Origin of the sequence: Fibrobacter sp. UWT2, assembly GCF_900142545.1 — a bacterium.
GTDB lineage: Bacteria > Fibrobacterota > Fibrobacteria > Fibrobacterales > Fibrobacteraceae > Fibrobacter.
In genome coordinates this window covers 1-57,671 of the sequence record NZ_FRBF01000010.1, presented here as the reverse complement: position 1 = coordinate 57,671, position 57,671 = coordinate 1, and the positions used below count along the sequence as shown (strand labels likewise).

The following is a 57,671-nucleotide window of genomic DNA, read 5'->3' as shown; positions in this document are numbered from 1 at the left end:
GTTCACGTCTTCGAAGCCCAAGTAGTTCAGCCATTCCTTTGCCTTGGCGCGTTCTTCCCAAGTGGTATTGTCGGCCTTGCAAAGGTTCGCAGTAAAGCCCGTGCACAGGACTTCGGACAAACTAAGGTCTTCACGATACTGGAGCGCGAGTTCCGGAGAGAAGAAACCGAGTTTCGCCTTATGGTCCCAAATGTTCAGGCCATGCCCCGGGCGTTCGCCCAAAAGGGTAATCTCGTTGTTGTAAATCTGCGGGTGGTCTGCCGTAAGCAAGCCGAGCAACGTACTCTTGCCGGCACCGTTTTCGCCCATAACCGCCCAGTGTTCACCCTTGCGAACGGTCCAGTTCAGATTCTTGAGCACATCGGTTTCGCCAAAGCGAACGTTCACGTTCTTGAGTTCGAAAAGAATTTCACTCTCTCGCCTCTCGTCTGTAGGCTCGGCAGAGCCGTTCTCTCGTCTCAAATCAACTATTTCGTAGTCCTTGAGTTCCTTCTTGGAATACTTGGGAGCAGCGATTTCGCTCGGGAGTTCACCTGCATACGGGGCAAAAGTCTTGTTGGCGTAAACGAACGCCGGAATTTCGGGCAACAGTTCATCTTCGCGGGCAAGGCGCACCGCGACCTTCAAGCCATCGCGTTTTGAAAGCTGAACCACGCTTGCCGCCAAGTGTCTGCGGTATTCCGGATCAAGGCCTCCGAACAAGTCATTAAAGTAAACCCACTCGGGCTTTTCCATCCACATGCGGGCAAGCAACACGCGGCGCAATTCCCCGTTCGAAAGGCTCAAAAGCTTGCGGTCCAAAATCTCTTCGGACAAGTCAGCAATCTTCAAGGCTTCTTCCAGTTTATCGGGGTCGGTTTCGGGCCACGCCATATCGTCGATATAGCGGTCCGTCTGCAAGAAGAATTTCTTTTTCAAAAGCAGGTGCCGCACCAGCGGGGCTTCTTCGTCGTGCAGGCTGATAAAGCGCTGCTGAAAGAACGGCGCGAGCGCATGCTGAATCTTACGCTGCATTGCCTCCGACATGGTGGAGACATTTTCTTGCTGGTTCAAAAAATGAGTAATGACCCTGTCAAGATCTTCGCCCTCGGTGCTGAAAATCTGCACCTGCGGGAACATTTCAATCAGAGCCTCAAAACGCTTGAATTCCATGCGCCCAAATTTAGAAAATACTCTTTGGCCGCTTCATAAAAACAAAACTCCCCGGATTGCTCTGGGGAGTTTTTTGGATGTGTTATAGGAAACTTTAGAACTTATTGAAGAATTCCCACGTGGCCTGCGGAACCCAGGACTTTTGCTGGCCGGGATCCTTGTGATCCCAGATGTGGCCGCCATTCTGCGTACACCAGCGAACCGGGAATCGTTCTTCAACCGTGGTATAGTCGTAGCAGACGTGCGGACCGCTGCCGCCATATTCCTGGGCCTTTTCATTCTTGGCCTTGCCGCCTTCGGAGTTGAGCGTCAAGATGATATCGCGAGCGGCGCGACCCATCTGCGGAGTGCAAAGGTTGTCCTGCAGGCCGAGCACACCCATCCAACCCACGCCCTTATTCTGACGTTGCGGGAGCCAGATGTTACGTTCGGCGGTTTCATACACGGCTACAGCGCGGAGCACATCCTGGTGGTTCCAGGAGAGACCGTTGCTGAACATGGAGCCGTAGCTAAAGCCTGTAGAGAACACACGGCTAGAGTCAATGCAAAGGTTGCTCTGCAAATCGGCCAAAAGTTCATCGAAGAGCAGGTAGTCATCCTGACCCCACGGGGCCTGGTTTCCGTTACCTTCAGGAGCGACAAAGATTGCCGTCTTCTGGGTATCAAGCGGTTTCAAACCATAGTAGCCTTCTTGCTGCACACCACCGGCCCAGCCGCCCATGCAGTGCATGCCGAATATGAGCTTGTACGGTTTCTTGTTGTCGTAATTGTCAGGAATGTCGATACGGATGGTGCGCTTGCCCTTGCTCCACTGGAATTCGTAGCTGCCGGACTTGACGCGATTCCAAGTCTTGCCGCAACCACGGGTGGGAACCGGATCATTCTTTAAGCCCCAACCGTAGGCGTACTGCGGTTCGGCCTTCGGCTTTTTCACCGTAAGAGCAACGTTCGTGTCGAGATTACTCAATATCACCGAAAGGGTGTCAAACCCATCGGCAATCACCTTGAGATTTTCGTTGGTGGTCAGTCGCTTGAGAGCGCGGTCAACGCTTGCAGACTTGTCACCAAAAGAAGAACTGTAGTTTCCCTTAGAAGTGAAACGGATATCGCGCTGAGCAGATCCAATTTTCACTCGAGCATAATATGCACCTTGAGCCTTGACACAAGCCTGCAAATCCAAGCTGCCCGAGCCATAAAGCGTTTCGCTCAGCAGGCGATTGCCCATCATATCGAAAATTTGTACCTGAACAGGTTCGCTAGAACGCTGCGAGAAAGACAGCACACCGTTATTGACGCTGATATAGCCCGGCAGAATCCGTTCCATAACGCCCACTCCGGTGAGATCCTTATGAAAACTGAACTCACCTTTGCTATCGGTGGTTGTCGAAAGGCCATTTTTGACCAGTAAAACAGATGCACCACTAACGGCCGCACCCTGTTCATCACTTACCTTGCCCGAAAGCGTAAACGCGTTCGCCGCCACCGCAAATGCGCAGGCGAGAGCAAGAGGTTCCCAAACACTCTTTTTCATAACATGCTCCTATGTTGTATATTGAAAATAAACTCAAAAAAAGTCAATGACTCAACAAGATTCAGCATTCCCTTGGACAATAAATCCAAAGAATGTTTTTAAATCTTTACAAGAACGTCAATTTTCAGTCTTTTTCCCTATTCGCCCACAAGGAAAGGCGCGAATTATACTATTTTGTTGCAAAGAAAACATTTAGTTTGGAGAGAATATGAATAAAATTTGGACGCTCATCGCAAGCACCATGTTGGTTGCATCCATCAGTTTCGCGCAAGACGACTTCGATTCTGATTATGCAAATCAGGCCGAAGAACAGTACACCGAACAAGAACAGGCCGAAGTTCAAGCCGATGAACAACAACAGGCTGCAGAACCTGCAGAAGAAGAACAGCCCAGCGTTGCAGAAGAACCCGCTCCCAGCAAACCGGTTGCAGTCCCTGTCACCCAGGCCAGCGCCCAGGAACCCTCTCAGGAAAGCGCCCAGAACGACGAGAACGCACAAGAAGCCGCTCCGCGTGACGACACGCCCTTTTTCGGTTTCGGTCTGAGGACCGCCTTCGATTACGGCAGAATGTACGGCTTTAAGGATGACCTAGACAACGACAGCGATATTAGCGGTATTCCGTCGGGTATCGGCTTTGAAGCGGGCGTGATGTTCCGCATTCGGATGATTCCGAACCTCTTTTTCGCCCCCGAAGTCAACTTCGCCTACATCAGCACCGAACATGAATATCTGAAGCACAAGCGCGAATACAAGAGCATCGACATGGAAGTTCCCCTGCTCATGCGCGGTGTGATTGCTGACAGATTCTACGTCACCGGCGGTCCGCAGCTCAACTTCAGCTTGAGCAGCGAAGCCGACATTGAACCGGTCGAAAACTCTGTTCTCAACCTGACCTTTGCAAGTACCGAAAAAATCGAACAGGCATCCTTTAGCTTCGGCATTGCAGCCGGCATCGGCATCAACATTGTCCAGGGTCTCTTCTTCGACCTGCGTTACTACATGGGCATCACGGAACTTTACCCGGACGTGAAGACCCTGGACGACATGGACATTGCAGAAGGAGACTTCTCCTTGGTTGACATGTCTGGCGCAAGAATGATGAAGTTCAAAGTCGGTATTAGCTACTGGTTCCTGTAATGAAAACTCTCGCGAGTTTACCTTATAAGATCTGCCCGCCTATGGTTTCGGCAGAGGCCATGCGCTTTTTAGACAACGATACCAAGCGTAGCAAGGTTTCGAGTCCCGTATTCCAGCACTTTGGCGAATCTCTAGCCAGCATTGATTCTTTTGAAGTCAATCCTGACGAATTCACGACCGCCATTGATGCCGGCTACGACCTCATGAAAAAGGCCGGGCAGGCCCTGTACAACCGAGTCTGCGAAATTCTCGGAGAAAACAGGGATGGAAAATCCGTCGCCATTTTTGTGGGCGGCGGTAACAACGGCGGCGACGGCCTGGTTTTGGCACGCCTGCTGATTGAAAACGGCATTCCCTGCACCGTATTCTCGCTCGCCAAGCCAGAAACCTTTAAAGACGAAGCGGGCTTTGCTTACGAAGACTTTGCAAACAACGGCGGCAAGCTTGTCTACATCGGCGAGCAAACACCCGAAAGTGCACACTACACACTAATTGTAGACTGCATGCTCGGCAACGGAGCCTCAGGCGAACTGCGTCCGGCATTCGCAAGAGCTGTCATTGCCATTAGCGGCTGGGACATTCCCGTGCTTGCGGCCGATGCTCCCACCGGCTTCGATTCCGCAAATCATCGCTGCGGTTTCACATGCATTGAAGCAAACGAAACGATGGTTTTCGGATTGCCGCGACTGGACGCCTACACGAACGAAGGCGCACGCGTTTTCGGAAACGTCACAGTCGAACCCCTAGAGTATCCAGACGAACTTATCGACCGAGTCAATTCCGGAATTTATTTCGCCACCGAAAAAATGATTCCGGCACTTTTGCCGAACCGCGACGAATTTGGCGACAAGCGCAGCCAGGGTACAGCCATGGTGATTGCGGGTTCCGGCAACATGACCGGGGCCGCCGCCCTTTGTACCAAGGCATGTCTCCGTAGCGGTGCAGGCCTGGTTACGACCGCGACACCGAAGGCTTTGCTCCCGGCATTGCAATCCAAACTTGACGAACCCGTATTCTACGGCATCGGCGACAGTACCACCGACAAGCTTTCGATTATGCATTTGATGCAGTTGCAAGATATCGCAACGCACCAGAATGCAATCGCCATCGGCCCCGGCCTTGGAACCGACACCGAAACGCAGGACGCCGTCCGCATGTTCTTGACCGGATTGCAGATTCCCGTCGTAGTTGATGCCGATGCCATCAATGCTTGCGGTTCCGCTTTCTTCTGCATGGAAGGCGGTCCGACCAACGCCATTATCACACCGCACAAGCGCGAATGGGAGCGCAACTTTGGTCCGCTTCCGGCAAACGAAAGTTTCTATCCGGAATACTTGCAGCAGTTTGCAACGCAGTTCAAGATTACAATCGTTCTCAAGGGTTGCCCCACTTACGTGGCCATTCCCGACGGACGCGTGTACGTGATTCCGGCCCGCAATTCAGGCCTTGCCAAAGGCGGCGCAGGCGATGTGCTCACCGGCATTATCACCGCACTCCTTGCACAAGGTTTGCCGACTGCAGAAGCTGCCGTACTCGGCGTACTCCTGCACCAGAAAGCCGGCCGTTTGACCCGCGAAAAAATGGGAGCATTTGGAATGCTCCCGACTGATGTCATTGAAATGTTGCCCGCAGCCTTTGGCTGCTAAGGCAGCAAACTAAACCAATTCCGCCACAAGCTTGTCCATCGCAGCTTCGGATTCGGCGCTGAGCGTCGACTTCACCGTCACCACGGTTTCGGCGAGAGTCACGTTCTTGAGCGTGGCGAGGATTTCGGTCATCTTCTTCGCGGCCATCGGAGCCCAAGTACCGTTTTCCACGACACCCACCTTGCGGTTAGAATAGTTCTTTGCCTTCAGGTGGTTCAAGAAATCTTCCATTACCGGGAAGAGGCCCGCATCATAAGTAGGAGCGGCCACCACCATGCGGTCGTAACGGAAGGCGTCTTCGATGACTTCGGCCATGTCACTGCGAGCAAGGTCAGAAACCACGACCTTCTCAACACCGGCGACTTTGAGTTTTTCGCCGAGTACTTCCGCGGCCTTCTTGGTTCCGCCGTAGATCGAGGCAAACGCCACAAGCACGCCCTTGTCTTCGGGAGCGTAACTGCTCCAGGTGTTGTACTTGTCGATGTAGTAGCCGAGATTTTCGGTGAGCACCGGGCCATGCAGCGGGCAAATCGTCTTGATGTCGAGTGCAGCAGCCTTCTTGAGCACCGCCTGCACCTGGTTGCCGTACTTGCCTACAATGTTGAAGTAGTAGCGGCGGGCTTCGCATGCCCAGTCATCCGGATCGGCATCGTACACACCGAACTTGCCGAACGCATCGGCCGCAAACAAGACCTTTTCGCTCTGTTCGTAGCTGAACAGGACTTCGGGCCAGTGCACCATCGGGGCACCGATAAACTGTAACGTGTGCGCACCGAGCGCAAGCGTATCGCCTTCCTTCACGGTCTGCTTCTTGACCGATTCAGGAAGCGTCATGAACTGCGGCAAGAGCGCGAATGCCTTCGCCGAAGAAACGAGAGTTGCTTCCGGGTACTTCGCGACAAAATCAGCAATGCCACCGGCATGGTCCGGTTCCAGATGGTGAATCACCAGGTAGTCCGGCTTGCGGCCAGCGAGAGCAGCTTCCAAATTGGCAAGCCATTCATTCACCTTGTGGGCATCGACCGTATCCGTCACGGCAATCTTTTCGTCCACAATCACATACGAATTGTACGCCATGCCCTCGGGCACCACATACTGGCCTTCGAACAAATCAATGTCGCGATCATCGACACCGATGTACTTGATATTTTCGCTAAAATTCTTCATAGAGACTCCTAATTTTCTCTTTTAAATTTAAAAAAACGACAGCTAAACAATTGTAAAAAGAAAAAAATGTTTCAAGAAAATGGCTTCAGACGCCTAAAAAAAGCGTGTATAGTATAGACAAGGACCAAATCCTTGTCGCCTTACGGGAGAACCCGTAAGACCACCTTAAAACAAGGACTCATTAATGTCTGAAAAAGATGCTTCCCCAACAAAAAAAATTTCGCACGATCCTTACGTCCGCTCGGTGCTGAAGGATCCCGCACGCACGGCGGAACTTCTTCGCCTTGCGTCCAGAAAGAACAACAATCTCGCCCAATTCCTTGCAACGGTGAATCTTGATACACTGCAAGAAATTTCCGGGGCATTCAGCGATACGGTCTCCCATGGTGATGGCGATTTGGCATTCACCGTAAAGATTGCAAGCGATGAGCCCAAGCAGGCAGAGCTTCTCGTAGGCATCATCGAAGAACACAAGAGCTATCCCGAAGCGGGAATTATCCCTCAGTTGGTCAAGTACTGGTTCCAGATTATGGTCCGTAACCAGAAGAACATCCCGACTGTCGCCGTAGTTCTCTACAACGGGAAAGAACCTTGGCATATTGAAAAGGAAGTAATGTTCCCGAATTACCCTAAATACTATCACAAAATTGGATTGCCGTTCCTATTGGAACTCATTGACGTGAGCGACATCTTCGAGGACAACGAAATTCCTCAGATTTCGCCCAAGATCGCACTTGCGCTGGTTGCTTTGAAGTATGTTTTTAATGGGGAGAAACTCAAAAAGCATCTGAAAGCGGCTATGGCAGGACTCAAGTCGCTTCCCCGTGAAGAAGCCGAGGAGTTTTTATCCCAAACATTTGTATATTTGAAACAGTGGTTCAACGGCGATGCCAAGGAGCAGTTTAAAATGGATTTCAAGAAATGCAGTGAAGTTTACGGCTACAAGTCCATCGCCGAAGTCGAAGAAGAAGAACTTGCTGAAAAGATTGCTCAGCGAGACCGAGATTGGATCAAAGCTATGATTAATCTTGGTGATTCCAATGAAAAAATCGCAGCAGTTTCCAACTACCCTGAAGAAATTATCCAGAAAATCAGGGAATCTTCGTAATTTCACCTAACGCTTTTGTCAATATTTCCCTCATTTTGTCTTCCCCGCGTAGGCGGGGATTTCCTTTTTTATTTAAATTGTTGTTGACATAGCCCCGTACCGAATGGTTCGGAGCGACCGGAATTTTTGAGATTCGTCTCTTATTCTCTTGTCTGAAACTACCACTTTCAATTTACCTGAGGATAAGACGAACGCTCACGCCCATATTGGGCGTGGGTCGTTTTGTGCTTATCAGGTAAAAGGGTGTGGTAGCCCGCAGACAAGGTAAGCCTGCGACTCCACGCCTTTTTTGTTGCTTGCAAAATGACTCTCGTCAAGGGCTAGGATAAGAACGATTGATCAGCTTATCTTAGGGACCTTGCCGATGGCGAAGAAAGAAGTTAAAACGGATTTGTGGGTGCACGACCTTCTTAATGAAGCAGGAATAGTCCACGACGCACAGGGAAGTGAAATTGTTGAAATAGATAACGCTTTGAAGACTGCTTCAAAAAGTGGAACGGGTAATGTTGGTTTTCCGGAATATGTCGGCATAGTAAAGGATTTCTTGATTGTCATTGAAGACAAGGCTTCAATCCAAGACCATGAAAAGCGTGACGACGATGGTCTTTTGGCGATGGATGTCAAGTCCGTTAAAAAATACGCTATGAACGGAGCGTTCTTTTACGGCAGGCATCTAATAAGGAATACGACATACAAGAAGGTTTTTGCGATTGGTGTGTCAGGAACATCAAAGAAGCATCGGATTACACCCATATTTATCGATGACCGATGCAATGTATTTTATTTAGATGACGTCGAATCATTTATTTCATTCAGTGAAAACAATATCGATGAATTTTATCTGCGAGATGTTCTCAAAGAAGATACGGACAAGGAAAAAGAACTTGCCGAAATATTAGCCGATGCAAAAGAATTACATGAGCATCTGCGAAATTACGGCAACATGAAGGATGAAGAAAAGCCGCTTGTTGTTTCGGGAATTCTTCTCGCTTTACGTGAACGAGATAACAGAAACTTCAGCATCGATTCGCTTACCGGCGAATCGGGTATGCATGCCATTACAGATGGTCAGAAAATTTACAACGCTATAGAGTCTAGTTTTAAGCGAACAGACCTTTCTCCCATTACCAAAATTGACAAGATTCTTTCTCAATTCAGTATCATCAAAGACAGTACAAAACTAAATGAAGTAAATCAGTCTTTAGGTGAAACTCCATTGAAATTTTTCACGAAATTTCTAGATGAGAAACTCTATAAATCCATCAAATTCAGTAAATCAACCGAAGATTTTTTGGGAAGATTCTATGGCGAATTTATGCACTATTCGGGTGGTAGCGGACAAACATTAGGAATTGTCCTTACACCAAAGCATATTACCGAACTTTTCTGTGAACTACTTGATCTCAAAAAGACGGATCGTGTATTCGACAGCTGTTGCGGAACCGGAGGATTTCTTGTAGCGGCACTTCATACAATGCTTTCCAAAACGGATGTTGAAGCTGAAAAGAAGTCTATTCGTAAAAATCAGCTTTATGGTATTGAACAACGCTCGGACATGTTCACCATTGCGACAACAAATATGATTTTGCGCGGTGATGGCAAGAGCAACCTGCAATGCGATGATTTCTTGCAAAAGAATCCAAAGGAACTGCAATCAAGTATTCGTTCAACCGTGGGTATGATGAATCCTCCTTATAGTCAAGGGAGTAAGAACAATCCAGAACAATACGAGATTGCCTTTACGGAACATCTTTTAGATTCCTTGTTACCAGGTGGACGTTGTGCAGTTATTGTTCCCCAAAGTTCGATGACAGGAAAATCAAAAGAAGAACTGGATATTAAGCGAAGTATTCTAAACAAACATACGCTTGAAGGCGTCGTCATGTTGCAAAAGGACACTTTCTATGGAGTGGGAACGATTCCTTGTATTGCAATATTCACTGCAGGTGAGCCCCATCCAAAAGAAAAGATATGCAAATTCATCAATTTTGAAGATGACGGTTACAAGGTCTCGCCCCATATTGGGCTTCTAGAAACTGAATCTGCAAAAGACAAACGGCAGCACTTGCTAGACGTGTGGTTTGACAGAATAGAGGCAGAAAACAAGTTCTGCGTCAAATCAACCATTACCGCAGAAGAAGAATGGTTACATAGTTTCTACTACTTCAATGACGAAATCCCTTCTGAAAAAAGTTTTGACAAAGTAGTCGGTGATTACTTATCCTTTGAATTTTCAATGATTATGCAAGGACGAAAATATTTATTTGAGGGAACCAATAAGCAAGTTGCGAAATATAATGAAATTGCCAAATTAGAAGAAAAGGAATGGAGAGCATTTCCAATTGATTCAATATTTAAAATAGAATCAGGCTGTGATATTTATGACAAGGAACGCATTGAAGGCAAGATCCCTTATATTACATCATCTGCAGAAAATAATGGAATAAAGTATTTTGTTTCTAATATGAATTCTACATACGAATCGAATGTGATCGCTGTAAATAGGAACGGCTCTGTAGGATATGCATTCTATCACAAATACCCGGCTTTATTTTCTAATGATTGTCGAAAACTAAAAATACTTCACTGCCCTAGAGATAACGAAGCCGTTAGTCTTTTTATGACGACACAGATAATGCAGCAAAAAGAAAAATATAATTACTGCTTAAAAATGGGAACAAATCGCTTGTCTAGGCAAAAAATCATGCTTCCGATTGATGATAAAGGCAATCCCGACTATCCTTATATGGAACAATACATCAAGAATATTTTCTACAAAAAAGCCAAGGAATATCTTGATTTTAAGACTTGATAACTTGCTATGGATTTCAAAACAGGCTTACCCAAATCCGTGAAAGACCCGCAAAAATACATTTCACAAGATTGTGTAAAAATGGAAGAATAAGGAGATTATTAAAACAAAAAGAATTGCTTTTTGACATAGACTGAAAACGGATTCTGATTCCACTACTGAAATTCTAGCAGATTCCATAAAAAGAATCAATCCCGTCCACATTGAATGAAGAATCTTCGCTCTATTCGGGCGTGGGTCGTTTGTGCTTATTGTGGACAGGTTTTGCTAGAGCCTCAGTAGTGTAAGTGCATTCGACACCACGCCTTTTTTATTCATAAAAAAAGACCCAAGTTTTATTCATTAGATAAAGAAAAAAATGTCGAAAGTGTGTAAAATATCCAGGAGGTGAAAGTCGATGCACACAAAGTCCGATAACATAGAGGAACGATTTATCAAAGGAGCGCCTATAAGACCATAACGAAGAGAAGATGCCGTTTTTTCCCTAATGTCAGGCAAAATCGTCTGACAGGTTTTGGTTTTGTACCCAAAAATCAACTCTAACCCCAAAGGAGGCTTTATGCCTAATGAACTCAATTTTATCAATTACGAAACAAAACTTGACAATCTTGGATTGGCTCTTTTGCACGATATAAAAAATCGTGAGAACGCCATGCACCGCTTAAACGAAATAAATTATGGTCCAGACGACTTCTGGAACCAAATGATGCGCCTGTACCCTGATCTCACTTATATTTCTTCAGAACCAGAACGGAAAAAAGCCTTCTTAAATATGAATGATGGCACCATTTTTCCAGTCAATTGGAACCCCAAAGCATCTGATGAGATGCCATGGTACGAAAATTCCAATTTCAACATGGTCGACCGGTACAATAACGAAATTGAATTTGCCGCAAAGGCCAAGTCTGTCAATCCTGATTTGCTGCGTGCAATCATGTATATGGAAACGACTCATGGTTATTACGAACATTGCTTAAATAAATTTTACACCGATGCTGTTATGCGTGGTGATGAAATTGAAGGTGTCAGCAAACTTATTTATCCAGGCTTAAAATCCTTTCAGCCAATGAATATCAACCATCGTTATTGGGGAGATTCCTTTGGCACTATGGATTCCTTAAAAAATCCAGGCTACAACATTTTTGTTGCGGCAGAATTTATCAAACGCCTGTCCAAACTAGTCGGTAATCCTAATGACATTGAGCGAATTGCAACATTATACAATCATCTAGGCGCTCAACAAATTAGCGATTATGGGAAACGAGTCGGTAAAATATACCGCCAACAGCTATGGAAACACCCTGAATTAGGACGAAATTGGAATAATGAAGGCTTACGCAGGGTCTTGGATAGGTTATTGATGCTATATTGTTATCCAAGGTGAAAATAAAGCAACATCATATTTCGATAGCCTCGCTAGTTAGTGCGGTCCTATGCCCGCTACCGTTCATATTTTTGCTAGACGAGTTTTCTCGCGAAAGTGAATTCGGTCCGCAGTTTTTGGGATTTGCACTAGCGAGTGCAGGAACATTTGCCTATTGCGCCATTTTATTGCCGATTTTACTGTTTTTCAGCTTAGTTTTGAAAAGAGACGAACGGCTGTTGGTTGATGACAAGTGGGCAAAGAGGTTGTTTATTTTCGGCTTGACAGTCTGTGTTGTATACATTGCCATCGGCCTTGTATGTTTTCAGGGGATGTATTTAGACAATACAGCTTTTTATTTAGCAAGCCGTTTTGCTCCATATTTTTTTTCAATCGTATTCTGCCTATTGGCAAGCATCTTCTCTATATCAAAAACCAGCCGCATAATATCCGTCAAACAGATTATTCCTTGTTTTCCGCCTCTACTTATTTTTGCGGAGAAAATATTTGTAGGCAGAATTACCCACATCGACATTCTGTTTGCAGTCGCATATCTGGTAATATATGCAATATTTGCAGGCGTTCAGAAAGAATCAGACCGGCATTCTGACGCATTCTAAAAAATAGCTCACCGATAATAAAAAATCTATAAAAAGACAAATTTTGACATTTAATTGAATGTATATTTGTAGTGTAATCAAATCACCAACACCCATGCATTCCATCAAAGGGGGCTACTATGAAATGGTTTACGCATGAAGAATTAATTGACGAAATCGTAGCTCATTTGAAGATAAAAAGTATTGATGACGGGAAATGGAAGGTTACGAGCCATATAGACAAGCAAAATGGGAAAATCGAACTGTCTATGATTACCCCCAAACAAATTAAAAGAGGCAAATTGCGCGAAGAGAGAAACAAGCAATTTGCAAAAGACCTTTTACATGAACTAATCGGCAAAAACAGAAAATATGTTTGGGATCCCGGCGATATCGAAGGCTTGATTTATTATGCCAGCGGCAAATACTGTCTACTAGAAACAGATATTGAACAAAGGGTTTTTGACTCGCAGCCGCGGGGCTACTGGATATGGAAAACCCCTGTCGGATTCGGTCATGGCGACTATCCCGATTTTTGCAAAAATCTCAAGGAGTTTGAAGAAGCTGTTAAGACTGTTCCAGCCGATTTGAAAACAGTACGAGAGAAAATCATTGATAAAACCGTTGAAATTGTAGCAGAATTGAATCGCGGCGACAAAGCAATCAGACTCAACGACATAATATTTCCCCAAAAAGGGCTTGAGAACGTAATCCGAGACGGATTCTTGGCTAGGGCAAAGGAAATGATAACCAATGCGACAAGGGAACAACTAGAAACAGCTTTCGACGAATGCATGGAAGCCAGTTATAGTTATGTACCAGACTCGCATATCGTTGAAGATATGCTCATGCGAATCGGCAACAGAGCGCCAAATCCTGAGAACGAAATGAAAATCGATCACATTCAGTTTACAGACGTAAGGAGATAGACGATGGTCGATGATATCAAGCTAAGCATGTCAATATTTTGAACGTATGAAAAAAAGCCAGGCGTTGCGGGCTGGCGTCTGAAGCCCGCTAGAAGGGGAAGCGGAAGACCCGGCTAGGGTGGGTGTAAAGGAGAAGCCCGCTCGGAGGCGGGCTTGACACTTTGGGGTGGGGCCGGGGCTGAAGCGAGGGGAAGGCTTTCCCCCTTTTTTAATCTTCCAAGAAATACTGCACGTTCGTTACGACGCGTACTTTCTTGATATACGGCGTATTTTCATCGCGGTCCTCGATGGAGAACACGCCCTGCGTGGCGGTCTTGATTTTGCCGAGCTTGCTGTCGGAATCCTTCGCGAATTTTTCAGCAGCGGAGCGTGCATTCTTTGTCGCCTCGTCAATCATGGCGGGCTTGATTTCGTTGAGACCATTAAAGCTATAGACGGTGCGGTACTGGTAATCGCTACCGCTAAAGGCAATTCCATTTTTCAAGAGTTCGCCCTGTTTTTCCATAACCTTACGGACAAGTTCCACATTATTCGTGGCCACCGTCGCTACAACTGTCGCCACATAACGATAAGTATGCTTGCCGCCGCTGTACAACTCACCATCGGCATCGACAATCGCCGGGGTCGAGTAAGTGATATCTTCTTTTTTCACGCCGTTTTCGAGCAGGAACTTTTCAAGTATCTGCGACTTGGACTGTAACGTTGCAGAAAGTTCGGCAAGATCGTTGCCCACCTCTTTGTACACAATCGGCCAAATCACAAAATCAGCCGAAACTTCGCGTTCGGCAAGTCCGCGCACAAATACCACGCGGTCGCGGTCCTTGACATCAATTTGGGCCCGATAGAAAAATGCGCCCAAGCACAAAACGGCAACTGCCAAAATGATTGCTTCTTTAACTCTTGATTGCATATTCAACTCCTTTTTTACATAAATCCAATATACAAATTTTCTACATTCAAAGCATGCCTGAAAAGACTCTACTTTTGCTCGACTCCTACGCGCTTGCGTTCCGCATGTTTTACGCCTATTCGCAGAACCCGCTGAAAAACAGCCAGGGCGAAGAGGTTTCGATGATGCACGGCTACTGGGGTGCAGTGCTCCGCATTCTCGCGAAGCACAAGCCGACGCATTTCGCCATTGCACGCGACGTGGCGCACACCAAGACATTCAGGCACGAACTTTACCCCGACTACAAGGCCAATCGCGGGCCCATGCCCGAAGAAATGGCGGCACAGATGCCGCTCCTTGGTGAAAGTCTGGAAGCGAGCGGAATTCCGCTCTTGTCGGAACCGGGTTACGAAGCGGACGACGTGATGGCAAGTACCGCCATGGCCGCGGTCGAAGCAGGCTTTGACCACGTGGTGATTTTAAGTAAAGACAAGGACATGTCGCAAATCGTAACCGACAAGATCCATCTTTTCCATTTGACGAAAGGCGCCGACGGCATTGACTTTGGCCCGGAACAGGTTCTTGAAAAATACGGTCTTCCGCCCGAAAAAATCCGCGACTACTTGGCGCTCATGGGAGACGCAAGCGATAACGTTCCCGGTGTTCCGAAAGTGGGCCCGAAAACGGCCATCCAATTGCTGAACGACTTCGGCGACATGGACAACCTTTACGCAAACCTGGATAAAGTGACCAAGAAGGGTTTGCACGACAACCTGGAAAACAACCGCGAAAAGGCTTTCCTCAGCCGCGAACTGGTGACTCTCCAGACCAAGCGCGCCTTTAGCGGGAACCTGGATGCCCTCGAATACAATGGCCTGCACGTAGACACCTTGGCGCAGATGTTCAAGGATCACGAAATCAACAGTCTACTCCGCCTTTTGGAAAGCATTCCCAGCAAGACGGGCTTTGTGCGCGAAACCGATGGCACGGGAAGTGCAGATGGTTCAACGGGCGCAGAAGTGGAACGCGCCGACTTCCCGGTCGATGTTCCGCCGACTTATATCTGCGTCGATACGGATGAAATTTTCGAGCAGATGAAGGCCGAATTTGCCGCAGCAAGCGCTGTGGGCATTGACACCGAAACGGATGGTCTCGACCCGATGCAATGCAATCTCGTGGGACTTTGCCTTTCGGCAGACCCCACCAAGGGCTACTACATTCCGCTGGGACATTCCGACGAAATCGGATTCCCGCTGCCGACAGGACCCAAGGGCAATTACGACTTGAACAAGGTCAAAGCATGGTTCAGTGAATTTATTCAATTGCCGCGCGAACTCGTTTTCCATAACGCGAAATTTGACTTGCATGTGCTCGCACGCACCTTCAAGATTCCGCAGAGCGCTATCGATAACGCAAACCTCATCGACACGCTGATTGCGGCCTGGATGCTTTCGCCGGGGCAATCGGGCCTTGGCCTCGACAACCAGGTGATGCAACGCCTGCAGCACGAAATGATTCCGATTGAGAATTTGATTGGCCGCGGCAAGAACCAGATTACCTTCAACCGCGTAAACATCAAGGACGCGACGGAATACGGCGCCGAAGATGCAGTCTACACGCTTCGCCTGTGGGAACCGCTCAAGAAGGAACTTGAAAAACTCGATTACGTGAAGTATTTCTTCGAGCAAGAAATGCCGCTCTTGAAGGTTCTTTTCCAGATGGAATCTGTGGGCGTGGCAATTGATGTTCCGGCCCTCAAGACGTTGGAACAGGAACTGCAGCGCCGCATCGAAAACTTGGAAAAAGAAATCTGCGACATGGCCGGTTTCGAATTCAACATCGGTTCGCCCAAGCAACTCGGCGAAGTCCTTTTTGATACGCTTGGACTCCCCGAAATCAAGAAACGCAGTACCGATGCTGTGGTTCTCGAAGAACTCAGTTTCAAGGCGCCGCACCCGATTGTTTTCGCCGTCATCGAATACCGCGAACTCAAGAAAATGCAGAGCACCTACATCACGGTGCTTCCGACGCTGGTGAATCCGGATACCAAGCGCATCCACACAAGCTTTATCCAATGGGGTACGGCAACAGGCCGCCTCTCTAGCCGCGATCCGAACCTGCAGAACATTCCCGTACGCAGCGACCTCGGCAAAAAGATTCGCGCCTCGTTCGTGCCGCAGAGCAAGGACAACGTAATTCTCGCCGTAGACTACTCGCAGATTGAATTGCGTATGCTCGCCCACTTGAGTGGCGACGAAGCGCTTATCGAAAGCTACAAGGAAGGCATCGACATTCACGCCCGCACCGCCGCCGCGATTTACGGAGTCAAACTCGACGAAGTCAACAGCGACATGCGCCGCGACGCCAAGGTGGTGAATTTCGGCGTGCTCTACGGCATGACCGCCTTCCGCTTAAGCCGCGACCTGAAAATTCCGATGTCGCAGGCAAAGGATTTTATTACCGGCTACTTCGACATGTACCAGGGCGTGCAGCAATACATCGAAGACATCAAGGCGGCCGCCCACCGCGACGGTTACGTGGAAACGCTTTCAGGCCGCCGCCGTTACATCGCAGGCATTGATAGCTCCGACCGTATGGAATCACAAATGGCCGAGCGCATGGCCGTGAATACTCCCGTCCAAGGCTCCGCCGCCGACCTCATCAAGATTGCGATGATCCGCATTCAAAAACGAATCAACGAAGAAAACTTGCCGCTCAAAATGATGCTGCAGGTGCACGACGAACTCGTATTCGAATGCCCCCGCGACCAGGTGGAACCCATGTCACAAATGGTCAAAGCCGAAATGGAAGGCGCCATGCAGCTCAAGGTCCCGCTTGTCGCAAGCGTGGGCTTCGGCGAAAACTGGCTCGAAGCTCATTAACTCTTTAAAAAGATTTACATAGTAACTAAATCTTTTCGTACGTTGTAAGCTGTTCAATAGTTTTTGAACGGTGTCCCACATTATAGGATATGTTTCAATTTTTTCGGTATAGATTAAGAGCGAATCTTGAAAAAGGACCGAAAATGAAGCGTATTCTTGCCAAAACCGCCCTCTTTGCCCTCGCAGGAACCCTTTCTGCGACCGCAGCGACACTTCCCACCGCCAAAGAAGTCCAAGCCAAAATGGGCATGGGTTTCAATATCGGAAACTCAATGGAAGTGCCGAATAACCCGACTTTATGGGGCAACCCCTACCCGACTCAGGCGTTGCTCGACTCCGTAAAGGCTGCTGGTTTCAACACGGTCCGAATCCCCTGCGCCTGGGACAGCCACACCAGTGGCGGCAAGGTCACCGAAACTTGGCTTGACTCCGTGAAAACGGTGGTCGACTACGCCATGCGCGCAGGCCTCTACACGATTTTGAACATCCACCACGAAGGTGAAGGCGGCTGGTTCCAGAGCAACATCGGTACAAGCGTCAACCAGACGATTGACAACAAGATGAAGACTTACTGGACGCAGATTGCGAACAAGTTCAAGGACTACAACGAGCGCTTGATGTTTGCAGGCGCCAACGAACCCGGCCCGAATGTGAATACGTGGACATCGCAGCATGTGTCCACTCTCATGCACTACTACCAAACCTTTATCGACGCAGTGCGTTCCACCGGTGGCAACAACGAAACCCGCACCTTGATTATTCAAGGCTTGAACACCGACATCGACAAATCTGTCGCAAACGCTCCGATAAGCACCTTCCCGAAGGACAAGGTCGAAGGCCGCTTGATGTTCGAAGTGCATTACTACGATCCGTACCAGTACACGCTTATGACGAGCCAACAGGACTGGGGTGCAAGCGAACCCATTCTGCCGCAGTACTACTACGGTGACTACACCAAGGCTAGCGAACCCAAGCGCAACGCCGGTTACAACGCCTGGGCAGGCTCTGTGGATTCCAAGCTCGGAAGCATCGTCCACCCGCAGGAACAGTTTGCCAAGATGAAGACGAACTACGTGGATAAAGGTTATCCGGTAATCGTAGGCGAATTCGGCGCCAACGTTCGCAGCCCGGAATTGAACGGTTCCGACCTGAACCTTCACAAGCAGGGCCGCGTACAGTGGCATAAAGACGTTGTTTCTGCCGCCAAGCAATACGGCCTTACCCCGATTCTCTGGGACATGGGCAACGAAAGCGATTCCGGCTATGACAACATGGCTTACATTCGCCGCCAATCTTCACCGGTGGGCAAGGTTCTCGAAACGGACGTTATCAACGCCATGCGCAGCGTGTACAACCTCGGCAACTATAACAACACCGGTGTTACCCATGTAGAAGACTTTATTAACGGCGGTAACAACGAACCGGCATCTAGCTCTAGTGAAGTCGCCTCCAGTTCCAGCGAACCCACGACAACACTCATTGCAGGCTTAAACACGACGGTTCAATTTACTCGCAACGGCAATATGCTCTATTCTAACAAGCCGATTCGCCTGTTCGATGCCACCGGCAACCTGATTCGCTCCACCCAAAAGAAGAGCGGACGCTTGGAACTTTCGCTAGCCGGCCTCCACAAAGGCGTGTACCTCGCCAAGAGTGCCAACAAGACGCTTGTTGTTGGTGTGAGGTAAAAAACTCTACACCTTGTTGAAACTTCCTCATAAACCATAATTGCCGATTTTCTCGTAAAATCGGCAATTTTTATTTTTAAATGTAAATTTCGGTTTACTTTTGTTGAGAATTCAGCACCGCAATTTTTCAACGCCGACACTATTTTATTTACATCATTATCCGCAGAATTTAATTTCAATACAAAGACTAAAATGTTTGGTTATCCAAGGCTTAAATAACGGGTGCAAACCCAAAAGGAGCATAAAATGAAACTTTACGGACTCTTCGGAATCGCCTGCGGCATGACGCTGTTTGCAAGCTCTGCAGCATTTGCCCTCCCCAAGGCAACCGAAATTTACCCCGACATGGGTCTCGGCTACAACATCGGTAACACGATGGAAGTGCCCAAGAACCCGACACTTTGGGGCAACCCCTTCCCGGATGCCGCCTACGTGAAGGCCATCAAGGACGCCGGTTTCAACACCGTGCGTATCCCTTGCGCATGGGACAGCCACGCCTCTAACGGCACCATTAACGCAGGCTGGCTCGACTCCGTAAAGACTGTTGTCGACCTCGTGATTGGCAACGACATGTACGCCATTTTGAACAGCCACTGGGACGAAGGTTGGCTCGAAGACCACGTTTTTGACGGCAAGGGCTTCGACAAGACCGGCGAAGTGACTGTTTCTGCAGCCGATATCGCCGCCAAGCAGGAAAGCTACTGGAAGCAGATCGCTACCAAGTTCGCCGAATACAACGAACACTTGATTTTCGCCTCTGCCAACGAACCGGGCGTGAACGACCCGTGGAACGGCGGTTCCGACAATGGTCAGTGGGCATTCGACGAAGCCCGCATGCAGGTTCTCAAGAGCTATCACGAAGCATGCCTTAAGGCAGTGCGTTCTACCGGCGGAAACAACGCCACCCGTATCGTGGTCGTGCAGTCTCCGCGTACCGAAATTGACAAATCTCCGTTGCTCGCGTCCATGTACCCGACTGACCCGGCAGGCGAAGGTTACACCATGGCTGAAGTCCACTTCTACCCGTATCAGTTCTCCTTGATGACCAGCGGTGACGAAGACTGGGGCAAAATGTTCTACTACTGGGAAGACCAAACTCCGGGTACTGACGCAGCACACACTTGCTCCGGCTCCGCACTCGGATCCAAGAAATCTATCGACCAGCTGTTCAGTGGCCTCAAGAGCCGTTTCTACGACAAGGGCATTCCTGTCGTGATCGGCGAAATGGGCGCTGTAAAACGCCTCGGAGTCCTCACCGGTGATAACCTGAAGGTTCACCTGAAGGCACGCGCCGCTTGGTACGGCTATACGGTTGCAGCAGCCAAGAAGAACGGTCTCGTTCCTTGCGTATGGGATACCGGTGACGAAGGCGATGGCAACTTCACCATCATCCGCCGCCAGGTAAACAAGTTCGGTGGCAACGTCGGCGACATTACCGACGTCGAAACCTTGAACGCCATGCGTGAAGCTTACGGCCAGGCATCTCTCCCGGGCAACAGCATTGATTCCCTCGTCAACCAGAACCCGGACATTCCCGAAACCGCAGCTGGCAAGGGCGTCCAGGTGACTTACCAAACTGTAACTTCTGACTCTAGCGAAGTGGGTACATTGCGCATCAACCTTCAGGGTTCCAAGAAAGATCTTTCCAAGTATGTGGGTATTGAAGTTCGCTTGAAGGGCGAAGTTGCCACGGCAGGTCCCTGCTCTGGCGCAAGCGATGGTTGCGGTGAATACGGCTGGACCTCCATGGACCTCTTCATGATGACGGGCGATAGCTGGGCATGGTTCGACGCCTCTGTTCTTGAACAGGCCGACAAGGACCTCGATGCCAGCGCATTCCAGACAATCCAAGTTAAGTGGGAAGACTTCCGCAAAGAACCGACCGGTCTCAACTCTGCAAACGCCATCGGTCTGAACCTCTATGGCACGCAGGTCACCGGCACCATTACCTTTGACTACATCAAGGGTATCAAGGCCGACGGTTCCACCGAAATCATCGACGACTTTGACAAGAAACCGCAGCTCGAAGGCACCGCAAGCGGCAAGGTTGTCGCCCTCGGCGGCTCGGCTGCCATCAAGCCCGCGACCATTGCTGCAGCAAGCAAGATGCTCGTGAATGTGCAGCCCGGCATGGTGAGCGCAAACTTTGTAGCAGCCCAGACTGCTCCGGCAAAGGCCACGCTCATGAACAGCCTCGGTCAGGTGATTGCCCAGCAGAACTTTACCGCCAACAAGGGAATGAATACAGTTGAACTTTCTAGCAACTACCGCGGCCCGGCCATGCTCATGATCAAGCAGGGCAGCCAGCGCTACATGCAGAAGGTGATTCTGAAGTAAAACGAATCTGGTGTGGATTCCCGGCAGGTTGGAGTGTCTAGCCGGGATGCTTGACAAAGCAGAAAGACTCGGTCAGTGACCGAGTCTTTTTTTACCGTTCGCGCCCAATTAACTCAGTACGTACCCGAAGCGCTCACTCTCGCCAACACGACTTGTTAGGACAAGTCGCTTTCGGCTCGCATTTTACCGTTCGCGCCCTGTTAGGGCGCTTTTACAACGCAGAAGCTGAATCAAGCGCGAAGATTTCGCCGAGTTGTTTATCGTCCATATCGGCGAGCCAGGTTTCGCCGGCATTCACAGTCATCTGAGCCACAGCCTTCTTGGCTTCCAGCAGGGCATCGATTTTTTCTTCGAAGGTTCCCTTGGTAATAAAGCGGTGCACCTGCACATTCTTCGTCTGCCCGATACGGAAGGCACGGTCAGTGGCCTGCGCCTCAATCGCCGGGTTCCACCAAAGGTCGTAATGAATCACCTGAGAAGCAGCTGTCAAGTTAAGGCCCGTACCCGCCGCTTTCAGCGAAAGAATCAGCACTTTGACTTCCGGATCATCTTGGAACTTGCGCACCATTTCATTGCGCTGATTTTGCGTGCAACCGCCGTGATAGAAATCTGCCGTAATGCCAAGTTCGCGATCCAGAGTTTCCTTCAAGAGTTCGCCCATTTCGCGGAACTGGGTAAAGATAATCGCCTTTTCACCCTGATCCTGAATCGAGCGCAACAAATCCAGAAGCATGGAAAGTTTCCCGGAATCTTCGACCTTCGCCTCCCCCGCCTTCAAATAAGTGCGCGGGTGGTTGCAGATTTGCTTCAGCGCCAGGATCATCTGGAGAATCAAGCCCTTACGCTTGAAGAGGCTATGGGAATCGCCAGCCGCATTCGATGCACCAGAAGTATTGGCAACTTCAGCCAGCATATCTTCGCTAATGTCGATAGAAGCGCCCTCTTCAAGCATCTGTAATTCTTTCATGAACTCGTCGAGCGTACGCTTGTACAAAGCAGCCTGGGAGCGCGTGAGGGCCGCATATTCATTCTGCTGAATTTTATCGGGCAAGTCGCTGATAATACTCTTGTCCGTCTTCATGCGACGTAACATGAAGGGACCGGTAATTTTCTTGAAGCGGTCTGCAACAGCCTGGTTCGCATTTTTCTGAATCGGCGTTTCGTACTTGTCGCGGAATTCATTTGCCGAGGGTAAAAAGCCGCGGTTGCAGAAATCCATAATCGTCCAGAATTCCATGAGGCGGTTTTCCACCGGAGTGCCACTCATGGCAATCTTCATGGGCGCCCTGAAGGCGCGAATCTTTCGGCTCTGCTCACTATCGGCATTCTTGATGTTCTGGGCTTCGTCAATGACCACTACCTGCCAATTCAGCTTTTCCAGTTTCTTGAAATCCAATCGGCAAGTCGAATAAGTCGTAATCAACAAGTCCGCATTAAACTTGTCCAATTTTCTCGAAGCCCCATGATAAGTAAACACGGTCAGTTCCGGAGCAAACTTCTTGACTTCCATCTGCCAGTTGCACAAAAGGCCAGCCGGCACCACGACGAGTGCGCGCCCCTCATTCAGTCGGCCGTCCTGCTTCATCTTCAGCAAGAAGGCGATTACCTGAAGCGTTTTACCGAGGCCCATATCATCGGCCAGAATGCAGCCAAAGCCCATTTCCAGATTCTTGTACATCCAGGAATAGCCGCGTTCCTGATAAGGGCGGAGTGTCGCATTCAAGTTCTGCGGCAAGGCGATTTCGGTTTCGCCGCGCCAAGAATCAAACTGTTGCTTCAAGCCGTCGGTCATATTCACGGGAATGTCATCGCATTTTCCCGTGAGGCATGCCTGAATCAGTTTCGCCGTCGAAGGAATAAAGTTTTCGGCTTCAGAATCGCCTTCGCCAGTTTCCGAGTCGCCTTCAGCATACTCCGCAGAATCCGCAGCAACAGCTCCCGGCGCATTCTTCTTTTCATGTTCATCCAAGCGCTGCTGCAAAAGCGCCAGGTCATCCGATGTGTATTCGATGTAGCGGTCCTTATACTTCAAGAGACCGCCCGCATCCTTCGCAAGCCGCAAGAATTCTTCAGCAGAAACATTCTCGTCACCGAGAGCCACTTCCCAGTCAAAATCCAGCAGGTCTCCCGCCGTAAACGCGCCGATACCGAGGCTACCCTTCAGCTTCATCTGCGTCTTGGGCCGCGCCATTTCCCTTAAGGAGCGAGGCATCTCCGTCACGATACCGAACACTTCGAATTTTTTGACCGAATAGGTCACGAATTCCTTGAGTTCCGCGCCATGCATCACCAACGGCTCCACGGCGCGGCGTTCCAGATACGCCTTCAGTGGCTTAAAGGTTTCCGCGACGCAATTGAGCACATTCATCAGCGACAAAAGTCTCGGGTCGCTGTTTTCAAAAAGCATCGCCAGCGTTTCGCGCCCCGCCGAAGATTCCACCAGAACATTCAGCGCTATTTCCTTGCCCAACTCCGAGCAATGGAAAATAATCTTATGGTTGAATTCCAGCGAATTGTAGACCGAGAACCATGCTTGGATTTTAGAGGGAATCTTAAGGCCGTTAGCTGCGAGGCGCCCCGATTTGCAATCAAAGAAAAATCCGAGCAGGTTTTCGTGGGGGCCCTTCTTATAGCTTTGAGCCGTGCGGGCAAAACGCAACAACTTGCCGATAAACACAGACAATATGTGTTCGGCAGCGCTGTCCAAGTCTTCGCGAACTTGGTCCCGCATCGTAAAGGCAAAATCATCGGGAACGGACTTTTCCAGTTCCGACACCACCGCCAACACATCGGGCAGCATCTCCGCAGGCAACCAGCGCATCTGCGCCGTCACGTTATTCAGCCAGAACACCTGCGGATAAATCGCACCGCAACGCACCAGGTAATACGCCACCTGCAAAAGCTGATGCACAAAGCGCACTGTCACGTGGTTATGCCACACGCAATCCTGATTCAGGCGGCAAAGCGCCCCCATCACGTTTTCGACTGAAAGGCCTGTCGCCACTTCGCGTTCATCTTCGAGCTGGTTAAAAGTCCACTGCCACCCGCGCCCATGCACGATCTGCAGGCGTTCCTTTTCCATCAAAAAGGTGTGGGCGTGATAAATGCCGAAATCCTGGGCAAACTGTTCAAACTTTTCAAAGTGGTTATAAAAAGCACGACAGCGTTCCAGTTCGTCTACAAAGCTTTTCTTGAAGTTCCCCGCCGGACAAAACTCCGGAAAATTTGCGAGCATTGCCGGCAAGATATGGGAATAGTCCCGCCATTCCCCAAACTTGAACATCGGGATACGCGGCGAGGCCACCCGGTTGTTCACCGGCAAAATCCGCACCAACGTCGGTTCACTGGGCACATCCGATTCAATAGGCTCCGGCTTATAATCCTTAAGGTAAGCGATATCCAGTCCGTGAATCTTGAAAAGCACAAACGGATCGGCAGACATCATCTCAGCCAGTTTCAAGAACACCGAAATCACGTAACGGCACGGCAGCGGATCCTTGCAGTCGCAGTTCATGTTCACGCGGTCTGGGGATTCAAAAAGTTCAAGCCCGCTCTTTCCGACAATCAATTCAATGGAGGGGTTTATGGCTCCATTGGCAAGGGCAGCAAGTTCCACGGGCTGCTGCTTTAAAAGTCCCACAAAGACATCGGAGCGTTCCTTGTCGAACTTCGGGAAAACCAGGTAGACATTATGGAGTCCACCGTTAGGACCCTTGACCGACGCCATAATGCGGTTATCGGCCACCGTAAACGGCTGCACCTGTCCCCGCGTCACATATTTAAAGGCGTAATCAATGTCCCGTCCGGATGCACCAGCAAGCAAGTGGTCCAGCCACTTTTTGCTCCACCAGGTACTTCCATAAACACCATAATCCATAGCCGCCCAAATATAGTAATTTTCTCTGACAAAAATTGCTCATTTGAGCAAATTTTTAAAGAAATAAAAATTCAAAATTGCTCCAAATTGGCTTTTTTACTATTTTTGAGCCAAACCTTCTACCGAGCATGCTCCCATGATTCACGAGATTGCGCCCCACAAACTCAACAACGATTTCAAGCCCCGCGATCCGAAGACTTCGGACTTCCTGATTTGCTACGACGGTGCCAAGACGCTCCTCAAAAAGACCAACAGCGGCTACGCAATTCCGCACATCGGAGAACTGCTTGAACTTCAAGGGAAGACGCTCGACGACTTCGAAGGGCATTACCTTTTCTGCATTGACGACACAGCCTTTTTCCTGGACGATTCCTCCAAAAACGAAGAAACAACCGTTCCCGAAGGTTACGAATTCATGGGCAACCGCACCTTCCGCGGCATGAATCCGGTAGAACGCATGGGAGGCGCCACCGCCGCCCACATCGCCCACTGGGAATCGCTGAACAAATTCTGCGGACGCTGCGGGAACGTGACCATTCGCGGCGACCACGAACGTTCCATCATCTGCCCCAAGTGCGGCAATGTCGTTTACCCTCGAATTTCTCCGGTGGTCATTGTAGCCGTAAGTAACGGCGACAAGCTCCTGATGGCTCACAACATCGACAATCCGAACCCGAGACTCTTCTTGATATCTGGATTCGTCGAAATCGGAGAAAGCCTTGAACAGGCCGTACACCGCGAAGTCATGGAAGAAGCGGGACTCCGCGTGAAAAACATCCGCTATTTCAGTTCGCAACCATGGCCGTTCAGCGATTCACTCATCGCGGGCTTTACCGCCGAACTCGATGGCGATGACACCATCCGCATGCAAAAAGAAGAACTTTCCGAAGCCATGTGGGTCAAGCGCGAAGACATCCCCGAATACGAAACCGACGTCAGCATCAGCTGCTGCCTCATCGAGAACTTCCGCCACCAAAAGTCATGCTGACGAAGGTCAGCATCAGCTTTAAACCGCCAATAGTCACGCTGACGAAGGTCAGCATCAGCTTTTAAAGCCGCTTACTTTTTACTAGAATCCGCCGGAGCAGGTTCCGGTTTCGGTGCAAGCATCACATAAAGTGTGTCATGCACCACCACCGTATCGCGGACATACACCGTATCCGGTTTGCAGACAGCCGCAACTTCTACACTTGAAGAAGATTGTGCCGCAGAAGAAACCGCCTGCGAAGACGAACTTGCAGCCTTCTCAGAAGAACTTGACTTTGCAACTGCCGAAGATTTCCCCTTGTTCTTTTCTTCCGCCTCGATTTGTTTCATTAAGGTTTCACGTTCTTCACGCAATTGGATAAGCTCTTTCTTGTAGCGATCCTTGTTCATCGGACGGCGCTCGCGGGCATACTTGCCTTCTACACGATTGATTTTGCGGTCCAGTTCGCGGACTTGATCATACAGCGGTCCATCGCCTTCTACAGACGACGACGGACTAAAGAATTCTACAAATTTAGTCCACATGGACTTTTCTTCGGCATACCCCACCGAGACAAGAGCAACTGCTGCACACGCAATCATCAATTTAAACTTAAGCATGCCCTAATGATAGAAAAATCAAGCCTATAAACACACCCAAAGAGCCCGACCCCTTTACAAACACCGCATTTTTTCTAAATTAGCAACACTCGCGGGAGTAGCTCAGTTGGTAGAGCGCGACCTTCCCAAGGTCGATGTCGAGGGTTCGAAACCCTTTTCCCGCTCTAAAAAAGAGAAAACCATCCAACGGATGGTTTTTCTTTTTTAAGGTCAGGCAAGGTTTTGAATCCGAGAAGAGGGTTCGACTAAATTCTTTTGTGGGCGCAAGCCCGTGAAAAGAATTTAGGACTTACCGCACAAGCGGTAAGCCCGTAGGGCGGCAAGCCAGCCGCGCAAGCGGGGACTGGCGAAGCCGTCAAACCCTTTTTCAACTACTTATAGCCCCTACCATCATCCTGACGTTCAACAAACATATACAGTCCACCAGCATATAAATAGAATTCATCACATTTGTCAATCACATTTTTTATGACACTCTGTAATTCCATAGTCGCCATAGATACGAAAAGAAGTGAATCTAATTGAGCGAAACTTACATTTCTATGTACTTCAAGAGCTTTAGCACCACATGAAGAAGTCATTTTAGAATATACTGTCGCAAAATCACAAGTTCCTTCTTGATACATTTTTGCAGCCATATTAGCAAGCGCAATAGAATCTTTAGAACAGGCACTCTGTCCTACTTCTATGCTATATAACGCTTCGGAGCTAACTCCATCATCTGTACAAGCAGTCCAAAAACAACCAATTACAAGTATTAGCATAACAAATAAAAATTTCATTTTTTTTCTCCTGTTTATAATCATTCTAATATAGTTTTTATCAAGCATCAGTGTATTAAGGGAAACAAAATTCCCTTATAAATACCAATTCGGTTTAATCCCTAAAACGTTCTGATCCGTCTCAAGTTCATCAGCCGGCACATTGCGGCCAACAACAAGCGCCGAATCAAAGCCAGCGACTTTCGCGCCAAGCACATCCGTGCCTAAGGTATCACCCACCATCAGCACGCGAGAGCCTTCGGGCAAGCTACGCTTGACCTTTTCCCAAATCGCCGGGAATGGCTTGCCCAAATAAAAAGTCTCGCAGCCAGCGCCACCATTCGCCTCGCACATGGAATCGCGGCGCAGCCTCTCAGAAAGCGCGCCCGAAACAGGCTCGCGAACCGTCACACCATCGTCCCCCGGAATCTTCGGCGCCCACGCATCGGAATTCAGCACCAGAAGCATCGCGCCCGGGCGCTTCAAAATCTTGACAGCCTGCTCATAAGTTTCAGGCGTTTCCTTCGCCGATGAAATCGCCACAATCGGTTCTACAGGTTCTGCAGCCGGCGCCACCGCCTTAATGCCGCAGCTTTCAAGCACATGCTTGCCCGTTTCGCGCCCGATGTAATAGACCTCGCGTAAATCTCGACGCACACCAAAAGAAGCCCCGATCCGGCGACTGCGCAATTCAACGCAAAGTTCCTTCAGCAAACTCCCCGAAGAAATCGTCTCGGCCTCGCTAAACGCGAAGCCTCGCTTAGCAGCATCAGCAGCAAGAACCGAATCCACATCAGAAGCAGCGTTCGTAATCAGGCGCATCTGCTTTCCCGCGGCGCGCAGCATTGTATACCAATCCAGCGCCCCCTCGTAAACAAAGCTCCCGCGGTTATAAAGCGTACCGTAACCGTCAAAGCAAAACGCATCGTAACGGTCCAGCAAATCTTCCATGTGCGTGTAACGCGGCGCAGGCGACTCGCTCCCTGCGCACACACTCGTTCCCATACCCTGCGATTCAATGATTTGTTTATACCGCAGGTAGATTTCTGTTTCGAATTGGGTCATCGACTCAAACGTAGCCTAGCAGCGGCTATTCAGAATCCCGTAGTCGCGGCCTTCCACCGGAATCACCAACTGCAACTTCGAAAGCACATCGATATGCTTGTCGAATTCGGCCTTAAAGTCTTCGCCGAGTTCTTCTTCGTCATCGTGATTCAGATTGTAGGCAATGTAGCTGCCATCCGGGAAAATCGAAATGCAGCAATCCCACGTAATGTCGCCTTCCTGTTCTTCTTCGTCGTCTTCGCGGTCCTTGCTTTCAAGCATCAGCATCGGGCGCGGAGCCGGAATCGCTTCAGCGTGGCCGTTTTCAAAAATGAAGTAGTTACGGCTCACCAATTCGTGTTCCAGCGCCATCGTCGAAGGCGTACGTTCGAACTCGTTGCGGAGTCTGCGGATATTGCCCAAGTCGTCTTCGTACGGATCCTGGAAATCCTGCGGCAGCACCACCTGGTAGTAGTCAAATTCCTTTCCGCTCTTGGCATAAGTTTCCTGCCATTCCTGCGGCGGTTCCGGACGAAGCGTCAAGAAATCTTCGAATGCATCCAGAATATCCGAAAGGCGGGAATCCCACGGTTCGTTTTTCTGGTTCTGCACCAAGTCCATGAAATTCTTCAGGCGTTCTTCACCCGAGATTTCCTTCAATTCTTCATTTTCTTCACTCATTTTCTTTCGTCTCTCGTCTGTAGCCGCGCAGCGGCGTTCTCTCGTCTAAAGCTACCATTCCTCGATGCTTTTTACCGTGAGGCTCATCGCGATATCCTTTTCGTAGTACGCAGGCTCGCTAATGAAAATCGGATACACCGGGCTTTCGCCATGGTACAAAATATCTTCGCCGTCGAATGTGCGGAACAACTTGTCGCCATCCTTGAGTTCGCGATAGTCGCGACCCATCAATTCCGGATGAATCATCGCCTGAATCGGGCCACCGCCCTGCGGCTTGGGGTAACCCAAATCCTTGAACTGCGTATACACTTCCACCTTGATTGGCGGGCGTTTCTGCAATTCGCCGCGGTTCCATTCCTCGGCCAATTCCAGGTAGCGTTTCACCAGGCGTTCCGATTCCTCGAAAATCGCAGCATCCAGCGTTCCATGCTGTTGCGGGCCGATCTCGATACACACATCCGCCTTCGCCACCGTTCCAAAATACGGCGAAGCAGAGCGTTCTTCCGGCTGATAATAAATCCACGCATCCTTGAATTCCTGAGTCAACACCGCCGAGGCGCGCATCGTAAACGGATCTCGCGTCGACAGAATCAGGCAATAGCCCATATTCGAACCCGTGTTGTGCACATCCAGAATCAAATCCGTCTTGGTAGCAGCACCCTTCGGGCCGTACAAAGCATTCAGTTCTTTAGCACGGCGGAATTCATACAGCCGCGAATCAACCGACACATCCAAACAAGTCTGCGAAAAGGCGCGATTCAAATCATGATCGCGATAGCGGCGATTCAAACGCACCGCTTCGGGGTTAGCAAGCACCAAATCCACCTTGGCGCTACAGAGCGAATTATAACACTCTGGGTGTTCCATCCATTTCTGAACAAGGCGAACCCCCGTCCGTTCGTTACCGTGCGTACCACCAGCAACGACTATGGTATTAATCAAACTCATACCCATAATATAGAAAATCCCCGCTTGCGCAGGGATTATTCTACGGATTTAACACCTCCATGTTTAACGATTAATTTTCACCATTATGCATTTCAGTCTGTTCGCGATCAATCGTGTAAGTCAAGTATTCTCTGAAGTCACGGTCAATCGTAACCCCTTCGAAGTCCTCGATATCATCCACATGAACATCGAATACCGACAGATTGTCAATCCAATTCTGGATATTGTATTCGTCGATGGTGATCGTTTTATCACCAGGGCCTTGCGCCACATATTCGATTTTTGATTTCGCGACCCACCCCTGACCGCAACTTCCTTTCACAAGAACCTCCGTATCGGCATCCTTGAGAATCGTCAGTTCGTCTTCGAAGTGAGCGGTGCAGACAACCGCGCCACCACCTTTTTGAGATGTGACATCGATGTCTCCCAACTTTGACTTAACCTTCCTGGCAGCGAAAGAGGTCGATACCAGAACGGCTAGCATTACAAACAACATTACTTTTACGCTTTTCATGATGGACCTCCGTGTTATCGGGGCAACCAACCGCCCCACCTCCAAGATACAAACACGCTCATTCGCTAGACCAGCGAATGTAAACATTTTATTATTCCAAATTGGAATAGCAATTTTTATAAAAAGGGGAAAGCCTTCCCCTCGCTTCAGCCCCGCCCTTATCGGGTCTTCCGCTACCCCTTCTAACGGGCCCTCACACGCCGGCAGGAGCCTGCCCCGGATCTGATCCGGGGTAACGCCCCGGCTTAGTAAATGTCTTCCCGGCCTAGAGCCGGGATCTCCCTTACCCGCCAAAATCGTACACGCGCAGACCTCTTTAATAATTTTTAAGTTATATTCAAAGTACAGGCAATCTACTAGCACTGAGGAACAACATGGCCGAAGCTAATCCTTTTATGACTTTAGAAAGAGCTCGAAATACTTATTGGCTAAAAACCAATTATAAGCCGATGGGAGTATTATTTGACAACGGTTTTCTAACACAAAGTCGACTTGAATGGGGTGCAAAAAAAGCCTACGATTCCGCAATTCGAGATGCATGCATAGTTCTGCTAAAGCAAAAACAGGTTTCAACAAAAAAACTCATTGAAAAAGGAAAACTTCCCAGAAACATATATGAAGCAAACGCTGTCATCTGGCCTTTCAGCATACACACAGGAAGAACCGGTTGTACCATGGGCGAACTAATCGACAATCGCGATATAACCAAGCGCGATCTAGCTTACGCTATTGAAAAAGCTTGGGATGAACAAGTTCGCACAGCAGCGCACATTATACTCCGTTCTCAACTGGGAATGGAAAGTGAAAAAATGAATGAGCCAAAAGGCACTCTTAAAGTGACCGCAAACCGAAGTTTTATGGAAAAACAAATAGAAGCTCTTTCTTTTAAAAAGGGCGCTTTCTGGGGAACTATTCTAACGACATGCACCATACTGTTCATACTTGACATCATTTATATGGGCGTAACAGGAGCTATTCCGACTCTAATTGATTTTATTGTAAAGACAAAAATCATAGGTTTTGTTTCTATCGTCATTATACTGTCTTTTTTCATGTTTATGGCAAACCTCGTTGTAAAACATACTGCCGAAAAGAAAATTGACGACTATGACTTTCAAATAAAGAATCACAAACAAGGTAGAGATGGTGAAGACAAGGTTATTGACGTAATGCGAGAATGTTTAGATGGTTCATACCACGCTTTTCGAAATCTCGTACTTCCAAATAAAAAAGAAGACATGGATATAGTACTTGTTGGACCACAAGGAGTATTCATCTTTGAAGTCAAAACATACAATGGTAAATACGAAAATATAACTGATGATTGGTATTTTTGCGGAAAGAAAAAGAAAAAAATCAAAGACAGCCCAACTAATCAAGTAAAAAGAAACGCCGCACAACTTGCAGACTTTCTTGAAGCCGTTTTCAATTGAAACAAGGACAAAAAATGGGTTAATCCAATCGTGGTTTTGGCCAATGCTGATACAACTTGCTATGAAACAAATCCAAGTGTTCCTATTTGGCGAATTCAGCACCTAGCCGACGAACTAGGTAACCTCACTGACAAGCGCATTCTTTCAGAACAAGCACAAAAAGAAATTTGCGAAAAATTGGAAAAATTATATAATGTCTAAAATAATATCATAAAAAATATTAACACCTATATGCATTTCATTGAAAGTTCTTGTCCAAATTGCAATCACCTAAACGAATTTCCTTGCAACAATGTTTGGAGATACGGTAGCCCAATTGTAAAATGTCAAAAATGCCAAACCGAATATTTAGACGATCAATTTCGCGAAGTCGCAATCGAAGGAATTGCTCCTAGATCCAGCAAAGCTTCCTTATATTTTTTCATAGGATTAATACTCTTAGCAGGCTCCCTAATTCACGCCGCAATGGTTTATTTTCACTCCTTAACACCAGGCACCTATTACTACGACAAAGCTATTGTAGGTTCAATCATTGAAGGCATTGCATCATTACCCTGCTTCTTCATGTCCATACGTATCAAGTTCGGGTTTCAAAATACCAGCAACAAAAAATACATGCACGAATCCGAAGAACGTTTAAAAGATCCTTTATACGTTCAAAAACTTGAATCTTACGGATACAAAATCCCCGACAAATTTAAGAGGTTTTAGCAGGCAGAAGCAAGGCGGCCTTGCAATCCGAAAGCACTTTCATCAATTCTTTCTTATTCGCGCCCAAAGCAAAGAACATCTTTATCATCAGTTCTAGAGAAACACTAGAATCAGCATGTTCCACCTTAGCATATCGCGACTGACTTGTCTTTGCCAAGATTGCTGCGGAGACCTGTGTTTCACCACAAGCCTTTCGTTTGGCAACCAAAGCCTTTGCCAAAGCTACTTTCATTTCAACAATTGCCATTTCAGCCGGACTCAGGCCAATAAATTCATCCACATCGCCGACTTTCCAGCCTTTCTTCTGCAATTTTTTTTCGCCTTTTCCATACACTAATCCTTATCATCTCAAATATATGTCAGATTTGACATAAAATCAAGGGTTAGATTACACCCCGTATATCTTTGGGACCGCAAAAAACTTTCAACCGCCTAATTTATTATATTAAGCACCATGTTAAAAGATGAAGACGAAATCGAAGAAGTAGAAGTTCACGAAATTCACCGGGAAGATGTTCCAGTGGAAGATCATTCTTCGAACATGAAAAAGGCTTTGGCGGTGTTGCTGATGCTTGCCGCCTTGGCTTATGACGCTTCTCCGATAGACTTGATTCCAGACATTCCCATCATAGGCTGGATTGACGATGCTGGCCTTACACTTGCCGCAGGCATCAACCTGATTCAACAATTTGTCGGAAACCAGAACGCAAGCCTGGTTAAGCTCCTGAAATACGCCAAGTGGACCTTCGTCTCGATGGTCGCCATAGCCGTTTTGCTGCTAGGCGGTCTAATCGCCCTGATCGTCAATTTGATTGCCAAGTAAATCAAATTGAAACGCATTGACCTCATTTTTTTATCAATCTTTATTAAATTTGGGGCAAAAGGGAGTTCTCGGGTTCATGCGTTGGGTTAGTTCAGGAATCTTTTTCATCGTAGCGCTCTGCACGGCGGTTCTGTCATATGCCGAGCCCGGCTACTGTTTCTTCAACTCCCGAGAATGCGAAGACTTGATCGATTCCGTTGAAGCGGCAAGACTCCCCGACTCCCTCCGCATGACCCTACAAGAAAAGCTGGACAGCGACACAGGATTCGTGTTCTGGGGGACAGCCAACGTTATAACTTTATCGACAGTATCTTACCATAACGGGAAAATGGATTTCTGGTCTGATAAAGAAAAAAATCTTTCTAAAGAGCAAAAAAGCGAATTCTTTTTGTGGCATGACAAACAACACAATTTATCGTTGCGCAAACTAGATTCAATCCCCTCTGACCTTAAAAATGCTTACATCGGGGCCAGCAATTACGCATATTACAGACTCCTTAAAGTAGAATACCAGATAAATAAGGTATACGACCGCCACACTAGAACCTGGAGAGACCCCGAAACATATTACGACACCCTTTCGCGCACCTACCTTATCTACAGCGGTCCCGTTATCGAGACTACCCCGCCCAAGCTCTTGGCAGAAATTTCTCTCGAAGGCGACGCATCCAAACTTGAGCGAATCTATTTCAGCGACGGTCATTCACGCATTATTGAAAAAGACGAATTCAAATCCCTTGAAACCATCGCTAAAAGGCAAGACTCATACCTACCGAACCGTTTCAAAATTGAAATTTCCAAGGACATGAGTCCGATTTACAAGGAGCAAATCAAGGAAGCCCTTGTAATAGGCGACAAAGACGCGATCCGGGAGAACACTGCCAAACTGGACACTTTCCTAGTTCACGCACACAAGCGCTTCTTTTATAGTTCTCCGTCCAATCTTAGCAGCAACACCAAGCGCCTGCTTAGCGCCTACTTGCGCACCTTCGAAGACTATGCGGATTGCCCCTATTCCCCCTCTCCGTACGTAGATGACGAAGAAGCAGCCATTCACGCGATGTTGCAAGATTCCCTCAGGGCAATGTATCGTTCCGGCGAACTTGAAAACGCCCTACTAGACCGCAGTTCCAGCGACCGCGCCTTCTGGCGGATACTCGCCGCTGCACTCGTTTCGGATAACCAAAGCGATTTGAACGCCCTTATTAAAGCGAACGAAGACAGCGTCAAGAAAATTGAGCAGTGGAACTTTATCACCACGAATTTTTACGTGGATTACGGAGTCGGCTGGAACATTCAAATAGGCATGGGCGGAGGCCTATCCTTGGGATTCGGCGATGCTTTCAGTTATGATTTCGACAACCACCCCACATTTGACATCACCTTGGAATTCTTCTACAAAAAAATCGGTGGCGGTTACAATACAAGGATCCTACATTCCAAGACCTTCGACGACAACAAATTCCAAAGCCTAGTTCTTATTGACTTGTACGCCGGCTATCGCACCTTTGTAACATCCTATGTAGAAAACAGAATCTATCTAGGTCCCACAATCCTCTTTAGCGACCTTCAAGTAAAAGATGTCGAAAAGCCCTTGAAATCCCATGTCGGAGCAGGGCTTCATTTCGGAACGGCGTTCGACTTCTATTTCACCAAATACAAAGACGATGGACAATTCCGACTCGGGTTAAGACTTTTCGCAAGCGTGAGCAACTACTACACAGACATCGTAAAAGATAGCGACGGCGGCATATTCTCCGTAACGCTCACCCCGTTAATGCAATTCTACGACAGGAGTAAAAAGAAATATGGCGAAGCTCACTAACATGCTCAAGAAAGTTTTTCTTTTACTCATTTGCGCATTCTTTTATTCGCAAGCCGCAGATCCAGTCCAGTTTGAATCCGGCCACGAATGGGGCTGGGGCGGAACAACAAGCGAAAGCAAACCTGAAAAAAAGACCGCAGAAATCCCGTATTTCGACCAAGATATCGGCCAACATCTGCTAAAAAAGGAATTCAGTTACATCGCAAACCCAGGATATGTCCGCGAAAGCTTAGCAAGATCCGTAAATGTACACCGCAGAGCATTCGGGCGACTGACTTATTTTGGGTATAGCAACGAAGATTTTTACGAAGATGTCTACACCTACCTCGCAAGCGACGCCTGGGAAGACGACCTGAAAAAACTCCCCGCCGGAGACGCCGCATTCGTGCGCCTCATCGTCTACTATTGCTTTATCAACATCGAAGGCAAGCGTTACGTACAAATTCAACTCGATAAAATCGAAAACGACAGTCAACGGGAATTCCTGCAAGAGTTCTTCAATGTCAAACGGCAGCGCGACGTTCTGCGAACCGGTCACTGGAATTTATTCTTCGGATTCGGGGGCAACTATTTCTCTCATGGTGCCGACGACAAGCTTAACCCCGGCCCGGCATTCGATCTCGGTTTCGGGTACTGCTTTGTCGGAAGGTATTGCACCGATTTCCGCATCGGGAGCATTGTCGGTGTAAATCCGTACAAAGAAGACGTGGTTCAGTCAGGCGTCACCTTCCCCAAAAAAGAAATCTCCTACACCGCAGTCGAAGCCCTGCTCCGCACCAAGCTGATTTACACCTACGATTATGAACTTTCCGTTTTCGGAGGTTTAAGACTGCACGCCATCGAATTCGACACCGAAGAAGGCAAACGGTTCAAAGATAAAGGTCTTAAGGACATGGCCAACGGTTATTCCTACGGTTACACCATGGGCTTTGAAGGGGCCAAGTTCTTCGGCGGGAACGGCGTCATCCCCAAACTATTCGGAATCAGCGCCCGAGTCGGCGTAGCGAACTTCGGCGACAACAATCTCGATATCGGCGGCTATAACTGGTACGGAGGAATAGACCTTATAGCAAAACTGATAAAACTATAGGTCCAAACCGTTAAAATCAGCCTCCCATTACAATTTCCGAGCTATTATCTGTAGCCCACTTTTTCTATCTTTCCCCCCGTATTTTATTGTACAGTAAAAAACAAGGGATTTATCCCACAGGAAAACACTATGAAAAAGATCAAGTTCCAGGATACCTCGTTCCGCGATGGTTTCCAATCTATTTTCGGTGCTCGTGTCTTCGCTAAGGACTTTATGCCCGCTGTCGAAGCTGCCTGCAAGGCCGGCATCACCCACTTTGAAGCTGGTGGCGGCGCCCGTTTCCAGGCCCTTTACCAGAACTGCGGTGAAGACGCTTTCGACATGATGGACGAATTCCGCCGCGTGGTGGGTCCGAACGTCCGTCTGCAGACCCTCGCCCGCGGTATCAACGTGGTGGCCCTCGCTCCGCAGCCGCGCGACATGATCAAGCTCCATGCCGACATGTTCAAGAAGCACGGCATGACCCGTATTCGTAACTTCGACGCTTTGAACGACGTCAACAACCTCATTTACTCCGGTAAGTGCATTCACGACGCAGGACTTGAACACGAAGTCGTCGTGACCATGATGGAACTTCCTCCGGGATGCGACCTCAACGCCGCCCACAACCCGGAATTCTATGAACGCATTCTCCGCAGCATCCTGGACGCAGGTGTTCCGTTCGCCTCCGTCTGCTTCAAGGACGCTTCCGGTACCACGAACCCGACTAAGGTTTATGAAACCTTCAAGCGCGCCCGTAAGCTCCTCGGTGACAATGTGGAACTCCGCATTCACAGCCATGACACTTGCGGTACCGGTGTGGCCCAGTACAAGGCTGCTATCGAAGGTGGCGCCGATGGCGTTGACCTCGGCCGCAAGCCGCTTTCCGGCGGTACGGCTCAGCCCGACCTGTTCTCCATGTTCCACGCCCTCAAGGGTACGGAATACAAGCTCGCCCTCGGTGAAGACAGCATCGTTGACGATCACATTCCGGAACTCATGGAAGCCAACAACGTCGCTGTTGAATGCCTCAAGGACTACAACTTCCCGCCTGAAGCTCGTCAGATTACGACCGACGTGATCTTCAGCCCCATGCCGGGTGGCGCTCTTACCGCCAACACCCTCATGATGCGTGAAACCAAGACCTTCCACCTGTTCCCGAAGGTTATCGAGAACATGAGTGAATGCGTCCGCCGCGGTGGCTTTGCTTCTTCCGTGACGCCGGTTTCTCAGTTCTACTTCCAGCAGGCTTACATGAACACCCTGAACCAGGCTGCCGGTCGCGGTACTTGGTTCAAGATGACCGAAGGCTACGGCAAGATGCTCCTCGGTTACCAGGGCAAGACTCCTTGCGAACCGGATCCGGAACTCGTGAAGATCGCTGCCGACCAGTTCAACATGAAGCCGTTCAAGGAAGCCTATCCGGGCGTCCAGTGCGCAGAAGAAATTCTTCCGCCGGGCATTCCGGCCGCCAAGAAGCTCCTCGAAGAAAATGGTCTCCCGGTCACCGACGAAACCATCTTCATCACGGGCTGCCTCCAGACGAAGGCTGGCAACAAGGGTATCGAATTCCTCAAGGGCAACCGCCACATTGGCGTTCCCAAGAAGGACCCGAACGCTGCTCCGGCAGTGGACACCAAGAACATGAAGGCCGGCGCAGCAAGCACCTACCGTATCGCTCTTGGCAACCAGAGCTGGGACGTGCAGGTTCAGACCCTCAAGTAATTTGTTACGGCATCCGCCGTTCTACAAACAAATTAGAAAGAGCCGTGGTTCAAAGCCACGGCTCTTTTTTATGCAAAAGTTCCCGGCAAAATGCCAGGAACTTCTGTTTTTCTTTTTTCGGGAGTTTCTTACTAAAACACGAACTGCTTACCCGCAAACACGGAGAGTTCCATCAAATTTCCGTAAGCCGCCCCGCCGAAGAATCCGCTCGGGTGCGTATACGTCCACTTGATAGACGATGTCCAATCATCGATATCGCCCTTGTAGAAGAGATCCATTTCAGCAACCAAGTTGCCATATTGACCTTGACGTCCTAAGTATGAGCCAAGCCATACAGAAGTAACTGCGGCGACACCGTTGTTTTTGTCGATGCTATTGATAAACCTGTCTTCGTCCAGCTTTTCACGCATATCGTCATAATCGGAACCGCCCTGGAACATTTGAACGCCCGCAGCGGCACCGAAAATGGCATAACCGACACTGAAATCGGCACCGAGAAGAATACGTTCCTGCACATTCCAGAAACTATAGCTGTCCTTGCCCGCATCGGACTCAAGCCAAGCATTATACTTGACATCAGTACTATCGCAAGCATAATCCTTATCACAGCCAAATTGGAGCGATCCGCCAAAAACGCCGGCAGCCACATTCACAAATAGCGGCGAGACCGCCCCGCCCAAGCGATAAGTCACACCAACGTTTCCGCCACCAGCATTCACGTCTTCCACATTGTAGGCATCACCGGTATGTCCATAAAAGCCCGATGCGGCAACAGACAATTCCTGCGAGGCGTTGTCAGGCGAGGCGCGATGAAGCATCGGGGCTGGCATCAACGTCGCACCCATAGAGCGTGCAGTCGGCTGGAGACACCCCGTAAGCGCTACCGATATGGTCGCCAGCAGAATGAGTTTTTTCTTCATATCATTACTCCTATAAAAGCGGTATGGGAGTCCATACCGCAAAGAAAAATAAGATTATCGCCTAAAAATCGGCCCTATTTCGCAAAAATTCTGTACACAGAACAAACCTCATCCGTTTTTACGTTGGCAAACACCAACCTTGAGGCAATTTTCCGATGATCATGCGTAATTTTCGCATCAATAATGTCCGAAAGCGGGATCTCTTTGACTAGGAAATTTCCGTCTGCAACGGCATTATTACGCAGCAGCTCTATCCCCGAGGAATAAGAATCGAAATAGACTCCCGTTCCCTGGCAAGTTCCCGGCCAATAATAGACAAATAACTTGCTGTAAGAATCCGCACTTTTATCACCACTCAAATCCAAATAGGCTCCACCATGGAGTTTCTGGAAACGCAAGGAGACTCCAGAGCCCAAGGCATCGCTATACGGAGTTGCCGAAACAGCCGAAGTCCAAGGCACAAACTTGAAAGCCGCATTCGGATACAGATTCTCGCTGAGTTTATCGTACTTTTTCTCCGTATTTTCAACGGTTTTCAGCAGCACCGGATTCGAAACCGTCACGTTACCGCCATCCGAATTCAGCACCAGTCTTAGCCAGCGATAGCCCTTTAGAGCACTTTCGCCTGCAGGAAGTTTCCAATAGATTCGGTGCGTTTTTCCGTCTACAAGGACATCCTTTTCTTGCAACTGAATCTGTCCAGAACTGATTTTGGATTTCTGTAACAAGAGTTCGGCTTTCATCCAATTTCCATTGGATTTATTGACCTGGATATCCACCTGGAATGTTGCACCTTCGATCAAATCTTCGCCATTATTATACGAGGCAACCTTATGCCATCCGGCCGGAACATCAAAAGCAACGCTTTCGTCCTGTTCCGTCGCGTCGGCATTATAATCGTAACGGCTATAAGCAAAGTATTTTTTCTGGACATAGCCGTCTTTCTTCAAGAAATTCGGCATCTTTGACTGATCCATGCAATTGGTGCCTGGCGTAAAGTACCAAGCCAAATTTTCGTTACGGAACTCCTTATTGGCGTTATCGTAATCGTAATTCGCTAGTTCGCAAAGTACACGCCACATATCCACTTGCAAGCCGCCAATAATCGCGGAATCCGCACTCAAATCTTTATTTTCAGGAAGTTCAATATGCCTACCGCTAATTGATTCCTTATAACGCGGGTGTGTCGCATCTACGGCATAAACCGCATTGGCGGAACTTTTCGATTCCGGTTTTGCAAAGGGGAATCCCGACTGATTTTGCGTAAAGGCGCAAACATCGGTCATGCCCAATTTCCCATTGCAGTTCAAATCCATGGCGCTGGCCGTCGGAATGAAGGTGCTGTTCTTTTGCATCAGGGAATCTTCATCCCAGCCCGTTGCAAGTTCAACAGAAGTAAAAGCCACCTTCTGCTTCATTCCCTTGGGCATAGCATCAAGCATGCCGTCACGCAAACCCTGGTACATCGTTTCCGCAAACGGATAGGTACTCCCCTGAACAAAATCATAAGTAGCGGGAACCTTTGGAGCAGCCTCTTCAATCTCACCCGGATATCGGTATATTCTGTTCTTGGCAATTTCGGTTTTGCCGTCAGTATAGGAATAGAGCTTACTTTCGGCGCGTCCGAATATGGAACCATATTTTTTAGCGTGCCTATTCAGCACGAAATACGTACTCGAATGGTTCGGAATCGTCCCCTTCAGCTGACCTTGGGCAATCAGCACCGACGGGAAGCCCTTGTACTCAGCCGCCTTGCGATATTCACCAAAAAGGAATCGTTGGGTAGAAGTATTTACCTCATAGCTATAATCATCGCATTTAGCGTCATTGCACTTTTTCTGATGCAACAACAGGCCACTTGCACCCGGACCATCAATCAAGTCCTTGAATGCTTCGGCAGCATCGGAGCCACCTTCTTTTGCCCAGAAATTAATCGTGTAGTACAGCGAAAGCGGCATAATCGCGCCCTGATGCGGCGAATCCAAAGAGGCATACAGACGAATGGGAGCATCCGTCTTTTTGTTACGCTGATTATCGTACAAATACGAGGCGTAGCGTCCAAGAACACCACCCTGGCTCACCCCGAGTACCACAAAGCCATCAGTCTGCTTATTTTCAAAGCCGAAAAGGGCATTCGAATTCATGATACGCAAAATATTCGCAAGTGTCTGCGCATTCTCTTGCAGGGATTTTCTCACCGTTTCCGAAAACTGCACCAGAACCGCCGTATAACCTAATTCAACAAGTGGATCAACAATACCAAAGCGTTCCACTTCTTCTTGCATTTCGCTCAAAGACCTTTTATTATCGGTACCAAGGTAAATGCCGTCAATAATCAAAAACGGACGAACCAGATTGAAATTGTACCTTTGTGATTCATCTATCTGAGGATTCAACACCCTCACGCTAGCATCCACTTGCGATGTAACGCATGCTTCGCCCGCCGCAGTTCGAAGCAATGGCATAAACGAATTTCGCTTTGCAACGCACAAATCATCGGCACTACGATTCTTGTCCTTGCCAAAGAACAAGTCTATATGTTCCCTAGCCGCAGAATACGACACCCCAACAAACAAAGCTAAAACAAATGACAGGAACTTCATTATTTCACCTCCACGTATAAAGTTTGATTGATATTGACGCCGCCTTCAGAGAGTCGAACATTCACAGGCTGCACGCCTGCCGATTCAAACTCCAGCAGCATTTCGGATTTCGGTTCAAGAGTCTGCCATTTCTTATTCGCATAGATTTCGACTCTAGGCAAAGAATTTCTGTTCGTACTGACAAAATAAGGGTCGTAGAAAACCCTGAGTTTCGAGCCCTTCACACTTGCCGAAGGCAGGGCCGCCTGCAAAATTCTCGCATTTACCAATTGCACGTTTTTACAAGCGCTATCGTTACACATGCGATAGGCATAATCTACGTTACCAATCAAGAGAGGCATTTCCCGCTTGTCCGATTCTGCAGCGACTTCGTTTGCCTCGTAGAACAAGCCCTTCGGATTAGCAATCACACTGTCGCGCAGGCGATTCCTGTCAATGAAATACATGTTGCGGAACCAACCATCTCGGGACTTCTGCGGAGTCAAATCCGTCCGTGTCGGGAATTCTTCAATCTGGCGATGTTCCTGTTCACTCAGCACAAAGTCAGCCTGCGTAGAATTCTTGGTTTCAAGACGTTCTGCTTCGGAATAGGCTGCCGTTGTCATAGCCGTAGGTATCGCCAGGAATTTACCTTCACGATACGGATTCTTGGGATTCATGTCACTGTACGGATACAGCATTCCCGTTCCGGCAGATTCCCCCGACACCGCACAACTAAAGGCAATATCATCTAGGAAAAGCGTCGTGTATTGATGAGCCGGGACATCAAAGAGTCCGACGCCGATTTTTTCAATTGTCTTGGTGGCGCCCCCTATCAGCTCTTCAACAAGAACCTTCAGCGAATAAGTCTTATTAGCGGCCAAATTAAAGAATTTCACGCCGCTATTGCCGAATGCCCCCATAAGCCAAATACCGAACTTACCTTTCTGCGTAGAACGCACCTTGAAAGTCAAGTTCCCGCCCTGGACGGTTACCGGCAACTGATTCAACGTCAGCATACCCGTCCAGTCCCCCGCCTTATCCTTCATACCGGACCAGCGGATATAAGGCGGGGTAAGCGCCTCCATTTCGCCCCAGTTGGCGCTCCATTCCGGCGCTTCCGGGAACGTCATGTTCGTCGTTTCCATTTTACCAGTTTCGCCATTTTTATACAGCGAAACATCGTTACAGACCTGCGCATAACCCGAAAGAGACAATACGGTCCCTATCAAGGCTGCACACCTTGACATCCTATTTTTCATAGGACCTCCATTTGAAAGATGTTTGTTAAGCTCCCCAGCGTTCGCTGAGCAGGATATAAAAAGCCATATAAAAATGGATACCCTAAACAGATAAAAAAAATACACCTGTGGTTAACAGATGTATCTAAAAACTATTTATCGATCCGCAAGGAATTATAGATAAAGATTTTTTTCTTGTAAAGAGATTCCGCGATACATTTTGAAAAAAGTGTATACAGCGTTTACACAGAATCCTTTTTCAATTCCACTTTCAATTCCGTTTTATATGCATCGCCTTCTACGCCAGCTTTATATTGATAGCGTCCGCCATACATAAGTTCCAAGCGCTTCTTGAAAGTAGAAAGTCCAAGGCCGCTCGCATTCGGCTTTGCCTTACGCGGGAAGTTGCTGTTTTCGCTAACAAACGAAATTGTATTTCCCTTCTGCACAATCTTGATGTGTGCAAAACTGTTGCCTTCCGGATTCACGCAATGCTTCATCGCATTTTCCATCAACGGCATCATCAACAGCGGTTCCACTTGACAATCCGGATTTTCAAGTTCGTATTCAAATTTAAAATCAAAGGAATCGTCATGTCTCAATTTCTCAAGTTCCGCATACTTTTCCAAAATGCCCACATCTTCTTTAAGCGAAATATACTTGTCGCCTGTCTGGTAAAGCATCACGCGAATCAGCTGCGAAAGTTTCGTCATACTTGTTTCGGCAAGGCCAGGGTCTATACGAATCAAGCTAGTAATATTGTTCAAGGTATTGAACAAGAAATGCGGCGAAAGCTGATTCTTCAAAAATTTGAGTTCATATTCCAGAGTTGAACGTTTCTTTTCACGCAAGATAAACGCTCTGATAATCAACCTCGAAAACATTGAAATCAAAATGCAAACAAAGCAGATGAGCGCAAGCGCAATCAGAAACACAAGTACAGTCCAGACGGAAAAATGCCCGCGCACGGCCCCCGCACTAAAACAATAGTTGCTGAAGAAATCTACAATTCCCTCGCCCGCCTTGCGCTGAATCAAGAAGTAGAACACTTCGCGGCCTAGCAACGAAAGAAAAAGAATCACGGCGTTGCCGGCAAAGAACAAAGCATAACGTTTTCTAAAGAAGCACTTTGGAACAAGGTAGCGCTGGTTTACCAAGAAGGTCAAGAACGTTGCCAGAAGCGGCAAATAGTAGCAGGAAAGATTAATAAGCGACACTTGCGTCAACGGATATGTCGGATCAAGCAGCAATATCAGCGGGAACAGCAAGATAAACATCCAAATCAGAATCATCAGTACAAATGTCGGAATCGGATACTGGGCATCGTTCTCGTCGCCCATAATTTCGATTAGTTCCCGCTCGCCTTTTTCGAATTGGGCTTCCTGAAGTTCCGCGAAACGTTCATAATTGCGGCGTAAAAAGGCTCGAAAAGCGGATTTTGCGTACTTTGTCGTCATTTTTTCCTCTTGTAGACACAAAAATAGGTCTTATTTTGCCAAAAAAAAGGGCGTTATGACAAAAACGTGACAAAAGTCCACTTTTCTTTGACGAAATTCACAAACAACTTTTGCGAACAAAGGCGTAATCCGTGACACTTGAAAATGAAAATGGAGGTAGATTTACGAATGTAAACGAAACAACAAGCAACGAGGTTGATATGACAAAGAATACACACGTTCGTGACGACAGGGATGTTTATTTCCAGTATCTGAACGATATTTCTAAATATCCGCTGCTTACCAAGGAACAGGAAAAGGTTGTACTTGCCAAAGTCCGCGAAGGCAGCCGCGAAGCCATGGATCTGCTGGTCAAGAGCAACCTCCGCTTTGTAGTGAACATCGCCAACCTTTACAAGGGTCAGGGCATCGACGTGAACGAGCTCATCAACGAAGGCAACATGGGCCTTATCGAAGCCGCTCGTCGCTTTGACCACACTCAAAAAATCAAGTTTATCAGCTACGCCGTTTGGTGGGTTCGCCAGAACATCACCCGCGCCATCGCTGAACGCGGCCGTTTGGTCCGCATCAGCGCCGAAAAGGAACTCGTGCTCCGCCGCTTTGCCAAGAAGGGCGGCCAGATGCACCAGGTTGTGGGCGGCGGTCTTATGCTTGACCCCAAGAGCCTCGAAGGTGTCTCCAAGTACAAAGCTAACGACATCGAAAAGATCTTGATGATGGGCAGCAAGTCTACCTCCCTCGACACCCCGGTGGGCGAAGATGGCGATATGACTCTCGGTGATACCATCGCAGCGACCGAATTCCGCACCGATGAACTCGCCGAAAAGAACAACCGTAGCAAGCTTTTCGACAAGGCGATGAACAACAGCCTTTCTGACCAGGAAAAGGAAATCATCAAGCTCTATTTCGGCTTCAAGATGGATTCCGACCTGAACCTGAAGGAAATCGCCCCGATGGTCGGCCTTTCCAAGGAACGCACCCGCCAGCTCAAGGATTCCGCCCTGGAAAAACTCAGGAACGAACAGCTCGCCCGCGTTTTGAACGACGCCGCCTAAGCTTAAACCTTTTTAGATCTTTTTTCTCTCTCTCCTTATAACTAAAAAACCGGCCCTTTCGGCCGGTTTTTTCCGTTTTTGGGGCCCCGACAAACAAATGAAATTGTATTTTTAAGGCATGAATTTCAATATGCTGAATTTTCGAACCCTTCTTGTAGCCGGTCTCTCGGCTCTTTGCTTCACGACTAGCCCCTTTGCGGCAAACGACAAAAAAGATCCTCCCGGCGACTTCTACAACGAAGTTTCCCGCCTGAACAAGGTTCTTTCCGAAGTCAACCGCAAGTATGTGGAAGACGTGAACCCCACAGAGCTCACCGACGCAGCCTTGAACGGCATCCGTAACATCTTGGACCCGCACACAACCGTGTTCTCTCCCAAGGACTACGAAAGCCTTAAAGTCTCCATGGAAGGCAAATTCGGCGGCGTAGGCATCACCATTAGCCTCCGCGACAATATTTTGACCGTTATTTCCCCCTTGTCCGGCACCCCGGCTTTCCGCCTGGGCATCCGCGCCGGTGACCGCATCCGTAAAATTGACGGCAAGGACACCAAGGGACTCAGTCTCGACGAAGCTGTAAACAAGCTCCGCGGCAAGATCGGCACCGACGTGACCGTTTCTATTGAACGCGAAGGCGTGCCCGACCTGATGGACTTTACCATTACCCGTGCCGAAATCATTGTGCACGCCGTGCCCTACTACGGCATGGTCACCAAGGATATCGGCTATATCAAGCTCGCTACCTTTAGCGACAAGACCACTAGCGACGTAGAAAACGCCCTCAAGAGCCTCCAGAAGCAGGGCATGAAGAAGATTATCCTCGACATGCGCTACAATCCGGGTGGACTTCTGAACCAGGCCATCGAAATCAGCGAATTGTTCCTGAAGCAGGGCAACCTGATCGTGAGCACCCGCGGACGCACCCAAAGGACCGAAAGCCACGCCCGCAAGAACGGCATCGTAAAGCCGGAAGTGCCCATGGTGGTGCTCCTGAACCAAGGTTCCGCCAGTGCAGCCGAAATTGTTTCTGGCGCCCTCCAGGACTGGGACCGCGCCTTGATCATTGGTAAGACATCCTTTGGTAAGGGTTCCGTGCAGACGATTTTCCCGCTGGACAACCAGGGTAACGCCCTCAAGCTCACCACGGCATTCTACTACCTGCCCTTCGGCCGCTGCATCAACAAGCCCGAAAACGGCATCAAGGGCCTCAAGATCATGGAAGAAGAATACGCCGAAGAAGGCGACGAAAAGGCCGATTCCACCAAGAAAGACACCGCCAAGGTCGACACCTTCTACACCAACAACGGTCGTATGATGTTCGGTAGCGGCGGCATTACCCCCGACGTAGAAGTGGAACTTTCCCCCATGCCTTGGGTGGTACAGGTGCAAGAACGTATGGCTATGTACTTCAAGTTCGCCGTCAAGATCCGCCCCGAACTGGAAAAGGCCGGCGTCAAGATGAGCGCCAACTGGGAAGTCCCCGACAGCCTGTTTACGCAATTCCGCGACTTCTGCATGAAGGACACGAACTTCACCAAGATCAAGAGCAACGCTCTGGTAGGCGTGGACCAGCTCGAAAAGAGCATTGTCCGCGAACAGAACTACATGGGTGACAGCGCAAAGACGGTAAGCGACACCGCTCTCGCCAAGCGCCTCGAAGAGATGCGCAAGACCCTTGAAAACAACCGCAACGCCCAGTTCGACGAGAACAAGCAGTACATCAAGGACGGCATCAAGCGCGAACTCCTGACCGCGTTCCTCAACGATTCCGTCAGCACCGCCTTCTCCTTGAAGCAGGATAAGCAGCTGAACGAAGCCATCAAGTACTTGAGCGACATGAATCTTTACAAGAAGACCATCAGCGCACCAAGCAAGAAGGCTTCCAAGAAGTCTAACAAGGATTCCAAAAAGTAGTAGGCGTCCTTGATTACCCTCATGAACAGAATTGCAGAAAGTCTGGGTAAATTCATCCGGAAATTTCTGCACACGGTGGCAAGCTACCTCCATTTTGTCTGGCAGCTTTTCAAGAGCATTCCAGGTGCGTTCAGCAATTTCCACACAACAGTGGAGCAAATGCAGCATGTGGGTCTTACCAGTATTCCCGTGGTGGTAGCGGCATCGCTTGCCACAGGCGCCATTATGGCATGGCAGCTCGCTTACCAGTTCGCCGACATCATTCCCTTGATGTTTGTGGGGATGGCCGTGGGTAAATCCGTGATGGTGGAACTTTGCCCGATCCTTACCGCAATGGTTCTTGCCGGTCGAATTGGCGCATCCATGTGTTCAGAATTGGGTACTATGGCCGTCACCGAGCAGCTCGACGCATACAAAGTATTAGGACTCAGCCCCTACAAGTTTTTGCTTGCACCCCGTTTGATTGCAACCATCATCATGCTTCCGACCCTTACGATCATCAGCATCTTTATCGGTATCGTAGGCGGTTACGAAGTGGCCCACATTTACAAGGACGTGTCCTTTGCCGTATTCTTCTACGGAGTGCGCATGTTCTACCAGAACTGGGACTTGGTGGTGGGCCTTATCAAGGCGACCCTTTACGGCTACTTTATTGCAAGCTACGCATGCTTCTTTGGCTTTACCACCCATAGCGGTGCCGAAGGCGTGGGCAAAAACACCAAGGCTACCGTGGTAGCCGGCATGACAAGCATCCTGATTGGCGGCTTCGTGCTTTCCAAGCTACTATTGCTTTAATGAACAACCCCACTTACAAAAGGCGTGGGAAGCCCGTTTGTGGCAAGGATCCCGAAGACATCAGCGTACTGTTGCAGATGGTTCTGGACAAGACCCATATCACCGACGAAATGGTCATCGAAAAGCTCTCAAATGGCCTCGAAACCATCGTGGGGCCACTCGTAAAACCGCATGTGCAAATAGCCAAATTTGACAAGAATATTTTGACGCTAAAGTGCGATAGTTCCGCCTGGAAACAGGAACTTTTCTTGCAAAAAAAAGCTATTATTGACAAGTGTAATTTATTGCTCGGGAAACCCTCCGTCAAGAACATTCTTTTCGTTTAAAAGCATGTCAGATAGAGCCCCGACTCAAAGATTTTAGAAGAAGAAAACAAGGTAAAAAATGGCAGAAGAATCTGAAGAAATGAAAAAGGCCGAAGAAGACTACAGCGGCTCTAGCATTACCGTTTTGGAAGGCCTCGAAGCCGTGCGTGTTCGCCCGGCTATGTACATCGGTTCAACAGACATCCGCGGTCTCCACCACCTGGTTTGGGAAGTGGTCGACAACTCCGTGGACGAAGCTTTGGCCGGATTCTGCTCTCACATTGAAATCGCCATTTTGCCGGGTAACGGCATCCGCGTGACCGATAACGGCCGCGGCATTCCGACAGACATTCACCCCAAGGAAAAGGTCGGTACCATCCAGGTCGTGATGACCAAGCTCCACGCCGGTGGTAAGTTCAACAACAGCTCGTACAAGGTCTCTGCCGGTTTGCACGGCGTGGGCGTGAGCTGCGTGAACGCTCTGTCCAACAAGTTGGTTGTTACCGTGCGCCGCAACGGCCGCGTAGTGCAGCAGGAATTTGCCCGTGGCGTTCCGTGCGGTCCGCAGGTGGATCTCGGCGAAAGCGACGGTACGACCGGTACATCCGTTGAATTCTATCCGGATGACACCATCTTCAGCGAAACCGTTTACGTGTACGACACGCTCGCTACGCGTTTCCGCGAACTCGCCTTCCTCATGAGCGGTCTTCGCCTGACGCTTACCGACGAACGTGACCCCGAAAATAAGCAGACCGATACGTTCTGCTATCCGGGTGGTGTTTCTGAATTCGTGCGCTACGTGGACGAACACCGCACCAAGCTGTTCCAGGATCCTATTCACCTGGTACTCCCTGAAGGCCAGTATCCGCTCGAAGTTGCCATGTGGTACAACGACGGCTACCAGGAAAACTTCTTTAGCTTCGTGAACAACGTGAACACCTACGATGGCGGTACACACGTGACGGGCTTCAAGACGGCCCTCACCCGCGTCATCAGCAAGTTCGCGCAGGAAATGCCCAAGGGCAAGAAAGACATTACCATTACCGCCGACGATATCCGCGAAGGACTCACCGCCGTGATTGCCATCAAGGTCTCGCAGCCGCAGTTCGAAGGCCAGACCAAGCGCAAGCTCGGCAACTCCGAAATCGCAGGCTACGTCGCCTCCGCTTTCGGTGCAAAACTCGAAGAATACTTCCAGGAAAACCCGGCCGCGGTCAAGATTATCTTGGACAAGGTTTACAACGCCGCCGTGGCCCGCGAAGCCGCCCACAAGGCCCGCACGCTCGCCCGTCGCAAGAACGTTCTCGAAAGCGGTGGACTTCCGGGCAAGCTCGCCGACTGCTCCAGCCGCGATCCCAAGGAATGCGAACTGTTCATCGTGGAAGGTGACTCTGCAGGTGGTTCTGCAAAGATGGGCCGTAACCGCGAGTTCCAGGCCATTCTCCCCCTGCGCGGTAAGATTTTGAACGTGGAAAAGGCAAGCCTCCACCGCGTGCTCGACACCGAAGAAATCCAGAACCTGGTAAACGCCATCGGCTGCGGTCTCGGCACTGAATGCAAACTCGAAAAGCTCCGCTACAACAAGATCGTCATCATGACCGATGCTGATGTGGACGGTTCCCATATTCAGACTTTGCTCCTCACCTTCTTCTTCCGCTACATGCGCCCGCTCATCGACGAAGGCCACGTGTTCCTCGCCATGCCGCCTCTGTTCAAGCTGAAGGTCGGCACCAAGGAAACGTACTTGTTTGACGAAAACGACAAGGACGAAGCCATGGCCAAGCTCGAAGACAAGAAGAACGTGACGGTGAGCCGATTCAAAGGTCTTGGCGAAATGTCTCCGGAACAGCTTTCCGAAACGACCATGGACCCGAACAAGCGTTTCCTCAAGCAGTGCTACGTGGAAGATGCCGTGGCAGCCGACCAGATCTTCAGCATGCTCATGGGTGAAGATGTGGAACCGCGCCGCAAGTTCATTGAATCCAACGCCTACAAGGTCTTGAACGACCTGGATATCTAACGGTGATTATTTAATGGCTCCGACAAAGGCAGAATTTCAGACCGTGCTGACGCAAGCACGTGCACTTGTCCAAGAACAGTTGCAACTCACCGAAAAGGTCATTTTCGGAGTGGCGAAGAACGCCCCCGCCGGTATTGGCGAACGGCTTGAATCGCTGTTCCAGCGCAAGGGCAAGCGCATTCGTTCGACGCTCCTTTGCCTGATTGCACAAAGCGGTTCTCAAAAGCCTGATTCCTTGCGCGTGGCTCACGCTTGCGCAGGCATCGAACTTTTGCACCTAGCAAGCCTTGTGCACGACGACATCATCGACGGCACCGACATCCGCCGCGGACAAAAGACAGCGCACAAAGAATGGGGCACGCAAGTGGCCGTACTGATTGGCGACTACGTTCTGTCACAGGCCATGCAGTGCGTGATCGACGAAGAGTCCCACGATATTCCGACTGTACTTTCCAAGGCTGCAGATAAATTAATCGCCGGTGAAATCCTGGAACTGGACCAATCCGGAAACATGCGTCTTTCGTTCGAAGAATACGACCGTATTATCGACGGCAAGACCGCAGCCTTGATCGCTGCCGCAGCCCGCATCGGTGCCATTCTCGCCGGATTCGACAGCGCAAACATTGACAAGTGCGCCCAAATGGGCAGCCACTTCGGCATTGCTTTCCAGATCATTGACGACCTTCTGGACTACGGTTTTGGAAGCAAGGACCTCGACAAGGCCAAGTTCACTGATTTAGGCAACGGACTGATTACGCTTCCGCTGCTGTACTACTTCGAAGGCTGCAACGCACAGGAACGTTCCGATATGGAATCGCTGATTGCAAAAGCTGACCAAGCCGGCGTTCCCGAAAAGATTATTGAAAAGCTGAATGAAAAGAACGCCTTCAAGAAGGCCAAGGCCAACGCCCAAGACCATCTTGAAAAAGCCCTTGAAATTGCGCAGGGTCTTCCCAGTTCACTTTTCACCGAAGAGATTATCCAGATGTTCTCTTCGATGGACAACCGCGGCAACTAGTCCAAAGGGCTCAAGTTGCCAAAAGGCGCAAAATAAGTTATATTGCGCCTACATCCTGGGGATATAGCTCAGTTGGTAGAGCGACAGGTTCGCAATCTGTAGGTCATGGGTTCGACTCCCACTATCTCCATAAAAAAGCAGGACTGAGTCCTGCTTTTTTCGTTTTTAGATTTCCCACTTGAAGCCGACTTTCATCTCAGAAAGAATGCTATTCTCTGGATAAACGCCCTTATAATACTTGGGCAAACTGTAATGCTTATAGAATTGTTCTAAGCCCAAATAAAGCGTTATCGCATTCGGTTTCCAATAGAACATGGTTCCCCAGACGCCGCTGAATTTGCCCATCTTTTCGTAATCGCTATCCGGGCCGTCCAAGACAAAACCATAGAACAGGTTAAGCCTTGCCTCGAGCGTTATATTGCGTTTGAATTTATAAGACACCCGTGAACGGAGAGTGGGGCCTAGCCACTTGGCAAAATACTTGGGAATTGCCACGTTAATAGACGACGTCGTATCTTTAGACGCATTCTGCTGCGCCCAATACATAGAATCCAGTTTTCCGACATTCCAGTTGTAGCACTCCGGTCCATAAGCTTCCAAGCAAGCTTGCATCGGATTTTGCCAGTTCCCGTACATGCCACCCCAATACGAGTACTCCGATTCCCCTTCCTCTTCTTGTTCCAACTCTTCAACAGCTTTCTTATACGATTCGATATAGCTCACGAAATCCACTGCAGAATCCGCCTCGAAGCGAGCGCCCGCATAAACAGACCAGTTCAAGCCGTAGGGAACCGTCCTGTGCCAGGAACCATACAACGCAAACGAAAGCGGGCCATCGGGATCATAGTACCCCCAAACCGCGGCACCGACACGCTGCTTTTCAAACCGGTAAAAATCCCGTTCTATCCATGTATAAAAATTGGGAGAAACATAGGCACCTTCCACAACCTTGATATCGGCGCCCACATCAAGCATCAAGGATTTACCGACCAAGGAATATTCAAGCCCGACCGAAATATTCCAGTCATTTGTATCGAGCACGGGCATATTTTCGTTCGCCACAAACCAGTCGCCCGAAAAACCCAGTCCAAAAGAATGAATCCAGTCGCCCGTAGAATAGTCCACAAATGGAGTCAGCGAAAAGAAGATGTCTCCGCCGGTTTCGCTAACTTTCTCTACACCGCCATATTCATTATAGTGCAAGCCGTAAAAACCGAGATCTCCCAAAAAACGAAGCGACCATGGATTCTTTGTATCCATAGTCGCATCAAGGGCTTTGTAGTATTCGTCAATAATTTCACGAATTTCTTCTGTATAGGGGCCAGGAATCTGAACCGCTTCTTCAAAGGCGGCAAGGGCGGCCGACACATCACCGGCTTCTTCAGCCTTCATGGCGCGGTAGTACACGTCTTCTTGCGTCTCGGCATAAAGCAAAGACGTCAGTAGCATGAGTACTATCGCAATGAAACGCATTTAGCGATGGGGACGATCCATCGGCTTCATCGGATTCATGGGATTCATAGGAGCCGGAGCAGGACCATTGGGCATGTCTCGCATCGGGTTCATTTGGTGAGACCCAGGTTGCTCATAAAAAGGAGTACGTTCGCGAGACTGATTTTTCGGGATTTCCCCCTCAAAGCGAGGCTTTTCGTCCCGTTTTTTCGAGACTTCCTGGCGGATATTTTTCTTCTCGGCGGCGGAACTATTGCGCAAGTCCGTTAGAATTTGCTCTCGGGCTGCACGACGTTCTGCGCGCAATTTTTGCCAATCTGCGCTTTCCTTTGCACCAAGATTGGGCATTTCTCGCGAAATTTCCATATTCTCGGCGGGGGTCGGGACAGAAGACTCCGGACGCGCAGAAGACGGAGCAGCGTAGCTAAGCGCTGCAGCCATCATAATTGTCGTTATGAGAGTAGTCTTTTTCATACTCAATCTCTTGCAAATTCCGTGCCAACCGTCTTTTAGGCTATAATAAATATATAAAACTATTTCTTATAGTCTTCCTTTTTCATTCCCAATCTTTCCATGATTTCGCGGAGAACCTTGCGGTCAATCCCCAAAATCGTCGCTGCGAGCGTCAAATTCGCGTTACTATCGGAAAGCGCCCTGCCAATAACCTCGCGTTCCACGATTTCGCGGGCTTCCTTGAGCGTACGCGGCGATTCCTTGGCCTGGGACTGGACATCGCCTAAACCAAGATCCATCGGCTGGATAACGCCATGGACCGCCTGAACCAAGGCCTTCTGGACCTTATTCTCGAGTTCGCGCACGTTACCCGGCCAGTGGTAGCTGAGCATCGCCTTTTCGGCGTTACGGCTCAAGTGGTACTTGCCGCGACCGTATTCCGCCCCGTAACGGGTCAGGAACTCTTCGGCCAAAAGCACAACGTCCTGTCCGCGGTCTCTCAAGGGAGGCATTTCGACCGGCATCACCTGAATACGGAAGTACAAGTCTTCCCTGAAGCGCTTCGCCTTGACCGCTTCTTCCAGGTCTACATGCGTCGCACTGATAATGCGCACGTTCACCGGGATTTCGCGATTGTCACCCACGCGGGTGATATGCTTTTCCTGGAGCACACGCAAAAGCTTGACCTGCATATTCATGGGCAGTTCACCGATTTCGTCCAAGAAAATCGTACCGCCGTCAGCTTCTTCAAAAAATCCCTTGCGGGTTTCCACCGCCCCCGTAAACGAGCCCTTGGTATGACCGAACAAAAGGGATTCCATCAGGTGTTCCGGAATGGCGCCGCAATTGACAGCGATAAAAGGCTTGTCTGCTCGCGGACTATGCTTGTGTATGTAGCGGGCAATGACTTCTTTACCGGTTCCTGTTTCGCCACGGATAATCACCGGCATGGGAAGCACCGCTAATTTGTCTGCAAGAGCAATCAATTCGGCCATCACCTTGCTCGAATACACGATGCCATCTTTGCGAATGACGTTTCTTAAAATATTCAGCGATTCCTTGTCACGCAGGCGGTCAAATGCAGCAAAGGCGAACTTTTCGCAGACCATCACAAAGGAATCGAACAAGGCGCTGTCATCTTCGGTAAAAGGTTCTTCGCGGGCGGCGCGCTGCAAGTACAAGTAACCGGATTCACTTTCGGGCGTGCGGAAGGGCGACACCATGATGCTTGTCAGCTGATTCTGCACAATCGATTTCGAAAGGTCTGCAGAATCGTCATCCAGCTGATTCCACACCACAGCCTTCTTTTCGCGCTTCGCCTGTTTTACGGCGGAAATAGAAATAGTCACATTTTCAGGATTACTCAAGTGGATCGCATTTTCTCCACCGGTATCCAGAACAGCGGCATCGGCATGCAAGACGTCCTTCGCCACTTCAAGAATTTTCACAAATAGAGATTCCGGCTGGACTTCGTCCAACAAGATCTTTACGACATCCAGCATCTTTTCTGTCGCTAGCATCGATTCTGACTTCATACGAAACCTCTTCCAAAATTATTCCGTTGCGGGCGTAGGCAAGTCCTTCAGCATCGCAGGAGGAACAGAATCTATTGTCATTTCCGAATCTCGTTCGGCACCCGATTCCAAGCTTCTGGATTTTTGAAGGAACAAGTGACCCGTTTCGTCGATGTCGGGACTTTTGGTTCCGACACAGACGGCAATCACCAATGCAATTAATATAAGTCCAAAAAAGACCAAAATGCCGATTTTTAAGTTGTTTTTTTCATTTTCACCGCTGCATTTGCGGTACGGGAAGACCGATTTTTCTTCCGTCGGGAATTTTTGCCCCATTTTTTCGGCAAACAAATCCTTGGCGAATTTCTGCAAGGCCGTCTGGGCGGTCACCTCGCCAACGCCCATGGAATCGAGGGCAATTTCCAGAAGTTCATCCAGTTCGTCAAAATCTTCGGCGCGATTCTCCGGAGATTCCCGCAGCAAAGCCTTCCACAACGGCTCCAACGCCGAAAGTTCCTGCGGACTGCAGCATCCCAAACCATAAAGCCGAGAAGAAATATCTACGCCGTCAATAGCCATGGCCTGAGCCGCGAGTTCATTATAGTCCTGCGACGCAAGCAAGTCTACGCCAGCAATCCAACGGAACAGAAGCATCCCCAAACCATAAAGGTCGCTCTTGGTGCTGGCAGGCTTCCCTTGAAACCGTTCCGGCGCCGCATAAGCCAAGGCTCCCGGCCCAACAATTCCGCAGTCGATAAGCACAACATTCAACATCGCACCCGACCGGCAAAGCAAGACGTTGGCCGGGTTGATATCACCGTGATGAATATTTTCTTTATCCAACAAATCCAGCGTATGCACAAGGCTCCGGAACAACTTCAGAGCGACGGCCACCGGCATCGCAGGCACATCTGCAGAATTCACCCCGTCAAGAAAATCATAGACCAGGTACGCCGTATTATCGCGAACACCCGATTCTCGAACGCGGTAAAGCCCGGGAACATTCAAATGTTTTAAACGGTCAACGACAGAATCGTCAAAACGGGAACCCGCATGGTACCACTTCAGCGCATAACGATCTTCGCCACAGGAGAGTTCATAGACATCGGCTTCTCCCCCCTGGTGCAGCAATGCACAAGCATCAGCTCTGTCTAGAATGCTTGTCGTAGGCTTTTCGCATTTTGCACTCATAGCCTACCCGAAAGCACCATGGATTTCAAGGAATCTTCGGCCACCTGCGTCCAGTGGATCAGGGACCTGTTTGTCGGAGCCTTTTCCAACCCGGCCGACCAAGTATCCCAAGCCGATTCAATATCGCCTTCTTCCCAATAGATATTTCCCAGGTTAATGTAGGCCGAAATAAACTGCGGTTCCCGGGTCACGATATGGATGAAAATATTCTTTGCGCTATTCAAGTCAGCGTGGGCGTTGCTTTGTGCGAGAATCAATCCCTTCAAGTTATAGCTAAAATAATTCAAGCTATCCAGTTGTATAGATTTATCCAATAAAGGCAGCACATTTGCAGACGCATCGTGATTCAACGTGGCGCGCGCCAGGTAGAACAGGCAAGTGGAATAATTGGCATCGATGCTACCGCTGCTATCCAAGCCATAAAGAATCTTGAATTCGCGGGCAGTGCGGCTCCACCGGACAAACGAGGAATCCTTGAAACGGTCCGTCTGTTCGGCCTCGGCAAAGTAAGAAAGCGCAAGACCGTAGCGAGCGTCGCGGTTAGCAGGTTCTACATCCAATGCTTTTGAGAAATTCGCGATAGCGCGTTCATAGTCGCCAATACGCAAGGCATCGTTTCCACGCTTGATGTCGTCATTGACACAAGACATCAAAAGCAAGGAGAACAATATCACCCCTATGTAGCACACTCGCCTAAGCATAGCCTAAATATATAATAAAATCAATAAAAAAAGACCTTGGCAAAAGCCAAGGCCATTGAAAATCAATCAAGTAAGAAATTACTTGTCGAGTTCACGCTGAGCGACAACGTTACCTTCGGCGTCGAGGGCGCGGATAACGTTTTCATCGCGCTGGAGGGTCATGACGGCCTTTTCGCCAGCAGCGGTGGTCATTTCGACAGTCATAGAACCGTCAGCATTCTTGACAGCGGCAATTTCGTTGCCCTGAGCGTCCTTTTCATAGTAGGAGTCGCCAGAAGCGAGCGGGTTGGAGCCAGTCCAGAATTCGACAGTGTTGAGGACGAGGAAGTCAACGAACAGAGCGATACCGTAGACCGGGATCACGTTCATGCCGAAGTGCACGATGGAGTTGAGCCACTTGTTACCAAGGGTGCCGTTCCAAGCGAGCAACTTGTTGAAGCATGCGTACTTGCCATAGCAGCCGGAAAGAACGATCATGCCGGCGCAGAGAAGGGTAATGATACCTTTTTTCATTTTATTAACTCCTTAAGGGTTGTTTATCGTTTTCTTACGACGTGGAAAAATATAACTAAAAAATGATTCTTTGGTGATATTCCTCTTAAAAATTCTATTTTTTTGTTTTTTATCACACTTCCCCGAATTCGCCCATTTTCCGCTCACTTTGTTTAGTTTTGTTTACAAAGCTGACATTTTTGCCATTTTTATTCCAATTTGGACTATCTAGTCGTCCCTTAAAATCCCGCCCAGCCCGCATAACTATTGGGAAAAACTGATTTCTACCCTGTGAAAATATTGCAAGGTTTTCTAAAATATGAC

At 48.9% G+C, this 57,671-nt stretch carries 46 protein-coding genes and 2 tRNA genes (1 of these 48 running past the window's edge); 25 read left to right on the top strand and 23 right to left on the bottom strand.

Annotated features, from left to right (window positions below):
- Both BUA40_RS08590 and BUA40_RS08585 read right to left on the bottom strand, forming a co-directional pair.
- Nucleotides 1-1,152 carry the 5' portion of an ATP-binding cassette domain-containing protein gene (locus BUA40_RS08590; protein ID WP_072800230.1) on the bottom strand. 258 nt of this gene lie to the left of the window's left edge, so only the first 1,152 of its 1,410 coding nucleotides appear in the window; its start codon is at nt 1,150-1,152; its stop codon lies off the left edge, out of view.
- Nucleotides 1,153-1,246: 94 nt separating this feature from the next.
- Nucleotides 1,247-2,683 (bottom strand): esterase, encoded by a 1,437-nt coding sequence (locus tag BUA40_RS08585; protein WP_072800229.1) that lies wholly within the window; start codon nt 2,681-2,683, stop codon nt 1,247-1,249.
- Nucleotides 2,684-2,891: 208 nt separating this feature from the next.
- Here BUA40_RS08585 and BUA40_RS08580 point away from each other — a divergent pair, with 208 nt between their 5' ends.
- Nucleotides 2,892-3,821 carry a porin family protein gene (locus tag BUA40_RS08580; protein WP_072800228.1) on the top strand — a complete coding sequence of 310 codons (930 nt, stop codon included), beginning with the start codon at nt 2,892-2,894 and terminating at the stop codon, nt 3,819-3,821.
- 41 nt (nt 3,822-3,862) lie between these two features.
- Entirely contained in the window at nt 3,863-5,467 is a 1,605-nt protein-coding gene (locus BUA40_RS08575; RefSeq protein ID WP_255369255.1) for an NAD(P)H-hydrate dehydratase, read from the top strand.
- Between the two features lie 9 nt (nt 5,468-5,476).
- Here BUA40_RS08575 and BUA40_RS08570 read toward each other — a convergent pair whose 3' ends face one another.
- Complete coding sequence (locus BUA40_RS08570; protein WP_072800227.1) at nt 5,477-6,634, bottom strand: FprA family A-type flavoprotein; 1,158 nt, start codon at nt 6,632-6,634, stop codon at nt 5,477-5,479.
- Nucleotides 6,635-6,818: 184 nt separating this feature from the next.
- Between BUA40_RS08570 and BUA40_RS08565 the strand changes: the two genes are divergently transcribed.
- From BUA40_RS08565 to BUA40_RS08545, 5 genes are all read left to right on the top strand, one after another.
- Nucleotides 6,819-7,742 (top strand): Rpn family recombination-promoting nuclease/putative transposase, encoded by a 924-nt coding sequence (locus tag BUA40_RS08565; protein WP_072800226.1) that lies wholly within the window; start codon nt 6,819-6,821, stop codon nt 7,740-7,742.
- Between the two features lie 364 nt (nt 7,743-8,106).
- A complete protein-coding gene (locus BUA40_RS08560) occupies nt 8,107-10,554 on the top strand; it encodes an N-6 DNA methylase (RefSeq protein ID WP_072800225.1) in 2,448 nt (815 codons plus the stop codon).
- Between the two features lie 559 nt (nt 10,555-11,113).
- The gene (locus BUA40_RS08555) at nt 11,114-11,938 is read left to right on the top strand and encodes a hypothetical protein (protein ID WP_072800224.1); all 825 of its coding nucleotides are present in this window, start codon (nt 11,114-11,116) and stop codon (nt 11,936-11,938) included.
- A complete protein-coding gene (locus tag BUA40_RS08550) occupies nt 11,935-12,537 on the top strand; it encodes a hypothetical protein (RefSeq protein ID WP_143149748.1) in 603 nt (200 codons plus the stop codon). The genes BUA40_RS08555 and BUA40_RS08550 overlap by 4 nt, the downstream gene beginning before the upstream one ends.
- Nucleotides 12,538-12,656: 119 nt before the next feature.
- A complete protein-coding gene (locus BUA40_RS08545; protein WP_072800222.1) occupies nt 12,657-13,445 on the top strand; it encodes a hypothetical protein in 789 nt (262 codons plus the stop codon).
- Between the two features lie 208 nt (nt 13,446-13,653).
- On the opposite strand, the gene BUA40_RS08540 is transcribed toward BUA40_RS08545, so the two are convergent.
- The gene (locus tag BUA40_RS08540) at nt 13,654-14,355 is read right to left on the bottom strand and encodes an SIMPL domain-containing protein (protein WP_072800221.1); all 702 of its coding nucleotides are present in this window, start codon (nt 14,353-14,355) and stop codon (nt 13,654-13,656) included.
- Between the two features lie 53 nt (nt 14,356-14,408).
- On the opposite strand from BUA40_RS08540, the gene polA reads away from it, so the two are divergent.
- The 3 genes from polA (at nt 14,409) to BUA40_RS08525 (ending at nt 21,241) form a co-directional block, all read left to right on the top strand.
- Complete coding sequence (gene polA, locus BUA40_RS08535; protein WP_072800220.1) at nt 14,409-17,216, top strand: DNA polymerase I; 2,808 nt, start codon at nt 14,409-14,411, stop codon at nt 17,214-17,216.
- 143 nt (nt 17,217-17,359) lie between these two features.
- A complete protein-coding gene (locus BUA40_RS08530; RefSeq protein ID WP_072800219.1) occupies nt 17,360-18,904 on the top strand; it encodes a glycoside hydrolase family 5 protein in 1,545 nt (514 codons plus the stop codon).
- 246 nt (nt 18,905-19,150) lie between these two features.
- Complete coding sequence (locus BUA40_RS08525) at nt 19,151-21,241, top strand: glycoside hydrolase family 5 protein (RefSeq protein WP_072800218.1); 2,091 nt, start codon at nt 19,151-19,153, stop codon at nt 21,239-21,241.
- A gap of 211 nt (nt 21,242-21,452) precedes the next feature.
- Here the strand turns inward: BUA40_RS08525 and BUA40_RS08520 are convergent, their stop codons facing one another.
- The gene (locus BUA40_RS08520) at nt 21,453-25,118 is read right to left on the bottom strand and encodes an SNF2-related protein (RefSeq protein WP_072800217.1); all 3,666 of its coding nucleotides are present in this window, start codon (nt 25,116-25,118) and stop codon (nt 21,453-21,455) included.
- Between the two features lie 136 nt (nt 25,119-25,254).
- Between BUA40_RS08520 and nudC the strand changes: the two genes are divergently transcribed.
- A complete protein-coding gene (gene nudC / locus BUA40_RS08515) occupies nt 25,255-26,106 on the top strand; it encodes an NAD(+) diphosphatase (protein WP_072800216.1) in 852 nt (283 codons plus the stop codon).
- Between the two features lie 71 nt (nt 26,107-26,177).
- On the opposite strand, the gene BUA40_RS08510 is transcribed toward nudC, so the two are convergent.
- Complete coding sequence (locus BUA40_RS08510) at nt 26,178-26,705, bottom strand: hypothetical protein (protein ID WP_072800215.1); 528 nt, start codon at nt 26,703-26,705, stop codon at nt 26,178-26,180.
- Between the two features lie 91 nt (nt 26,706-26,796).
- Between BUA40_RS08510 and BUA40_RS08505 the strand changes: the two genes are divergently transcribed.
- Nucleotides 26,797-26,869, top strand: a tRNA-Gly gene (locus BUA40_RS08505).
- 207 nt (nt 26,870-27,076) lie between these two features.
- Here the strand turns inward: BUA40_RS08505 and BUA40_RS08500 are convergent.
- From BUA40_RS08500 to BUA40_RS08480, 5 genes are all read right to left on the bottom strand, one after another.
- The gene (locus BUA40_RS08500) at nt 27,077-27,487 is read right to left on the bottom strand and encodes a hypothetical protein (RefSeq protein ID WP_143149747.1); all 411 of its coding nucleotides are present in this window, start codon (nt 27,485-27,487) and stop codon (nt 27,077-27,079) included.
- A gap of 75 nt (nt 27,488-27,562) precedes the next feature.
- Nucleotides 27,563-28,531, bottom strand: a complete 969-nt coding sequence (locus BUA40_RS08495) for an HAD-IIA family hydrolase (protein WP_072800213.1) — start codon at nt 28,529-28,531, stop codon at nt 27,563-27,565.
- Between the two features lie 15 nt (nt 28,532-28,546).
- Entirely contained in the window at nt 28,547-29,191 is a 645-nt protein-coding gene (locus BUA40_RS08490; RefSeq protein ID WP_072800212.1) for a hypothetical protein, read from the bottom strand.
- Between the two features lie 51 nt (nt 29,192-29,242).
- Nucleotides 29,243-30,139, bottom strand: coding sequence for an aspartoacylase (locus BUA40_RS08485; protein ID WP_255369254.1), 897 nt, complete (start codon nt 30,137-30,139; stop codon nt 29,243-29,245).
- Between the two features lie 70 nt (nt 30,140-30,209).
- Nucleotides 30,210-30,653: a hypothetical protein gene (locus tag BUA40_RS08480; protein WP_072800280.1), complete on the bottom strand. Its 444-nt coding sequence runs from the start codon at nt 30,651-30,653 to the stop codon at nt 30,210-30,212.
- Nucleotides 30,654-31,027: 374 nt separating this feature from the next.
- Here BUA40_RS08480 and BUA40_RS08475 point away from each other — a divergent pair, with 374 nt between their 5' ends.
- Together BUA40_RS08475 and BUA40_RS14565 are read left to right on the top strand one after the other, a co-directional pair.
- The gene (locus tag BUA40_RS08475) at nt 31,028-32,086 is read left to right on the top strand and encodes a nuclease-related domain-containing protein (RefSeq protein ID WP_072800211.1); all 1,059 of its coding nucleotides are present in this window, start codon (nt 31,028-31,030) and stop codon (nt 32,084-32,086) included.
- 231 nt (nt 32,087-32,317) lie between these two features.
- Complete coding sequence (locus BUA40_RS14565; RefSeq protein ID WP_072800210.1) at nt 32,318-32,797, top strand: hypothetical protein; 480 nt, start codon at nt 32,318-32,320, stop codon at nt 32,795-32,797.
- On the opposite strand, the gene BUA40_RS08465 is transcribed toward BUA40_RS14565, so the two are convergent.
- Nucleotides 32,784-33,107 (bottom strand): helix-turn-helix domain-containing protein, encoded by a 324-nt coding sequence (locus BUA40_RS08465; RefSeq protein WP_178299589.1) that lies wholly within the window; start codon nt 33,105-33,107, stop codon nt 32,784-32,786. The genes BUA40_RS14565 and BUA40_RS08465 overlap by 14 nt on opposite strands.
- A gap of 144 nt (nt 33,108-33,251) precedes the next feature.
- Between BUA40_RS08465 and BUA40_RS08460 the strand changes: the two genes are divergently transcribed.
- The 4 genes from BUA40_RS08460 to BUA40_RS08445 all read left to right on the top strand — a co-directional run bounded on the left by BUA40_RS08460 (nt 33,252) and on the right by BUA40_RS08445 (nt 38,239).
- Complete coding sequence (locus BUA40_RS08460) at nt 33,252-33,620, top strand: DUF1232 domain-containing protein (protein WP_083585343.1); 369 nt, start codon at nt 33,252-33,254, stop codon at nt 33,618-33,620.
- Between the two features lie 76 nt (nt 33,621-33,696).
- Nucleotides 33,697-35,445: a hypothetical protein gene (locus tag BUA40_RS08455; RefSeq protein WP_072800208.1), complete on the top strand. Its 1,749-nt coding sequence runs from the start codon at nt 33,697-33,699 to the stop codon at nt 35,443-35,445.
- On the top strand, nt 35,429-36,535 hold the full coding sequence (locus BUA40_RS08450) for a hypothetical protein (protein WP_072800207.1): 1,107 nt from the start codon (nt 35,429-35,431) through the stop codon (nt 36,533-36,535). The genes BUA40_RS08455 and BUA40_RS08450 overlap by 17 nt, the downstream gene beginning before the upstream one ends.
- Before the next feature lie 129 nt (nt 36,536-36,664).
- Nucleotides 36,665-38,239, top strand: coding sequence for a biotin attachment protein (locus BUA40_RS08445; protein WP_072800206.1), 1,575 nt, complete (start codon nt 36,665-36,667; stop codon nt 38,237-38,239).
- Nucleotides 38,240-38,370: 131 nt separating this feature from the next.
- Here the strand turns inward: BUA40_RS08445 and BUA40_RS08440 are convergent, their stop codons facing one another.
- From BUA40_RS08440 to BUA40_RS08425, 4 genes are all read right to left on the bottom strand, one after another.
- Nucleotides 38,371-39,159 (bottom strand): hypothetical protein, encoded by a 789-nt coding sequence (locus BUA40_RS08440; RefSeq protein ID WP_072800205.1) that lies wholly within the window; start codon nt 39,157-39,159, stop codon nt 38,371-38,373.
- 74 nt (nt 39,160-39,233) lie between these two features.
- Nucleotides 39,234-41,762, bottom strand: coding sequence for a hypothetical protein (locus BUA40_RS08435; protein ID WP_143149746.1), 2,529 nt, complete (start codon nt 41,760-41,762; stop codon nt 39,234-39,236).
- A complete protein-coding gene (locus tag BUA40_RS08430) occupies nt 41,762-43,003 on the bottom strand; it encodes a hypothetical protein (RefSeq protein ID WP_143149745.1) in 1,242 nt (413 codons plus the stop codon). The genes BUA40_RS08435 and BUA40_RS08430 overlap by 1 nt, the downstream gene beginning before the upstream one ends.
- A 221-nt stretch (nt 43,004-43,224) precedes the next feature.
- The gene (locus BUA40_RS08425; RefSeq protein ID WP_072800202.1) at nt 43,225-44,439 is read right to left on the bottom strand and encodes a sensor histidine kinase; all 1,215 of its coding nucleotides are present in this window, start codon (nt 44,437-44,439) and stop codon (nt 43,225-43,227) included.
- Nucleotides 44,440-44,639: 200 nt separating this feature from the next.
- Here BUA40_RS08425 and BUA40_RS08420 point away from each other — a divergent pair, with 200 nt between their 5' ends.
- The 7 genes from BUA40_RS08420 (at nt 44,640) to BUA40_RS08390 (ending at nt 51,674) form a co-directional block, all read left to right on the top strand.
- Nucleotides 44,640-45,494 (top strand): sigma-70 family RNA polymerase sigma factor, encoded by an 855-nt coding sequence (locus tag BUA40_RS08420; protein ID WP_072800278.1) that lies wholly within the window; start codon nt 44,640-44,642, stop codon nt 45,492-45,494.
- Between the two features lie 118 nt (nt 45,495-45,612).
- Nucleotides 45,613-47,406 (top strand): S41 family peptidase, encoded by a 1,794-nt coding sequence (locus tag BUA40_RS08415; RefSeq protein WP_072800201.1) that lies wholly within the window; start codon nt 45,613-45,615, stop codon nt 47,404-47,406.
- Between the two features lie 21 nt (nt 47,407-47,427).
- Nucleotides 47,428-48,201, top strand: coding sequence for an MlaE family ABC transporter permease (locus tag BUA40_RS08410; RefSeq protein WP_255369253.1), 774 nt, complete (start codon nt 47,428-47,430; stop codon nt 48,199-48,201).
- Nucleotides 48,201-48,527 (top strand): DciA family protein, encoded by a 327-nt coding sequence (locus BUA40_RS08405; RefSeq protein WP_072800199.1) that lies wholly within the window; start codon nt 48,201-48,203, stop codon nt 48,525-48,527. Before BUA40_RS08410 ends, BUA40_RS08405 begins: the two co-directional genes overlap by 1 nt.
- A 58-nt stretch (nt 48,528-48,585) precedes the next feature.
- Nucleotides 48,586-50,526: a DNA topoisomerase (ATP-hydrolyzing) subunit B gene (gene gyrB / locus BUA40_RS08400; RefSeq protein WP_072800198.1), complete on the top strand. Its 1,941-nt coding sequence runs from the start codon at nt 48,586-48,588 to the stop codon at nt 50,524-50,526.
- A 13-nt stretch (nt 50,527-50,539) separates the two neighbouring features.
- Complete coding sequence (locus tag BUA40_RS08395) at nt 50,540-51,544, top strand: polyprenyl synthetase family protein (protein WP_072800197.1); 1,005 nt, start codon at nt 50,540-50,542, stop codon at nt 51,542-51,544.
- Between the two features lie 57 nt (nt 51,545-51,601).
- Nucleotides 51,602-51,674: transfer RNA gene (locus BUA40_RS08390), tRNA-Ala, on the top strand.
- A gap of 35 nt (nt 51,675-51,709) precedes the next feature.
- Here BUA40_RS08390 and BUA40_RS08385 read toward each other — a convergent pair.
- The 7 genes from BUA40_RS08385 to BUA40_RS14680 all read right to left on the bottom strand — a co-directional run.
- Nucleotides 51,710-52,993: a hypothetical protein gene (locus tag BUA40_RS08385; RefSeq protein WP_143149744.1), complete on the bottom strand. Its 1,284-nt coding sequence runs from the start codon at nt 52,991-52,993 to the stop codon at nt 51,710-51,712.
- Nucleotides 52,994-53,017: 24 nt separating this feature from the next.
- Nucleotides 53,018-53,470 (bottom strand): hypothetical protein, encoded by a 453-nt coding sequence (locus BUA40_RS08380; RefSeq protein WP_072800196.1) that lies wholly within the window; start codon nt 53,468-53,470, stop codon nt 53,018-53,020.
- Nucleotides 53,471-53,529: 59 nt separating this feature from the next.
- Entirely contained in the window at nt 53,530-54,984 is a 1,455-nt protein-coding gene (locus BUA40_RS08375; protein ID WP_072800195.1) for a sigma-54 interaction domain-containing protein, read from the bottom strand.
- An 18-nt stretch (nt 54,985-55,002) separates the two neighbouring features.
- Entirely contained in the window at nt 55,003-56,154 is a 1,152-nt protein-coding gene (locus BUA40_RS08370; RefSeq protein WP_255369252.1) for a serine/threonine protein kinase, read from the bottom strand.
- Nucleotides 56,151-56,855, bottom strand: coding sequence for a tetratricopeptide repeat protein (locus BUA40_RS08365; RefSeq protein ID WP_072800194.1), 705 nt, complete (start codon nt 56,853-56,855; stop codon nt 56,151-56,153). Before BUA40_RS08365 ends, BUA40_RS08370 begins: the two co-directional genes overlap by 4 nt.
- Before the next feature lie 78 nt (nt 56,856-56,933).
- Complete coding sequence (locus tag BUA40_RS08360) at nt 56,934-57,368, bottom strand: DUF3332 family protein (RefSeq protein WP_072800193.1); 435 nt, start codon at nt 57,366-57,368, stop codon at nt 56,934-56,936.
- A 112-nt stretch (nt 57,369-57,480) separates the two neighbouring features.
- The coding region (locus BUA40_RS14680; protein ID WP_218588186.1) for a hypothetical protein at nt 57,481-57,671 on the bottom strand (191 nt) is incomplete at its 5' end.

What these genes read in the sequence shown, in the direction of transcription:
- BUA40_RS08495 (WP_072800213.1), bottom strand. Translation starts at nt 28,531, where the DNA reads ATGACCCAATTCGAAACAGAAATCTACCTGCGGTATAAACAAATCATT.
- BUA40_RS08425 (WP_072800202.1), bottom strand. Translation starts at nt 44,439, where the DNA reads ATGACGACAAAGTACGCAAAATCCGCTTTTCGAGCCTTTTTACGCCGC.
- BUA40_RS08510 (WP_072800215.1), bottom strand. Translation starts at nt 26,705, where the DNA reads ATGCTTAAGTTTAAATTGATGATTGCGTGTGCAGCAGTTGCTCTTGTC.
- BUA40_RS08395 (WP_072800197.1), top strand. Translation starts at nt 50,540, where the DNA reads ATGGCTCCGACAAAGGCAGAATTTCAGACCGTGCTGACGCAAGCACGT.
- BUA40_RS08365 (WP_072800194.1), bottom strand. Translation starts at nt 56,855, where the DNA reads ATGCTTAGGCGAGTGTGCTACATAGGGGTGATATTGTTCTCCTTGCTT.
- BUA40_RS08565 (WP_072800226.1), top strand. Translation starts at nt 6,819, where the DNA reads ATGTCTGAAAAAGATGCTTCCCCAACAAAAAAAATTTCGCACGATCCT.
- BUA40_RS08560 (WP_072800225.1), top strand. Translation starts at nt 8,107, where the DNA reads ATGGCGAAGAAAGAAGTTAAAACGGATTTGTGGGTGCACGACCTTCTT.
- BUA40_RS08480 (WP_072800280.1), bottom strand. Translation starts at nt 30,653, where the DNA reads ATGAAAAGCGTAAAAGTAATGTTGTTTGTAATGCTAGCCGTTCTGGTA.
- BUA40_RS08520 (WP_072800217.1), bottom strand. Translation starts at nt 25,118, where the DNA reads ATGGATTATGGTGTTTATGGAAGTACCTGGTGGAGCAAAAAGTGGCTG.
- BUA40_RS08545 (WP_072800222.1), top strand. Translation starts at nt 12,657, where the DNA reads ATGAAATGGTTTACGCATGAAGAATTAATTGACGAAATCGTAGCTCAT.
- BUA40_RS08585 (WP_072800229.1), bottom strand. Translation starts at nt 2,683, where the DNA reads ATGAAAAAGAGTGTTTGGGAACCTCTTGCTCTCGCCTGCGCATTTGCG.
- BUA40_RS08455 (WP_072800208.1), top strand. Translation starts at nt 33,697, where the DNA reads ATGCGTTGGGTTAGTTCAGGAATCTTTTTCATCGTAGCGCTCTGCACG.
- BUA40_RS08420 (WP_072800278.1), top strand. Translation starts at nt 44,640, where the DNA reads ATGACAAAGAATACACACGTTCGTGACGACAGGGATGTTTATTTCCAG.
- BUA40_RS08430 (WP_143149745.1), bottom strand. Translation starts at nt 43,003, where the DNA reads ATGAAAAATAGGATGTCAAGGTGTGCAGCCTTGATAGGGACCGTATTG.
- BUA40_RS08435 (WP_143149746.1), bottom strand. Translation starts at nt 41,762, where the DNA reads ATGAAGTTCCTGTCATTTGTTTTAGCTTTGTTTGTTGGGGTGTCGTAT.
- polA (WP_072800220.1), top strand. Translation starts at nt 14,409, where the DNA reads ATGCCTGAAAAGACTCTACTTTTGCTCGACTCCTACGCGCTTGCGTTC.
- BUA40_RS08555 (WP_072800224.1), top strand. Translation starts at nt 11,114, where the DNA reads ATGCCTAATGAACTCAATTTTATCAATTACGAAACAAAACTTGACAAT.
- BUA40_RS08500 (WP_143149747.1), bottom strand. Translation starts at nt 27,487, where the DNA reads ATGAAATTTTTATTTGTTATGCTAATACTTGTAATTGGTTGTTTTTGG.
- BUA40_RS08540 (WP_072800221.1), bottom strand. Translation starts at nt 14,355, where the DNA reads ATGCAATCAAGAGTTAAAGAAGCAATCATTTTGGCAGTTGCCGTTTTG.
- BUA40_RS08410 (WP_255369253.1), top strand. Translation starts at nt 47,428, where the DNA reads ATGAACAGAATTGCAGAAAGTCTGGGTAAATTCATCCGGAAATTTCTG.
- BUA40_RS08475 (WP_072800211.1), top strand. Translation starts at nt 31,028, where the DNA reads ATGGCCGAAGCTAATCCTTTTATGACTTTAGAAAGAGCTCGAAATACT.
- BUA40_RS08460 (WP_083585343.1), top strand. Translation starts at nt 33,252, where the DNA reads ATGTTAAAAGATGAAGACGAAATCGAAGAAGTAGAAGTTCACGAAATT.
- BUA40_RS08490 (WP_072800212.1), bottom strand. Translation starts at nt 29,191, where the DNA reads ATGAGTGAAGAAAATGAAGAATTGAAGGAAATCTCGGGTGAAGAACGC.
- gyrB (WP_072800198.1), top strand. Translation starts at nt 48,586, where the DNA reads ATGGCAGAAGAATCTGAAGAAATGAAAAAGGCCGAAGAAGACTACAGC.
- BUA40_RS08405 (WP_072800199.1), top strand. Translation starts at nt 48,201, where the DNA reads ATGAACAACCCCACTTACAAAAGGCGTGGGAAGCCCGTTTGTGGCAAG.
- BUA40_RS08415 (WP_072800201.1), top strand. Translation starts at nt 45,613, where the DNA reads ATGAATTTCAATATGCTGAATTTTCGAACCCTTCTTGTAGCCGGTCTC.
- BUA40_RS08440 (WP_072800205.1), bottom strand. Translation starts at nt 39,159, where the DNA reads ATGAAGAAAAAACTCATTCTGCTGGCGACCATATCGGTAGCGCTTACG.
- BUA40_RS08370 (WP_255369252.1), bottom strand. Translation starts at nt 56,154, where the DNA reads ATGAGTGCAAAATGCGAAAAGCCTACGACAAGCATTCTAGACAGAGCT.
- BUA40_RS08580 (WP_072800228.1), top strand. Translation starts at nt 2,892, where the DNA reads ATGAATAAAATTTGGACGCTCATCGCAAGCACCATGTTGGTTGCATCC.
- BUA40_RS08525 (WP_072800218.1), top strand. Translation starts at nt 19,151, where the DNA reads ATGAAACTTTACGGACTCTTCGGAATCGCCTGCGGCATGACGCTGTTT.
- nudC (WP_072800216.1), top strand. Translation starts at nt 25,255, where the DNA reads ATGATTCACGAGATTGCGCCCCACAAACTCAACAACGATTTCAAGCCC.
- BUA40_RS08575 (WP_255369255.1), top strand. Translation starts at nt 3,863, where the DNA reads ATGGTTTCGGCAGAGGCCATGCGCTTTTTAGACAACGATACCAAGCGT.
- BUA40_RS08570 (WP_072800227.1), bottom strand. Translation starts at nt 6,634, where the DNA reads ATGAAGAATTTTAGCGAAAATATCAAGTACATCGGTGTCGATGATCGC.
- BUA40_RS08385 (WP_143149744.1), bottom strand. Translation starts at nt 52,993, where the DNA reads ATGCTACTGACGTCTTTGCTTTATGCCGAGACGCAAGAAGACGTGTAC.
- BUA40_RS08445 (WP_072800206.1), top strand. Translation starts at nt 36,665, where the DNA reads ATGAAAAAGATCAAGTTCCAGGATACCTCGTTCCGCGATGGTTTCCAA.
- BUA40_RS08450 (WP_072800207.1), top strand. Translation starts at nt 35,429, where the DNA reads ATGGCGAAGCTCACTAACATGCTCAAGAAAGTTTTTCTTTTACTCATT.
- BUA40_RS14565 (WP_072800210.1), top strand. Translation starts at nt 32,318, where the DNA reads ATGCATTTCATTGAAAGTTCTTGTCCAAATTGCAATCACCTAAACGAA.
- BUA40_RS08530 (WP_072800219.1), top strand. Translation starts at nt 17,360, where the DNA reads ATGAAGCGTATTCTTGCCAAAACCGCCCTCTTTGCCCTCGCAGGAACC.
- BUA40_RS08375 (WP_072800195.1), bottom strand. Translation starts at nt 54,984, where the DNA reads ATGAAGTCAGAATCGATGCTAGCGACAGAAAAGATGCTGGATGTCGTA.
- BUA40_RS08360 (WP_072800193.1), bottom strand. Translation starts at nt 57,368, where the DNA reads ATGAAAAAAGGTATCATTACCCTTCTCTGCGCCGGCATGATCGTTCTT.
- BUA40_RS08380 (WP_072800196.1), bottom strand. Translation starts at nt 53,470, where the DNA reads ATGAAAAAGACTACTCTCATAACGACAATTATGATGGCTGCAGCGCTT.
- BUA40_RS08485 (WP_255369254.1), bottom strand. Translation starts at nt 30,139, where the DNA reads ATGAGTTTGATTAATACCATAGTCGTTGCTGGTGGTACGCACGGTAAC.